At 41.0% G+C, this 57,671-nt stretch carries 47 protein-coding genes, 1 tRNA gene, 1 pseudogene and 1 riboswitch (1 of these 50 cut by a window edge); of the genes and pseudogenes, 22 read left to right on the top strand and 27 right to left on the bottom strand.

Annotated features, from left to right (window positions below):
- The 3 genes in view from JF50_RS16635 to JF50_RS16625 are tightly spaced (at most 55 nt apart) and all read right to left on the bottom strand, a layout consistent with a single transcriptional unit that may run on beyond the window.
- Positions 1-1,616, bottom strand: the start of a protein-coding gene (locus JF50_RS16635) for an AAA family ATPase (RefSeq protein WP_039610528.1). Its footprint begins 2,038 nt before the window's first position; the window shows 1,616 of its 3,654 coding nt (coding positions 1-1,616); the start codon lies at positions 1,614-1,616; the stop codon falls past the left edge of the window.
- Entirely contained in the window at positions 1,613-2,833 is a 1,221-nt protein-coding gene (locus JF50_RS16630) for an exonuclease SbcCD subunit D (RefSeq protein WP_039610527.1), read from the bottom strand. The genes JF50_RS16635 and JF50_RS16630 overlap by 4 nt, the downstream gene beginning before the upstream one ends.
- 55 nt (positions 2,834-2,888) lie before the next feature.
- Positions 2,889-3,125 carry a hypothetical protein gene (locus tag JF50_RS16625; protein ID WP_039610526.1) on the bottom strand — a complete coding sequence of 79 codons (237 nt, stop codon included), beginning with the start codon at positions 3,123-3,125 and terminating at the stop codon, positions 2,889-2,891.
- 502 nt (positions 3,126-3,627) lie between these two features.
- On the opposite strand from JF50_RS16625, the gene JF50_RS16620 reads away from it, so the two are divergent.
- Positions 3,628-4,146 carry a DUF6702 family protein gene (locus JF50_RS16620; RefSeq protein WP_039610525.1) on the top strand — a complete coding sequence of 173 codons (519 nt, stop codon included), beginning with the start codon at positions 3,628-3,630 and terminating at the stop codon, positions 4,144-4,146.
- Positions 4,147-4,391: 245 nt separating this feature from the next.
- Here JF50_RS16620 and JF50_RS16615 read toward each other — a convergent pair whose 3' ends face one another.
- Together JF50_RS16615 and rtcR are read right to left on the bottom strand one after the other, a co-directional pair.
- The gene (locus JF50_RS16615) at positions 4,392-5,831 is read right to left on the bottom strand and encodes a metallophosphoesterase (RefSeq protein WP_039610524.1); all 1,440 of its coding nucleotides are present in this window, start codon (positions 5,829-5,831) and stop codon (positions 4,392-4,394) included.
- 98 nt (positions 5,832-5,929) lie between these two features.
- On the bottom strand, positions 5,930-7,531 hold the full coding sequence (rtcR, locus tag JF50_RS16610; protein WP_039610523.1) for an RNA repair transcriptional activator RtcR: 1,602 nt from the start codon (positions 7,529-7,531) through the stop codon (positions 5,930-5,932).
- A 310-nt stretch (positions 7,532-7,841) separates the two neighbouring features.
- Between rtcR and JF50_RS16605 the strand changes: the two genes are divergently transcribed.
- The 5 genes from JF50_RS16605 (at position 7,842) to JF50_RS16585 (ending at position 12,811) form a co-directional block, all read left to right on the top strand.
- Positions 7,842-7,913, top strand: a tRNA-Leu gene (locus JF50_RS16605).
- Between the two features lie 201 nt (positions 7,914-8,114).
- On the top strand, positions 8,115-9,743 hold the full coding sequence (locus JF50_RS16600; protein WP_200890421.1) for a slipin family protein: 1,629 nt from the start codon (positions 8,115-8,117) through the stop codon (positions 9,741-9,743).
- Complete coding sequence (locus tag JF50_RS16595) at positions 9,736-10,962, top strand: RtcB family protein (RefSeq protein ID WP_039610522.1); 1,227 nt, start codon at positions 9,736-9,738, stop codon at positions 10,960-10,962. Before JF50_RS16600 ends, JF50_RS16595 begins: the two co-directional genes overlap by 8 nt.
- A 2-nt stretch (positions 10,963-10,964) precedes the next feature.
- A complete protein-coding gene (gene rtcA / locus JF50_RS16590) occupies positions 10,965-12,005 on the top strand; it encodes an RNA 3'-terminal phosphate cyclase (RefSeq protein ID WP_039610521.1) in 1,041 nt (346 codons plus the stop codon).
- Positions 12,006-12,007: 2 nt separating this feature from the next.
- Positions 12,008-12,811, top strand: a complete 804-nt coding sequence (locus tag JF50_RS16585; protein WP_052262376.1) for a nucleotidyltransferase domain-containing protein — start codon at positions 12,008-12,010, stop codon at positions 12,809-12,811.
- A gap of 31 nt (positions 12,812-12,842) precedes the next feature.
- On the opposite strand, the gene JF50_RS16580 is transcribed toward JF50_RS16585, so the two are convergent.
- Entirely contained in the window at positions 12,843-13,730 is an 888-nt protein-coding gene (locus tag JF50_RS16580) for a LysR family transcriptional regulator (protein ID WP_039610520.1), read from the bottom strand.
- A 92-nt stretch (positions 13,731-13,822) separates the two neighbouring features.
- Between JF50_RS16580 and JF50_RS16575 the strand changes: the two genes are divergently transcribed.
- From JF50_RS16575 to JF50_RS16555, 5 genes are all read left to right on the top strand, one after another.
- Positions 13,823-14,323, top strand: coding sequence for a lactoylglutathione lyase family protein (locus JF50_RS16575; RefSeq protein WP_039610519.1), 501 nt, complete (start codon positions 13,823-13,825; stop codon positions 14,321-14,323).
- A gap of 249 nt (positions 14,324-14,572) precedes the next feature.
- Positions 14,573-15,244, top strand: coding sequence for an alpha/beta hydrolase (locus tag JF50_RS26235; RefSeq protein ID WP_052262375.1), 672 nt, complete (start codon positions 14,573-14,575; stop codon positions 15,242-15,244).
- 202 nt (positions 15,245-15,446) lie between these two features.
- Positions 15,447-16,172, top strand: a complete 726-nt coding sequence (locus tag JF50_RS16565) for a sterol desaturase family protein (RefSeq protein WP_039610518.1) — start codon at positions 15,447-15,449, stop codon at positions 16,170-16,172.
- Between the two features lie 124 nt (positions 16,173-16,296).
- A complete protein-coding gene (locus JF50_RS16560; protein WP_039610517.1) occupies positions 16,297-16,656 on the top strand; it encodes a ribonuclease E inhibitor RraB in 360 nt (119 codons plus the stop codon).
- A gap of 176 nt (positions 16,657-16,832) precedes the next feature.
- A complete protein-coding gene (locus JF50_RS16555; protein WP_039610516.1) occupies positions 16,833-17,237 on the top strand; it encodes a GNAT family N-acetyltransferase in 405 nt (134 codons plus the stop codon).
- A 99-nt stretch (positions 17,238-17,336) separates the two neighbouring features.
- Here the strand turns inward: JF50_RS16555 and JF50_RS16550 are convergent, their stop codons facing one another.
- Entirely contained in the window at positions 17,337-18,401 is a 1,065-nt protein-coding gene (locus tag JF50_RS16550) for an NAD(P)/FAD-dependent oxidoreductase (RefSeq protein WP_039610515.1), read from the bottom strand.
- 108 nt (positions 18,402-18,509) lie between these two features.
- Between JF50_RS16550 and JF50_RS16545 the strand changes: the two genes are divergently transcribed.
- A complete protein-coding gene (locus JF50_RS16545; RefSeq protein ID WP_039610514.1) occupies positions 18,510-19,367 on the top strand; it encodes a LysR family transcriptional regulator in 858 nt (285 codons plus the stop codon).
- A gap of 10 nt (positions 19,368-19,377) precedes the next feature.
- On the opposite strand, the gene JF50_RS16540 is transcribed toward JF50_RS16545, so the two are convergent.
- Positions 19,378-19,740: a MerR family transcriptional regulator gene (locus JF50_RS16540; protein ID WP_039610513.1), complete on the bottom strand. Its 363-nt coding sequence runs from the start codon at positions 19,738-19,740 to the stop codon at positions 19,378-19,380.
- A gap of 78 nt (positions 19,741-19,818) precedes the next feature.
- Between JF50_RS16540 and JF50_RS16535 the strand changes: the two genes are divergently transcribed.
- Positions 19,819-20,634, top strand: coding sequence for an aminotransferase class IV family protein (locus JF50_RS16535; protein ID WP_039610512.1), 816 nt, complete (start codon positions 19,819-19,821; stop codon positions 20,632-20,634).
- Between the two features lie 94 nt (positions 20,635-20,728).
- On the opposite strand, the gene JF50_RS16530 is transcribed toward JF50_RS16535, so the two are convergent.
- On the bottom strand, positions 20,729-21,238 hold the full coding sequence (locus JF50_RS16530) for a GNAT family N-acetyltransferase (protein ID WP_039610511.1): 510 nt from the start codon (positions 21,236-21,238) through the stop codon (positions 20,729-20,731).
- A 486-nt stretch (positions 21,239-21,724) separates the two neighbouring features.
- Here JF50_RS16530 and JF50_RS16525 point away from each other — a divergent pair, with 486 nt between their 5' ends.
- Positions 21,725-24,508, top strand: coding sequence for a methyl-accepting chemotaxis protein (locus JF50_RS16525; protein WP_052262374.1), 2,784 nt, complete (start codon positions 21,725-21,727; stop codon positions 24,506-24,508).
- Positions 24,509-24,638: 130 nt separating this feature from the next.
- On the opposite strand, the gene JF50_RS26230 is transcribed toward JF50_RS16525, so the two are convergent.
- Positions 24,639-25,928: a S41 family peptidase gene (locus JF50_RS26230; RefSeq protein ID WP_052262373.1), complete on the bottom strand. Its 1,290-nt coding sequence runs from the start codon at positions 25,926-25,928 to the stop codon at positions 24,639-24,641.
- 4 nt (positions 25,929-25,932) lie between these two features.
- A complete protein-coding gene (locus JF50_RS16515; protein ID WP_039610510.1) occupies positions 25,933-26,535 on the bottom strand; it encodes a hypothetical protein in 603 nt (200 codons plus the stop codon).
- Between the two features lie 388 nt (positions 26,536-26,923).
- On the opposite strand from JF50_RS16515, the gene JF50_RS16510 reads away from it, so the two are divergent.
- Together JF50_RS16510 and JF50_RS16505 are read left to right on the top strand one after the other, a co-directional pair.
- A complete protein-coding gene (locus tag JF50_RS16510) occupies positions 26,924-27,529 on the top strand; it encodes an HAD family hydrolase (protein WP_039610509.1) in 606 nt (201 codons plus the stop codon).
- Between the two features lie 121 nt (positions 27,530-27,650).
- On the top strand, positions 27,651-28,376 hold the full coding sequence (locus JF50_RS16505) for a YebC/PmpR family DNA-binding transcriptional regulator (protein ID WP_039610508.1): 726 nt from the start codon (positions 27,651-27,653) through the stop codon (positions 28,374-28,376).
- A 56-nt stretch (positions 28,377-28,432) separates the two neighbouring features.
- On the opposite strand, the gene JF50_RS16500 is transcribed toward JF50_RS16505, so the two are convergent.
- The gene (locus JF50_RS16500; protein ID WP_039610507.1) at positions 28,433-29,140 is read right to left on the bottom strand and encodes a TorF family putative porin; all 708 of its coding nucleotides are present in this window, start codon (positions 29,138-29,140) and stop codon (positions 28,433-28,435) included.
- A gap of 467 nt (positions 29,141-29,607) precedes the next feature.
- Here JF50_RS16500 and JF50_RS16495 point away from each other — a divergent pair, with 467 nt between their 5' ends.
- Both JF50_RS16495 and JF50_RS16490 read left to right on the top strand, forming a co-directional pair.
- Positions 29,608-31,185 carry an alkaline phosphatase D family protein gene (locus JF50_RS16495; protein ID WP_039610506.1) on the top strand — a complete coding sequence of 526 codons (1,578 nt, stop codon included), beginning with the start codon at positions 29,608-29,610 and terminating at the stop codon, positions 31,183-31,185.
- Between the two features lie 198 nt (positions 31,186-31,383).
- A complete protein-coding gene (locus JF50_RS16490; protein WP_039610505.1) occupies positions 31,384-31,833 on the top strand; it encodes an Hsp20 family protein in 450 nt (149 codons plus the stop codon).
- A 90-nt stretch (positions 31,834-31,923) separates the two neighbouring features.
- Here JF50_RS16490 and JF50_RS16485 read toward each other — a convergent pair whose 3' ends face one another.
- From JF50_RS16485 to JF50_RS16455, 8 genes are all read right to left on the bottom strand, one after another.
- Positions 31,924-32,307, bottom strand: coding sequence for a hypothetical protein (locus JF50_RS16485; RefSeq protein WP_152614568.1), 384 nt, complete (start codon positions 32,305-32,307; stop codon positions 31,924-31,926).
- 256 nt (positions 32,308-32,563) lie between these two features.
- Entirely contained in the window at positions 32,564-32,734 is a 171-nt protein-coding gene (locus JF50_RS27225) for a hypothetical protein (protein ID WP_160290492.1), read from the bottom strand.
- Positions 32,735-32,839: 105 nt separating this feature from the next.
- Positions 32,840-35,071: a DUF4955 domain-containing protein gene (locus JF50_RS16480; RefSeq protein WP_039610503.1), complete on the bottom strand. Its 2,232-nt coding sequence runs from the start codon at positions 35,069-35,071 to the stop codon at positions 32,840-32,842.
- Between the two features lie 88 nt (positions 35,072-35,159).
- A riboswitch (cyclic di-GMP riboswitch) is annotated at positions 35,160-35,258 on the bottom strand.
- Positions 35,259-35,526: 268 nt separating this feature from the next.
- Complete coding sequence (locus JF50_RS16475; protein WP_039610502.1) at positions 35,527-36,786, bottom strand: ATP-binding protein; 1,260 nt, start codon at positions 36,784-36,786, stop codon at positions 35,527-35,529.
- Positions 36,787-36,815: 29 nt separating this feature from the next.
- Positions 36,816-37,508, bottom strand: a complete 693-nt coding sequence (locus JF50_RS16470) for a response regulator transcription factor (protein WP_039610501.1) — start codon at positions 37,506-37,508, stop codon at positions 36,816-36,818.
- Between the two features lie 10 nt (positions 37,509-37,518).
- Complete coding sequence (locus tag JF50_RS16465) at positions 37,519-37,887, bottom strand: DUF3019 domain-containing protein (RefSeq protein WP_052262372.1); 369 nt, start codon at positions 37,885-37,887, stop codon at positions 37,519-37,521.
- Between the two features lie 8 nt (positions 37,888-37,895).
- Positions 37,896-38,744 (bottom strand): MipA/OmpV family protein, encoded by an 849-nt coding sequence (locus tag JF50_RS16460; protein ID WP_080760266.1) that lies wholly within the window; start codon positions 38,742-38,744, stop codon positions 37,896-37,898.
- A gap of 190 nt (positions 38,745-38,934) precedes the next feature.
- The gene (locus JF50_RS16455; RefSeq protein ID WP_039610500.1) at positions 38,935-41,112 is read right to left on the bottom strand and encodes a malate synthase G; all 2,178 of its coding nucleotides are present in this window, start codon (positions 41,110-41,112) and stop codon (positions 38,935-38,937) included.
- Positions 41,113-41,343: 231 nt separating this feature from the next.
- On the opposite strand from JF50_RS16455, the gene JF50_RS16450 reads away from it, so the two are divergent.
- The 3 genes from JF50_RS16450 to JF50_RS16440 all read left to right on the top strand — a co-directional run bounded on the left by JF50_RS16450 (position 41,344) and on the right by JF50_RS16440 (position 46,128).
- Positions 41,344-42,948, top strand: coding sequence for an isocitrate lyase (locus tag JF50_RS16450; RefSeq protein ID WP_039610499.1), 1,605 nt, complete (start codon positions 41,344-41,346; stop codon positions 42,946-42,948).
- A 465-nt stretch (positions 42,949-43,413) separates the two neighbouring features.
- The gene (locus tag JF50_RS16445; protein WP_052262370.1) at positions 43,414-45,450 is read left to right on the top strand and encodes an ATP-binding protein; all 2,037 of its coding nucleotides are present in this window, start codon (positions 43,414-43,416) and stop codon (positions 45,448-45,450) included.
- A 201-nt stretch (positions 45,451-45,651) separates the two neighbouring features.
- Positions 45,652-46,128, top strand: a complete 477-nt coding sequence (locus JF50_RS16440; protein ID WP_039610498.1) for a hypothetical protein — start codon at positions 45,652-45,654, stop codon at positions 46,126-46,128.
- A gap of 47 nt (positions 46,129-46,175) precedes the next feature.
- Here the strand turns inward: JF50_RS16440 and rmuC are convergent, their stop codons facing one another.
- The 6 genes from rmuC to JF50_RS16410 form a co-directional block, all read right to left on the bottom strand.
- The gene (gene rmuC, locus JF50_RS16435) at positions 46,176-47,633 is read right to left on the bottom strand and encodes a DNA recombination protein RmuC (RefSeq protein ID WP_039610497.1); all 1,458 of its coding nucleotides are present in this window, start codon (positions 47,631-47,633) and stop codon (positions 46,176-46,178) included.
- A 126-nt stretch (positions 47,634-47,759) separates the two neighbouring features.
- The gene (locus tag JF50_RS16430; protein WP_039610496.1) at positions 47,760-48,449 is read right to left on the bottom strand and encodes a response regulator; all 690 of its coding nucleotides are present in this window, start codon (positions 48,447-48,449) and stop codon (positions 47,760-47,762) included.
- A complete protein-coding gene (locus JF50_RS16425; RefSeq protein ID WP_039610495.1) occupies positions 48,449-48,655 on the bottom strand; it encodes a hypothetical protein in 207 nt (68 codons plus the stop codon). The genes JF50_RS16430 and JF50_RS16425 overlap by 1 nt, the downstream gene beginning before the upstream one ends.
- A gap of 304 nt (positions 48,656-48,959) precedes the next feature.
- A complete protein-coding gene (locus tag JF50_RS16420; RefSeq protein WP_039610494.1) occupies positions 48,960-52,058 on the bottom strand; it encodes a DEAD/DEAH box helicase in 3,099 nt (1,032 codons plus the stop codon).
- 146 nt (positions 52,059-52,204) lie between these two features.
- Positions 52,205-53,170: a ParB N-terminal domain-containing protein gene (locus tag JF50_RS16415; protein WP_039610493.1), complete on the bottom strand. Its 966-nt coding sequence runs from the start codon at positions 53,168-53,170 to the stop codon at positions 52,205-52,207.
- An 18-nt stretch (positions 53,171-53,188) separates the two neighbouring features.
- On the bottom strand, positions 53,189-54,418 hold the full coding sequence (locus JF50_RS16410) for an AAA family ATPase (RefSeq protein ID WP_039610492.1): 1,230 nt from the start codon (positions 54,416-54,418) through the stop codon (positions 53,189-53,191).
- Positions 54,419-55,126: 708 nt separating this feature from the next.
- Between JF50_RS16410 and JF50_RS16405 the strand changes: the two are divergent.
- Positions 55,127-56,342: pseudogene (locus tag JF50_RS16405) on the top strand (replication protein A).
- 59 nt (positions 56,343-56,401) lie between these two features.
- On the opposite strand, the gene JF50_RS16400 reads toward JF50_RS16405, so the two are convergent.
- Positions 56,402-57,274, bottom strand: a complete 873-nt coding sequence (locus tag JF50_RS16400) for a DNA replication terminus site-binding protein (protein ID WP_039610491.1) — start codon at positions 57,272-57,274, stop codon at positions 56,402-56,404.
- Positions 57,275-57,671: the final 397 nt, after the last annotated feature.

Genomic DNA, 57,671 nt, shown 5'->3' with positions numbered 1-57,671 from the left:
TGTAACTGTACTAACTCATCATTTAATAGATGTTGCTGGTCAAGCGCTTGTTGCGCTTTATTTAGCTGTGAGCGCCGAAACTGCAATTTTTCATAATCTAATTCGCCCAAACTATGTTGCAGTTGACTCACCTCCGCTTGAACCGCATTCACCTGCTGCTCAAGATTCATACACTTTGGCTCAACTTGCATAACAGCTTGAAGTGCCGTTTGATGCTGCGCCTGAAGTGCAGATTGCTCGGTCAATAACGCTTGCCTATCACTGTGCTCACGTAAATACTGTTGAAGCACTTCAAAAGTTTGCGGCCACGATGCACACAAAGATATCAGTTGGGGTGATTGTCTTAGCTGCGCATCAAGCTGATTTTTTTCAGTTTCAAGCGCTGCCAATTGCGTTTGCAGGGTCTGTTGGCTCTGCACATATTGCTTTTCTAATGCCTGTTGCTGTGCAACTTGCTCTTTGAATTGAGCTGCAAGTTTAGTGTGTTCATTACCTACTTGGTCGAGCTCTCTGACCTTTGCAATATCTGGCTGGTGCTTTTCTAACAAGGCTTCTGCACTCGATAGCTGTGCAATATTGGCCTGTACCACTTGCTCTTGTGCTGCAATATCACTTTGCAAATCTTGGGCTGCCAGTGCTTTTAAATCTTCTTGTGCACGTGCAGTATTCACCTTTAGTTGCTTCGCTTGTATACGATTATCTGCTATCTGCTGAGTTAACAGCGCTAAATACGCCCGCTTAAATTCTTCGCTACGGCCGGTAAGTAGTGCTTCTTGATCTGAGAGATTGCCCGTCAAAACCGTGATTTGTCGTTCTAATTTCGATTTCGCCGTGTACCACCCTAGATGCAGGTCCAGTTCTTTTGCTTTTACCTGCAGCTGGTTTTGTTGCTGCTGTAACTCAGTCAATTGACCTTCCTTTAAAGCCAAATCATCGTCACTGAGCAGTTCAATGTCACCGAGTTTTTGTTTAAATAACGTCAGTGCTTCAGACTTTTGTTTATGAAACTCAAAAATCATTTTACCGACTCGGCTAAACTGTTCAGTCGCAGTCAAACATTCCAACAATTGTGCTCGTTCGTCAGCGTTGGCTTTTAAAAATGCGGCAAAATCATGTTGAGCCAGCAATACTGCGCGGGTAAATTGTTCAAAGTTTAAGCCAATTAACTGCAGTAACTTTTGCTTCGCATTAGACTTTTGCGCCAACACGTGTTCACCAGACGCATCTAATAAAACAAGCTCCGCTTCTTTAATACGGCCATCGATTTTATTGCGGGCGCGGGCTACTTGCCAACGGGCAGTGTATTGCTCACCATCTTGGGCGACAAAGCCAACTTGTGCATAACCTGAAACAGTTCCTCTTCGCAATAGATGCCGTGGGTCGCTGAGCTTAATTTCATCGCCATTAAATGCGACTTTATTCTTTGAATCAGACTTCAGCCGCGCAGTTTTGCCGTAAAACGCGAGGCAAATGGCATCCAATAAGGTGCTTTTACCCGCTCCGGTTTCACCCGTAATAGCAAACAATCCGGTGTTTTTTAAAGGGACGGCGTTAAAATCAATGTGCGCTTCTGGCAAAGAGGCTAAGTTTTTAACCTCAATTGTGAGGATCCTCATAATTCCCCCTGCTCATTCAATGCAACCAATACGGTCTCTAAGCAAGCTTGTAATTCTTGTGGCAACGCAGATTCCTTATCTATTTGTTCTTTATAGGCCAACTCCAGCAAAGTGAGAGGGGCAAGGTCATTGACTTTACTTAAGTCCTCAAACAACACAGCGCTTTCATTGTCTGCCACCTGTGATACACGCTCTATTCCGCAAAAATGAACGCGTTTATCTGCCAATGCCTGTTCAATTTTATGACGAAATTGGCTATCGGTTTCATTGGCGTTCAAGCGTAACCTTAAATAAGGTTTTGGCATGATACTATCCGCAGACAACTCTAATTCTTGAATCGCCTGGCAAAGGTCTTCTAATGTCGCTCCTCCTTGCGCTGGTAATAAAATCACTTCCTTATGTCTCGGCACATATCTCGGTGTGATTTCTATTACTTGCTTACCAGAAAACTCCACCAGCAGTACCTGATGTTTATAATTACGCTCGGAAAACGACATAGGAAAAGGCGTACCACTGTATCGAATCGCATTATTGCTCGCTACTTTTTGTGCTTTATGCAAGTGGCCGAGTGCCACATAATCTGGCGTATCCCCAAATACATCAGCGTGAATAGAATCAAACCCACCAATGGTTATATTACGCTCAGAATCTGAAGAAATATCCCCGCCTTTGGCATGTAAATGACCCATAGTGATCACTGGAAGTGACGTGTCGCTTATCTGCTCATACGCAGACTGATAAGCCTGCTGCACAGCTTGTGCGTAACCAAAGTCGTCGCTGTCAACTTGAGTCATATCAGCACTGCGTAAAAAAGGCATCGCCACCACATACACAGCACCTGCTCGCGTTTCTATCAACTTTACAACATCTTCAGGTGCATATTTGTCATACCTGCCAACAACATGCGTATCAAATTGCTGTAATAATGGCTTTGCGGTTTCAATACGATTGGCGGAGTCATGATTGCCGGCAATAATCACAATATGTATATGCGGTGAAACAGACTTTACATGCTTAATGAATGTATATAATTGTTGCTCAGCGGCCGCTGGCGGGGTAGCTGTATGGTAAACATCGCCGCTGATAACAAGCAGGTCAGCATCGACTTCTACCAACTCTTGGGTGAGCCAGTTTAAAAAAGCCTGATGTTCTTCAAATCGATTATGTTCGTAAAATTGTTGACCGAGGTGCCAGTCCGACGTGTGTACAACCTTCATACAGCGTTCCTTTCCTAATTAGGAACGCTAATATAACATTGCTTGGGCCTATTTATTAATAGCTCAATCGCCACCAAGCGAAAATTAATAGCGGTAACACCAAAAGGAGTAACATTGGTGCTCTATACAGCTTATTTTGCTTTGCTTCTAAGCGTTTAATTGCAGCACGCTCATTACATGCGGCTACTTTATCAACGTAACAATAGCCATCTTCTATGTACGCTTTACAATTTTGTTCGTCAGCAGGTATCGCTACAAGCTTCTCTTGTTTTTTTAGTATGTAAAAGTCCATACTGCTCACCACATTTTTTTCTATAAACGGGTATTAATCAATGAGCAAAACTAACGCCAGTTTTACCCAAAATAAGGAAGAGCGCGATTTTAATGATAAATAATGCCAAATATCAACAGTAAACTTGAGGTTTTTAAATTTTTTTTCAAAATAGAGACAATAAATACGAAAAATGCACACTTGGCATACAATTAAAATTGTCATTTTTTCATCGCTTTCGGCCCTCGTTATAGCCTATCGGATTGAACTGAACAATTTCTGAACCAAGCATTCATTCATACAATTTATTACAAATAGAATTAATGTATTGATATATATAAAGTTAAATAAACAAAACCAATAAAATTATGATATAACAACACATAAAAAGGGTCAAAAAAACATCATTTCACTTGCAACATATTGGAAAAAAACACAATAATCCTCTCATAAACACAAAAAATACAGTACACTATATGTAAGTGAGTATACACTATCACTTTCCGTATAAGGAGTTGGATTTATGAGAACTTGGCTTTTTGCCGGGCTCAGCTTAGTTTGGATAACACCAGCGCAGGCACACAAGTTAAAAGTATCTTTAGCAACAGCAAAAATATTGCCCGAGAGTGGGCACATCCAAATAGAATACCGTTTTCATATGCATGACCTAGAGCATGCCGTGGTACATCTATTTAGTGATTCAAAAAATATTTATCAAGACAAAAAAGTACAACAGCAATTTTCTGAGTACGTATACACTCACACCTCATTGAGGCGTTTAAACGGCCAAGCGTTGGCTTTATCAGAGCCCACCTTTGAAGTCGATCGCAAATATTTTAGAGTGTATCAAGATGCACAGTATGAAAAAGATGCGCCACTACTGGGCTTGCAAATGCGACATGGGACGTTAAGGGATGTTTGGCCTGAGCAAATTAATTTGGTCAACTTTAGAGGGATGGGACCTGTCAAAACACTGTATTTTGATCAAGATGACAACTGGCTAAAGGTTCAGTTTGATGAACAAAAACCCCATACTCAATAACCTTGGTTTTTGTCCTAGTCTATCGTTCGATAGCCTTTGCAAGGTGCAACGTTAAAGTTAACTTAAATAGTAACGCCACATGTCGAGGGTTTTGAAAAAGTCACCCATGTTTACACCTTGTTCGAGCTCAGTGACTAATGACCCTAACTATCATAAACGCACAAGCAATGACGCCTTAATCCGTGGTTAAGTCGGCGCGACGTTAACTCCATCCATCACGCCACACTTAATTATACGCCTCTCACTCATTGACAAACTTGTTCATTTCGAGCCGAAAACTGCGAGTCACAGCGTAAAAATGCTTCACCTTGCTCATCGAAAAAGCGTCCATACCATCCAGAATAACGATCTAATTCCAGTTCTAAAAAGCCAAACTTGGCTTGTTCGTTGCCATTGGCTTCTAACCCATCGACAACAGCCTCAAAGCTCGTATAGGGTAGCTCCTCGCTCAAGCTAACCCCACTATTTCCAATCACTATTTGTGGTGGACGTTTGTATTGCTTATCAAAACTCAATGACTGATAAATATGCATATGACCCGATAATGCCAAAGCGACTTGTTGCGGAAGATGTCCAAGTGGTGTGTCAGCTAGCGCCCGCTGCAACATAATATTTAACGTATTGTCAGTTGCTACATTGTTCACCCCCCACAGCGGCCTGTGTGTTACCGTCCAAATCGGCTTATCTGGATATTTACTTGCAAACTTCTGTAAAGACTCATACTGACTCTGAAATTGTGCAGTAAGTGCATTAGAAAACCGATCATCACATGCATTGGCCGAATCCTGTACCCAAATATTCATTTTTTCAAGCTTCAGCATGTATGGATCTATCATCGCAATGGCAGAAGCTGCTGAATTAAGAGGCTGAGAAAAGTTGCCTTGTGCTGGGCACGCACGTTGGGCTATGCCTTGCTCCAAACCGGACCCAGGACCAAAAAAGTAAAACCAACCAAGCCCTGCACGGCTACATAACTCATGATTTCCCCTTGCAAAGACCCAAGGTGCCTTAGTCAGAATAGCGTCCGCAGCGCTGAAAAAATCAGCTCGCCAAGCGCGCCACGTGTCTGGTTTTGGGCTACCTTGTGCGTTTTGACTATAGTAGGTTTCCTCTAACCCACAGGTTTTTCCACCATAGCCTCCATCTCCTGCATCGTAAGCATAAACACCTTTACTGATACTGCCGCTGGTACCTCTATAATTGTAATCCCCCATATGTAGGATCAGGTCAACATCGCGCTTAGACCCTTGAGAGATCAACGTTTTGAACGGCTCCGCGGGCCCATTGCCATCACATACATGTGATTTACAGCCAGAGTCACCATAGACTTGAATACGCTTAGGGTTGAGTGTCATTGCATCAAACTGCAGTTCGGTGCCACCGACCTGATATGCAATACCGGCCTGCACGGCAGATTCACACACTGTAATTGGAAAATTTTTACCGGGGTGGAAAGCACGGATTTTCATTTGACTGCGCTCTCCACTTTCGCTTTCAAGTAAAGGGCACACTTGATCTTTACTCTGCACACCCGGAATGATGGCACGCACATAAATCAGTGTTTCACCTGATTTACTGGGGGCCAGCATTGAATAAGCCGTGATCACTTCGGCTTTTTTTATTGGCTTTGGACTACTGCAACTGGCCAATACCAACAGCCCACACAATATACTCACAACTCGCATTGTCGTTTTCCTTCTAGTTTGCGTCACTAATTCCTTGTTTAGTGTAGTAAAAACTCTGTAAAGGGCTATTACAGACAATTACCTACACGGACAACGCATTATTTGCTGGCTGCAATATCTCGCCACTTAATACCAAACTTTGCTAAGTACTTTTGCAATCGACTGGAATCGTTAATGGTGGCTTTTTGCGTTCTACTGACATCAAATAACACGCGCCCCGCAGCTGCCATACTAGGGCTTTGCAAACAAACGGTGACGACATACTCTAATTGTTGGCGATCAAATGCATCTAAATGTGCGATTTGCTCGTCGCTCAGAATAGAAATTAAGCAAGAACTGTGCTTGTTAGGCTGATGTATTTGCCAATCACTTTTTAGTCTCGCAATTTCCTCAGTCACATCAGTCGTGCTGATCCTAGAAGTGTCAGCAAGTGTAGCAAGGCGGATCATTGACGATCCCAGATCTCTAAAGTTACCTTGCCAAGTTGCCAGCTCACTGTGGGCAAATTTAAGATATGCTAAACGCGCTTCCTTATTGAAGCGAACGCGACGGCCATACTCTTGGCTATATTTATCCAACTCAAAGTCTATATTGGCATCGATATCTTCACGCCGATCCTTCAGAGCAGGCAAGTGATAAGTCCATAAATTGATACGGGCCAATAAATCCTCTCTAAAAGAACCATCAGCAACACACGCGCTTAAATCTCGATTGGTGCCAGCAATTAATTGAAAATGGCTGTGGCTCTCTTGATCGCTACCAACAGGGTAGAACTTTTTATTTTCAATTGCATGAAGCAACATTGCTTGTTCCTCTAACCCCAGCTCTCCAACCTCATCAAGAAACAACAACCCTTTATTCGCCGCTTTTAAAAACCCTTCACGTGCTTGCAACGCGCCCGTAAACGCCCCCTTAGTATGACCGAATAACGCCGCCATGGCATTTTCACCCTTTAAAGTCGCACAGTTAACCACAACGAGGTCACCTTGAAGGGTATTACGCTGCTTCTTCAATTGATAAATCCGGTCAGCCAATTGGCTTTTTCCAGCACCAGTTGGGCCCATGAGTAAAATTGGCGCACTTGAGCGTATAGCCACTTTTTCTACTTGAGAAATTAAACGGTTAAATGCTAAGTTTTTTGTTTCTATGCCGCCTTTAAGAAAACTCTCACCCTGTTGGCGCTCGATATCAAACCGCTGCGCTAACTGATCATACTTAGACAGATCTAAGTCTATAGTATGCAATTGACCGACAGATTTATTGTCATTGCTTGGATCAGGAGATGTTTGTACTAATCTACCTGGAAATTGGCGACTCTCGGTGAGTAGATAGCTACAGATCTGCGCCACATGCGTCCCGGTTGTAATATGAAACAAGTACTCCTGATGGTCTAAATCAAACTCAATCGTTTGGCAAAAGTCATACAATTTGGCATACACCTCACCAAAATCCCATGGATCATCAAAGTTAACCTCAACCAATTGTACGGATGTTTCAGGCGATACCGTCTCCATGTCCACCGCGACATTATGAGCAAGCCGCAGACTGCGCGAACCATGCAATAAATACAGCTTATTAATAATGAGGTTTTCTTGGCTCACCAAGGATACATTTGGCCGCCAACGGTGCCAACGATCAACTCGCTTACCCACAAAATCTAACTGAGTGCCTAACAAACTTACTACTACAACTTCCTTCAAAACCTATATCCAAATAGATACAAAATTATAATTATGGAAACATTTTAGAGAAAAAAGAACAAGTAAAAATTAAAAAAGAAACAACCAAAATAAATTTTTAATCGTTATAAAACAACAAGTTAAAAACAAATCTTACATTTATTTTAAGCTTGGCACGTACCTTGGAATAGTAACCTCGTAGCATGATGTCGTGTTTCGAGATAACACAACGGTGCGACTTACTCTGTAAGCACGTATTCCGATATTGGCTACCTCAGTCAAGAGACTGATTTGGATAGCACGCAAGTGCGGGGTTCAACTCCCCTTATTTGATAGATAGCTCAACGGTAGAGCAGCGACTTAGGTTCGTGGGTTGCGGGTTCAAATCCCGCTCTAATCACCAAAAATTAAATTCATCTCATGATGATGTAAAAAATATTTGAGCTAAATAGCTCATCACTTTGCAAGTAACCGCCGCTAACACTAAGGCAGTTTTTGCTAAGTAAACCCCGAGGTTGGCAAGCCGGATGCTCCCCAGCCACGCACTTACTTAGCCAAATTGTAGATAGCTAGTTGGCCGTTACGATGCTGTATAAGGAAAAAAATGAAATTTAGAAAACAACATATCGTGTCACCTACACAGCGCGTATTCGTATATAAAAATAAGCAATTTGAGCGCGTACTCGGCCCTGGTAAGCACAACTTTTGGGACTTTAATAATCAACTTGAGTTTGTCACTTACAGCATAGACTCATTATATTTTGCTGCGCCTGATGCGGTTCGCATGTACCACATGCACCCAGATCTTCATACACATATCAGTCATTTTAAACTGACCGAGCAAGAAGTCGGATTGTTGTATTTTAATGACACCTTAAAAGGGGTTGTTGCGCCGGGTGAGAGCTTATACCTTTGGAAAGATGCAGGTGAGATCCGCTTAGAGCGAATAGACATCAGTGAGCAGTTTTACGTGGAAGAAAGCACTCTAAAGCTCATCGAAAAAGCGGGGCTTAATCTCGCCTCAAAACTGATCAAAAGCCCGAAAACCATGGCATGTAAGCCGATTTATGAAATCACCATCGAACGTGAACACATTGGCTTTTTATTTGCCGATAACGAACTTGTTCGTGAGCTGCCAGCAGGTCGCTATGGTCTTTGGCAATTCAATCGTGACTTTGAATTACAAACCTTTGACTGTCGCACAATTTCGGCACAAGCTGGCGCACATATCTATGATAAACATAAAGAAGTCACAAGTATTTCTCATCAAGTACTGGGGCCTGAAGAAGTGGGACTATTGTATGTCAATCAAGTCTTAAAAGGCATTGTGCCACCAGGAGAGCACCTATACCTTTGGAAAGAGGCTGGTGATATCCATATGGAAAGGCTCGATATCAGTCACAATCTATATGTAGACGACAGCCTTTTGACAAGTATTAATCAATCTGGCCTCAACAACGCCAGTCAACTGTTTAAAGCACCAACAACACAAGCGAGTGCGCCAATTATAGATATATCGGTTGAAAGTGATCATATCGGACTTTTATATGTCAATAACACGCTGGTACGTGAGTTGCCACCGGGACAGTATGGATTATGGCAATTTAACCACAATATTGAATTGAAAATATTTGATTGTAGAACACAAATGCTAGAGGTATCTGGTCAAGAGATCTTAAGTAAAGACAGAGTGAGTCTGCGTATTAATTTAAGTGCGAGTATCCAAATTATTGATACCAAACTCGCCGCGCAAAGCGTTGAAGACATCGAATCATTTGCTTATAACGCTTTACAATTAGCACTCAGAGAGGCCGTAGGCACTCAAGACTTAGATGACTTGCTGCTTGATAAACTCTATATCAATGAAACCGTTAAAGAACTCGTTGATGAACGTTTAAATGCAGTAGGTGTTGAATTAAATCACGTGGGAATGAAAGACATTATATTACCTGGAGAGATGAAAACGATTTTAAATCAGGTTGTTGAAGCGCAAAAAGCGGCTGAGGCAAACGTGATAAAGCGCAGAGAAGAAACCGCTGCAACACGTAGCTTGCATAACACCGCAAAAGTGATGGAAAACAATCCCACTTTAATGCGACTAAAAGAGCTAGAGGCACTAGAAAAGATTGCTGACAAAATAGAGAGCTTGACCGTCTACGGCGGGTTAGATGGGTTAATGAATAACGTGGTAAACCTTGGGGATCAGCAAAAGAGGAGAGAAGCGCATGTGTAAGTCTCACTACGAAGTATTACAAACAGGCAATAAACACCCCATTAAGGCATGGACAAAAGGGGTGCCATTTGAAAATGCGGCAAAACAACAACTAGAAAATATTGCGGCGATGGACATCGTGCATAGTCACATTGCTGTGATGCCAGATGTCCACCTAGGCAAGGGGGCAACCATAGGAAGTGTGATCCCCTCTGTTGACGCTGTTATTCCTGCTGCTGTGGGCGTCGATATTGGCTGTGGTATGGTCGCAACCCGCACCACGCTAAAAGCAGCCGATTTACCCGACAACCTAAAATCTATTCGCAGTGCTTTTGAAGCAGCGGTGCCGCATGGACGCACAGCTAATCGCAGAAAGCGCGACGTAGGTGCTTGGGGGAATATTCCCAAGTTGGTCGAACAGCAATGGCTTAATTTAGAAGCTAGGTTTAATCAAATCTGTGCCAAGCATCCAGCGATTGCAAAAAGTAATCACATAAACCACCTAGGTACCATGGGCACAGGTAATCACTTTTTGGAGCTATGTATTGATGAAACTGAGCATGTTTGGATAATGCTGCACTCAGGCAGTAGAGGGGTCGGTAATCGTATCGGTACTTATTTTATAGAGCTCGCTAAAAAAGAAATGCAGCGCCACCAACAGCACTTACCAGATATGGATCTCGCTTATTTAAAAGAGGGAAGTACTTATTTTGATGATTACGTTGAGGCGGTAGAATGGGCGCAAGATTTCGCTGCAAAAAATCGTGACATTATGATGTTTAATGCATTGAAAGCACTGCGCTCTGAGATCCCTATTCAATTTGATACCATGGATGTTGCGGTTAATTGCCACCATAACTATATCTCTCGAGAAGAACACTTTGGTAAGCAGTGTTATGTCACTCGTAAAGGGGCTTTACGTGCAGAGCGAGGAGAAATGGGGATTATTCCGGGTAACATGGGCGCACGCTCTTATATTGTCCGCGGTTTAGGAAACCCAGATAGCTTCAATAGCTGTAGCCATGGTGCAGGACGTGTTATGTCTCGTACCAAAGCAAAAAAAGTGTTTAACATTGCAGATCAAGTCGCAGCGACCAAAGGCGTTGAATGCCGCAAAGATGAAGCCGTGATTGATGAGATCCCACATGCTTATAAAGACATAGATAAGGTGATGGCGGCGCAACAAGACTTAGTCGAAGTTGTACACACATTAAAACAAGTTGTTTGTGTAAAAGGGTAAGAATGAACAAAAAAACAATAATAATTGATGGCTCTAAAGGCGAGGGCGGCGGACAAATTTTAAGAACCGCATTAAGCTTATCTATGCTGTTAAATCAGCCCATAGAAATTCAAAATATTCGTGCAGGTAGGAAAAAACCGGGACTGATGCGACAGCACTTAACGTGTGTGCTCGCGGCACAGCAAATCTGTGATGCGATTGTTGAAGGCGCAGAGTTAGGCTCACAGCACATTAAATTTACGCCTGCTACTACCAAGCCCGGGGAATATGAATTTAAAATAGGCACCGCCGGTAGCACAGTACTGGTTTGCCAAACTGTTTTATTGCCTCTTGCGCTCGCAGGGAAAGCATCTACAGTCATCCTACACGGTGGAACACACAACGGTATGTCGCCATCATTAACCTTTTTTGAGCAGTCATTTTTACCTGCGCTCAAATCTATGGGGCTAGACTGCAAAATTAACACTCACAAGTTAGGCTTTTTCCCTGCAGGAGGAGGGAGCTGGCAAATTGACATCACTCCAATCGAAGGCTTATCTGCGTGTATGTTCGAAAAGCCGGGCGCAGAACTTGAACAGCAACAAAGTCACTGCGGCGCTTTATCCATCGTTGCTGGGGTTAAGCATTCGGTGGCGAAACGAGAGATAGAAGAAGCAAAACAACTATTAGGGTGGCATGCGCCAAAAACAGAGGTACTCGAGGCAAAAGCGTATGGGCAAGGCAATAGCTTTCATCTGAGTGTCGGAAATAAAAAGCAAATAGCCATGTTCGAGCAAATGGGTGAGCTTGGCCTGCGCGCAGAGCAAGTCGCTAGACGCACAGTCAAGTCACTCAAACACTACCTAAAGTCGGGGGCTGCGGTAGAAGAACATTTGGCTGATCAGCTTTTGTTACCCATGGCATTGGCAGGCAGAGGTAGTTTTACCACCAATGAGCTCAGTAGCCATACTGCCACCAACATTGATGTAATAGAACAACTCAGCGGAGTTTGTATCAAGACGCAACAGCTCAGCGACACGCTTTGGAAAGTGTATTTGGATTAGTTATGACTGAAAAAAGAAATAAAATCGCACCAGAAATCCATGATGAAATCATGGAGCGCATCAAAAACGCAGAGCGCGAGTACAATGTAAAGGTCCTTTACGCCATTGAATCGGGCAGTCGTGCATGGGGGTTTGAGTCTCCAAATAGCGACTTTGATGTACGCTTTATCTATGTTCACAAGCAAGACTGGTACTTGTCGGTGATGCTAGAAGATAAACGAGATGTTATTGAATACCCCATAATTGATGACATCGACATCAATGGCTGGGAGCTTCGTAAAGCACTTAAACTGCTGCACGCATCAAACCCTGCTATCGGAGAGTGGCTGCAGTCCTCTATTGTGTATGTCAATTGCGATCACTTTAAGCATCAAGCCATGTCTCTATTTAAAACGCACTATAGAGTTGACCGTGGTATTTACCACTATTTTAACATGGCAAAAAACAATTATCGTGCGCATTTAAAGGCCGATTTGGTATCGCATAAGAAGTACCTCTACGTGTTGCGTGCACTATGCGCGGTAAAATGGATAGAGCGCTTTCATTGTCCACCCCCTATCGAGTTTGAAACCTTGGCAAGTGAGGTGATTGATGACTCCATATTACTCGATAAGATTTGCTCACTCGTCACTGAGAAAAAGCGCACAACAGAGAAAACACTGGGCCCAAAGATCCCCGAACTGAACGCATTTATTGAAGCGCAACTGAGTCAATTTAAAGGCAGTAAAAAAGCACCGCCACTAGAACAAAATAGAGTCGTTGAGCTAGACAGCTTCTTCCAAAAAATGCTGCGCAGTATAAATTAAACGTAAAGGAAGTTGGGGGTACTTCTATGCATCACCCATTTGCGCTGCTCCCCAAACACCCTTTAATCTCATTAATCAGAACACTGACACGTTGTGGCTGCGCTGTATTTCGATGTGTACCTAGATAGACAGTCTCATAAACAGGATGTATTAAAGGGTGAGCCGCAATAAGCTCAGGCTGCGCAAAGGCAGCGACAGCATGGGCAGGCAATACCGTAAACCCAAAACCTCGTGCGACAGGTTCTAGAATTAACCCTATTTGATTTGAAAAGCCTTGATTTTTTAGTAAGTCACTGTGCTGGAACTCAGGAAAATTTGCGCCAAGTAATAACTCTGCATGATGACTGCCATCGGGGTGGTTGATATAGCCCAACGTACTGAGCGACTGCCAATCAGGTGAGCCCAAGTTTCTTGGCGTCACAAGTAATAATTGCTCCTGAGCAATGGCTTCACAGTGCACGTTGGCATCACTGGACTTTTTACTCATCAAGCCAATATCGGCATGTTTACTAGCAATGGCCTCTTCGATTTCACGATTAGGAGCAAACCGATAATCAATCGTGAGGTCGCGATAGCGCTGCTGTAAATTGAGTAAACTCGGATACAACTTTAATCCCACACTACCAGGTGACATCACTCGCACTTTGCCTTTGTAAGCTGGATCTTCCCCGATGAGCTTTTCCAACGAAGATACCCCATGAAGTATATCTTGCCCATGCACATATAACTTTTCACCGGCTTCTGAAAGTGAAAATTGCTTTCCTTCGCGCAACAGCAGAGTTTTATCCAACTGTTGCTCTAGCTTGTTAATATGTTGGCTCACGCCTGATTGTGTCATGTGAAGTTGCTGTGCGGTGCGCGTGAAGTGACCAATTTCAACCAAGGTGCAAAAAGTACGTAGCCAGATTAGATTAATCATTACATTTTGTACTCAAATTAATAATTATTGATAATTTTACTTAATGAACTTTGATTTGTAACCTGCTCACATCACAGTGAGGAGCACATTTTATGAACAAGGTTTATCCAAGAAATTTTTCCCATATTGGTATCTCAGTACCAGATCTTGAAAAGGCCGTTGAGTTTTATACCCAAGTACTGGGTTGGTATTTAATCATGAAACCCACAGAGATCACTGAAGACAACAGTGCCATTGGCCAAATGTGCACCGATGTATTTGGTGCAAATTGGGACAGCTTTAAAATTGCGCATTTATCAACGGGTGACAGAATTGGCGTAGAGTTATTTCAATTCAAAAACCAAACTAACCCAGATGACAACTTTGAGTATTGGAAAACCGGTATCTTTCATTTTTGTGTACAAGACCCTAATGTAGAAGAGCTTGCCGAGCGCATTGTCGCAGCGGGTGGCAAAAAGCGCATGGCAGCACCTAGGTACTACTATCCCGGTGAAAAGCCATATCGCATGATTTATATGGAAGACCCATTTGGCAATATCCTAGAAATTTATAGCCACAGTTATGAGTTGATATACAGTGACGGAGCTTATTAATCTCACGTTTCAAATCACTTAGTCACACTCATCAAATTGCATGACTTGAGTATAATAGGGGTGTAAAGCCCCTTTACTACTGAATAACGATAACAATATCAACAATCTCACCCTTTCAAACCATTTAAATACCTGCTTTTCACTCGTAATCTTGATTAACATTTGCTTTATTGATAATTTTTGTTGAACACATAGCAAAGCCTATTTAATCGAAGGAGAGACTACATTAGACTCATACTACTGCCAGGTATGGATGGTACAGGGGTACTTTTCACGCCTTTATTAGAACATATCCAGAAAAGCCTTCCTTTTGAAATTGTGCCGCTATCAACCTTTAGCGCTGATTGCCCTAAGCAACAAGCAAAAGAACTGGCACAGCGATTAAACTCCCAAGAAGTTATCATCTTCGCGGAATCATATTCAGGGCTCATTGCCTATGAACTATGTCAGTTAAAAGGCCTGAATATCAAGCATATTATTTTTGCGGCAAGCTTTTTAGAGCGGCCATCAGTGCTGAGTAAATTTGCTCACTTACTGCCAATCTCATTGATACAAAAGCGCCTTATTCCCGATGCAATGTTAAGCTATGTCCTGTTCGGTGGTCATAAGAGTAAAGAGCTGGTGGACTTGTTTTATCAGTCATTGCAACATACCTCTATCAAAACACGTAAGCGGCGCTTAAAACGCATTCAACACGCTCAGAAACCGACGCAACCTATTATGCTGCCAGTCACTTATATCAAGGCTAATAGAGATTACTTGGTAAGCCCAAAAGTACTTGGCTGTTTTAAACACCTTTGTATGGATTTCAATATCATCCATATTAATGGAGGCCACTTTATCGCACAAAGTAATCCAACAGCATGTTGGGCGGTATTGCATACCATCATGAGCCAAATACTAGACTCAACGCAGATTTAAAGCGCTCAATTAAACTGCCATTGAATAGATAAGAGAAGAAAATCTGCAATCAAAACTACGGTGCGATAATAATGTCGATATTTGATTAGCATAATAAGCCTCAATATCGCTTAGAATTTAGTTATCAATGTGAGGGAATCCTGCTATTCGCAGTCTAACAGTTTTCACTTAAAAAAATATTAAAATAAAAGGCGAAGTGACAATGGAGCTTATAACACTACTCATCATCACTGTGACATTTATAGGTGTTTTTACCCTAGAAGTCATTGCACCCGCATCTAAAAATAACTGCGATCGTCGCTGGCTGATCCTGGCATCTGGTCTTAGTTTCTTTCAATCCATGTGTGCAATCGGTGCAGGGCTGATATTCACCGACCTCTTTAACCACATTTCCATATTGAACTTAGAGTCAAACAGTATACTCATCCAAGGTATGATCGGGTTTATATTAACCAGCTTCGTTGCATATTGGTGGCATAGGGCGATGCATAAATTCGATTTTTTATGGCGTACTTTTCATCAACTACATCATAGCCCTCGCCGTATAGAATCACTCTCTGCCTTTTACTTACATCCCTTTGACAGTGTTGCCGCGACCTTACTCAACGCCATGTGTTGTTACCTTATCTTAGGATTGAGTGCATACGGCACCAGCGTCAGCTTAATCATCGCCGCTGTTTATAATATTTATATCCATGCAGATTTAAAAACGCCTTACTGGGTAGGCTTTATTATTCAACGACCCGAAATGCACAGGGTCCATCACAAAAACATGCATCACAAACAAAATTACGGACTTGCCCTGTGGGATTTGCTATTTGGCACATTTTCAAACCCCAAAGGTTATGTGCGTGAGGTCGGCTTTGATGAAGTCAGAGAGAAACGCGTATATGACATGCTGAAAACCAAAGATGTATATAAATCTTAATTATTTTAAAGTCTTACTCATTATTTCGGCCTTAATATTTACGATAAATCGCCAAAAACACTAAATTTATCGATTTGTCATACGACCTATATAAATAGAGCGATAAGTAGGAAAGTACATATTTATGACAGATACACACACGTGGCCAGCAGATGCCGATGGAGCAGTACTCAAAGTACTAGACGAAAGAGGCTTTGATTTTGGCTCCACACACACGATTGAGTTTTATCTGGAATTTAAGACTTGGCCACTGAGCGAGCACCAGCAAAATGAAATATCTGAGAAATTACACGGTGCAGATTTTATAGAGTCAGATCCAGAAGACATTGAGCTTGGTGATGCACCGGGTTATGTCTTATTTACAACACAAAATAAAGTCACCCATGAGTTTGTCGGCCAAGAGCAAGTCAGACTAAGTGAATTAGTTGCGCATTTAGATGGCACTTGTAACTCATGGGCCGTATGTAGCCCATGTGGCGGATAACTCCTTATACAGACAGCTCACTAACATAACCCAATATATCAATGTTAGTGAGTGACATGATAATTTGCCGCTCTGAACGCTTTTTCAAAAGTCTTATTACCTATCCTGTACTTGGTTTACATCAAAAAATCGTGCACTCTACTGATTAAAATAAAAACAAATGTGTATCAGAGATCATGCAATATAAAAAAGACAATTATCTCATTAGTGATTCAAGAGAAGACATTCAACTCGATCAGGTTAAGTCATTACTGAGAAACTCCTATTGGGCCAGCAAACGCGACTTAGCAACCATCAAAACCTCAATAAAAAACAGTGAATGCTTTTCGCTCTTTTATCACGAGCACCAAGTAGGCTTTGCAAGAGTAGTCACTGATTTTGCAACAGTTGCCTACATCGCCGATCTGATCATTCACCCGGATCATAGATCTCAAGGGCTCGGAGTTTGGCTTACAGAGACGATCGTCAATGATCCGCGTTGGTGCACTAAATTTAAATTCCTCGTCACTGATGATGCGCATAGCCTATACGAAAAGTTTGGATTTTCTGGCAGCCCGAAGCTGCTAAGCACTCAGGTGTAAATTTTACTAACTCAACCATCAGGGCGATACACTTATCAGTTTAAGCCCCAACCTTAAATTGATAGATGAATATTTATAACGAGCCCGCAATCCCACAAATTACAGTGTGAACGTTTTATAGGTTTTAGTAATAAATAAGTCTTTTTGTTTGATATTAACGAGGTGTTTGCAGGTTGAAGTAAATAACGGCGTTTGCACTATGCCCGTTTTTTGCCCCGTGGGAACTAACGCCATAAACGAATTACGTTTATATGCTTTCACTGACTTACCTTGACGCTTTCGCACTATCCTTTTAGCCAAATATTTCCCCTGCTCTACAGCCAAATATCCCAGTTTGGCCTCGCCTACATCGGCAATATCACCCAGTGCATAAAAGTTATTTTGGCCCACAACTTGAAGTGTGTCATTCACCACAATCAAACCCTTATTATTCAGTATATGAGAGTAGTTTTGTTGCAAAAATGCGTTGTTCGGTTTGGTACCTGTGGCACATAACACCATATCAGGCTTTAACATATCCGTTGAACGCTTGTCTTGGTAACCCTGAGTTTTGGTACATGGCTGATAATCACTATTTAACTTGACTTGAACGCCTAGCTCTTCCAACTGTTGATGTGCTTTGCGCTGCGCTTTTTGATTAAAGCCAGAAAGTAGTGCTTTGTCTTTGTGAGCTAAGGTAACTACTTTATCTTTGAAGGTATAAGCAATTTCACCGGCCAGCTCTACGCCAACGACACCGCCGCCAATGATTAATATCTCTGAGGCTTTTTTGAGCTGCGCATAATGCAGTCTAAGCTCAAATTCTCTGTCATTTAAGCTATGTGCATCCATGCTCTTAGCCAATGGCAAAGTCGGATATCTAGACCCACTTGCAATCACAACCTGTTCAAATTCAATACGCTCACCGTTTTCCAACAGTACAGTATGCTCTTGAAGGGTTTTCACAGCACTTTTAACAAACTGACCAGCTAAAATATCTCGATAATATCGACGTGATTGCCCCTGAAATTGGCCCTGTGTTGTGGATTCTCTGAGCACGGCATAAGTCACCTCAAAATAATCTTTTTTGTCTACAAGTGTGGTCTGTACGCCACTTTTCTGTAATTTCTGTGCAGTCGCTACGCCACCAAAACCACCACCAATGATCAGTACTTGCGTTTTCATCTCTCTTACCTCAATTCACTGAATAAGACATAGCATATACCGTTGCAAATTTGTTTTTAATGCGCATTTAAAATACCCTAACGTGCAATTATGCAACAGAGGCTTGTCATGGATAAATGGACAGAGTTTAAAACCGCCTACCGATTAGCGAAGCTAGGGACGCTTAGTGCCGCAGCAACCGATCTGGGTATACACCGCTCAACAGTCATGCGGCAAATAGATAGCTTAGAAGCGCACTTAGGTATCAAGCTCTTTCAACGCAATGACAAAGGATATATTCCAACAGAAGCAGGGCTGGAAGTGATGCGATTGGGGGAGATCACAGACGTACAATTTAATCAGTTTGTCGATAAGACAACAAACCCCGACGCCATGATGAGCGGTGTACTTAAAATCACTTGTGTCAATGAGCTATCCGAGTTGTTATTCCCAGTAATAAACCTATTCCAAACACAATACCCAAACGTAAGATTCGAGATCTTAGGTGATATACGAAAATATGCGTTAGAGTATGGCGAAGCAGATTTAGCCATTCGCATGGGTGAGAAACCACAGACACTTGATAACATCGTGATCCCATTCCAGTGCATCGAGGTGGTTATGTGTGTGCATCAAAAATATGTCGAGCAACATGGTCTGCCAACTAAAGACAATTGGTCACAACATAAATTTATCGCCAATTCCGAACGCGTTGCACATTTGCCTTGGAATGAGTGGATCCACACGCAGGTGGAAACAAGTCATATTGTCACCACCAGCAATACTCATCAAGTACTCGACTATGCACTGCATGCTGGGTGTGGGATCTCTGTTAGTACAAAAGAAGCAGCACAAAACAACCCTATGCTACATATATTACCCATAGGGGATTCATGGCACGTAAACACTTGGATATTGGTACATCGTGACATCATACATATTCCAAAGATACGTAAATTTATCGACCTGCTAAAGCTAGCACGATAAAAAACCCAACTTATACTTTATCAGCTGCTTCAATTTCTTGTATAAACCCACTTAACACGGCTCGATTTTTTGCCAAACGAGCCGCTTTTTCATCAACCTCTCTTAGCTGGCTGTGTAATCGCACTCTTAACTCGTCACATGGCTCAAAAATGGGCCGCTCGCCTCTAATACAAGGTAAAAATTGTAATATGGTACTCAGTGTCATACCTGCTGAACTGAGCAACTTAATGCGCTTTAATGCCAGCACCTCACGCTGGTCATAGTCACGATAACCCGCTGCGGTACGACGTGGTGTTAAAAGCCCTTGCTCTTCGTAATACCGAAGCATGCGCACGCTCACACCGGTTTGTTCAGATAGTTCACCTATTCTCACCTTTACTCCTTGACCTTCACAGCACTGTCAGGGTTTATCGTATTGGCTTCTAAATATGGACTCAATGGAAGTAACACAATGACTAATAATGAATTTTCAGCAAATACCTTTATCAATGGTGAGTATCAACCCAACTCAGCACTAAACCCTTTAGCATTTTCTGGCTTTGCGCACTTCAGTGCGATGCAAGTCAGGGAAGGAAAAGTGAGAGGAATAGACTTACACTTAACGCGTCTACGTAAAGCGTCGCAAAAGTTATTTAATAACGCGCTCTCAGATCAGCAGATACGCACATACATCAGAGACGCAATTAGAGAAAGTCCATTAGATTGCTCACTGACTATCACGCTGTACTCTTCTCACGGTGAATTTACCGCCCAAAGTATGGACACGCTTCCACAAGTACTCGTGCGCACCAGTGCGCCTTCAAACGGCCCCGTAGGACCGTTACACCTCACCGCAATTAAACACCAGCGACCTATGCCTGACATAAAGCATGTAGGAGAAATTGGTAAAACCTTTTATTTACATAGGGCCATTGAAAAAGGGTTTGATGACGCGGTATTTGTTGATGAGCAAACAAGAATAAGTGAGGGGACGATTTGGAATCTCGCCTTTTGGGACGGACATGCCATTATTTGGCCAAAAGCCCCAATGCTTCAAGGGACCATGATGAGCATGTTGCAACGACAACTCACCAAACTTCAGATACCACAGCGCACAGTAGAACTTAAGCTGACCGACCTTGCAATACTCAGCGGCGCGGCGGTGATGAATTCATGGACGCCCGGGGTAAGTGTAAAGGGCATTGACAGTACTGTCTTTACTGACTCAGATACACTGAACGCGCTGTTGCATAACGCATATCAATACGAGCCATTAGAGGAAGTTTAACGTCTGGACGATAGAGAGCACCAAAGAGCACTTGCCTTTTAAGCCAATGCTGTTGATTGTTCTATGGAGTCCTGCAAAAACGACACCAGCTATATTAAAGTTGAAGGGCGTAAACGCACATTTTTCTGGTTGTATCCGAAATATCTAACGTGGTTGGCGCAGTGCTTTGCAATATCGCGCCCACTTTTTCAGCGTTTCGAATGCTGGCTATGTTGTCTTCTAAGCAATGAAACTCAAGTGTTTTAGCACCTTGAGATTTTATCCAAGGGATCAGTTCATTTAAAACGCGCGGAATGACCTTTTGTCCTCGCGCCTTCTCACATAGCCAGTACCCGAGCTCACACTGGCTTGTTACCGGATCTACGTACTTCACACCAAAGACACCACTGAAGCAACCGCTCACATAAATGGCTACCCATTTTGAGCTTGGCTCGCCACTATTCACGCGCTCATCAATATATTGCTGTGCACTGTCATCACAGGTTACTTGCTTCACCCAAGGCAAATTGCGTTCTAAGCTTATCCGGTTGTGCTCTACTGCATTATATAGTTCGGTGCTATGGTGCAGCCCCAGTGACATTAATTGGATACTAGGTAAAGTCATTACTCTACATGCCTCCTTGTAAGCAAATCCGTTCGATGTTTCTTAAATAAGAACATGACTGTACGAATAAAAAACTATGAAGTCAAAGCCGCTATATTCAGTGTAGAGCTAGTTTTGTATTCACAAAGGCAGTATTTGAAAAGAAAGTTACAAAGCGTAACAAGCGCTCACAAGGATTTGCACACTGCGTCGGGATTGCAACACAGGTTTTAGATAGACTTTACTTCGTTGAGTAAACACATATACACCTGCAGTTTGTAGAGACGTTAATTGTAGTTATTTAACATGTTGATTTCCCTGTCTTAAAAGACTTTTAGCGCACCATTGGTGCGCTTTTTTTCTTTGTCTACGTTTCACAGACCCATGCACATGACGCATATAAGCTCCAAAAGAACCGCAAAGCTTATCAATCAGCTTACAAGTGGCACGCAGATAAATTTCTACTATATTTCTGACTAATAACAACATTCATTAATTAGGTGCCCTATGATATTTTCATCAAGGACAGATCGTCAGAAACTACACACCCTCGAAGCCAAACTTAACGTCTTTTTTGAAAACCAATCTATCTTAGAACTGAATGATGAAGGGATAATCACACAAGTAAGCCCACACTTTTTAAGGGAAATAGGCTGCCCGAATGCTGACTTGAAAATGCAACATTACAGCCGCGTCATTAAAACTCAACTCAAGCTCGACAACCATAATCCGGTTGAGTTACAGGTACAATATGAACACGGCACTATCAGCTGGTTCAGAGCCAATATACACACCAGTTTTGATCAGCCTTCACGCACCCATCATTACACGCTAATGCTGACAAATATCACCGAATATAAACATGCTTTGTTTGATCACCTCGGGCAAATCAACGCCATAAATAAATCGCAAGCAGTGATAGAGTTTAATATGGATGGCACCATCCTTCATGCCAACGAGAACTTCCTACAAGCAATGGGATATTCACTTGACGACATCATTGGTCAGCATCACAGCATGTTTGCTGAACCTGCCTATGCACAAAGCGAAGAATATAAAGTGTTCTGGCAACAACTCAATCAGGGACAGTTTAGTACAGGCGAGTATAAAAGACTGGCAAAAGGCGGGAAAGAAATATGGATCCACGCATCATACAACCCTATTTTTAATGCCGACGGTGTACCGTATAAAGTCGTTAAATATGCCAGCGAAATCACCCAAGCTAAACTGCAAGCGGCAGACTATCAGGGTCAGCTTGAAGCAATCAGTAAATCTCAAGCAGTGATAGAGTTTAATATGGATGGCACCATCATAAATGCCAACGACAACTTTTTGTCCGCCATGGGTTATACCCTAGATGAAATTAAAGGCCAGCACCACAGCATGTTTGCAGATGCTGAGTATGCAGCCAGCGCCGAATATGCGGCATTTTGGGCTGATTTAAACGCGGGTCACTACTCTGCTGGAGAATATGCACGCAAAGGGAAAAACGGTAAAGAAATTTGGATCCAAGCTTCTTACAACCCTATATTAGATCTCAATGGTAAACCGTTTAAAGTCGTCAAGTATGCAGCCGACATCACAGAACAAAAACGCCAAGCAGCGAATTACGAAGGGCAATTGCAGGCCATCGGAAAATCACAAGCGGTAATCGAATTTAATATGGACGGCACCATTATTACTGCCAATGACAACTTTCTAAAAGCAATGGGATATACGCTGGATGAAATAAAAGGACGCCATCACAGTATGTTTGCAGAGCAAGACTATGCCAAAAGCCAGTCCTACCATCAATTTTGGCAGCAATTGAATCAGGGGCAGTTTGATTCTGGAGAGTATCAAAGACTTGGTAAAAACGGCAAAAAGATTTGGATCCAAGCCACCTATAACCCGATATTTGATGCCAATGGTAGGCCTTTCAAGGTGGTTAAATTTGCCACAGATATTACCGTTCAAAAAATACAGAGTGCTGACTTTGCCGGCCAGCTCGCCGCTATCCATAAGTCCCAAGCAGTCATAGAGTTCAATCTTGATGGCACTATCATCGACGCCAACGAGAACTTTTTAACGACAACCGGTTATACGTTGTCGGAAATAAAAGGCAAGCACCACAAAATGTTCGCTGAAGCTGATTACGCTAATAGTCATGCTTATCAACAGTTTTGGCAGCAGCTAAGGCAGGGTCAGTTCGACAGCGGAGAATACAAACGCATAGCCAAAAATGGCAAGGAAATTTGGATCCAAGCTTCCTACAACCCCATTTTTGACGCCGAAGGCAATCCATTTAAAGTCGTCAAGTATGCCTCCGATATCACCGCAAGAAAGCATGCTATTTCAAGCATCAAACGCGCTATTATGGCGCTCTCAGACGGAGAACTCACTCATACGATTGATGAAGACTTAGGCGCAGAATTTAATATCTTAAAAGATGCCATGAATAGCCTCATGGATAACCTAAGTCGTATGGTCAAAGAGATCACTGACGCTTCTAGCCATGTCTACCAAGGAGCGCAAAGCATCGCCAATGGTAACGAGGAGCTCAATAAACGCACCGAAAATCAAGGGGCGAGCATTGAGGAAACAGCAGCGACCATGGAAGAGTTAACGGTCACGGTGCAACAAAATGCAAAAAGTGCTAAAGATGTCTCCGATCATGCAGATGAGGTTATGAAAAAAGCACAACAAGGGGGCGAGACGGTCGCGAATGCGGTTGCAGCTATGAATGAAATAGAGACATGCAGCAATCGAATTTCAGACATCATTGGTGTGATTGATGAAATTGCTTTTCAGACCAACTTATTGGCACTCAATGCCTCTGTAGAAGCGGCAAGAGCTGGAGAAGCTGGCAGAGGGTTTGCAGTTGTAGCCAGTGAAGTTAGAAACCTAGCGCAGCGCAGTGCCTCTGCGGCAAAAGAAATAAAAGGGTTGATTCAAGACAGCTCTCAGGCCGTTTCTAAAGGAAGCGAGCTTGTCTCTGCATCGGGTGATACCTTTAATCAGCTCATTCACGTGGTAAAAGAGGTGAATGTGATGATCACAGAAATCACTTCCGCCAGCCAAGAACAATCCGAAGGTGTCGCAGCAGTGTCTTCAACCATTGCTCAAATGGACAATGAAACGCAAAATAACATGCACTTAGTTGAACAATCGAGCCATGCCAGTCAAGTAATGAAGCAGCAAGCACAGCATCTGCTGCAACAAGTCGCCAGCTTTAAAACTCAGTCCCAATCTAACCAAGAGCTATTACCAGCCCCACAATCGCGAAGCATGTTAAGGCTCAATGCAGGATAGCCACACCACCTAATGCACTAAATAAGTCGCAGCTTGGCATTTAACCAAGCTGTGATAATACATAATTGATCTTAAGGCACCTTGCCAGTGCTCTGGTTGTTTTGGTCAATAGAGAGATCAAATCACTCTGTTAATTTACTTTGCGCGCCAATTTTGACAGATGACGTAGCCCAGCTTTCAAAGCAAGATCTTCATTGTCCACATTATTAGTGTGATCAATCTCAATATCAGGTAAAAATGCCTCTCTTGGCGTGCCATTGACATGAAATAACTTTTCAACAGGGATCACTGCACTCAACTGGGAGTGTCTCAGTGTATGTCCAGAAATCGCACCTAATAACTGAGCCATGGGTGTACCGATGACAGTTGCGCGCTTCATACCATGCAAACCGATCGTTATGCCTTCACCCATGCTTCCTGTCCAGCGGTTGCTGAGCACCACCAACGGTTTGGTAAAGGTATTTTCCCCTCTTGGATACACAAACTCTTGCCAGCGCCTTTTCACTCCAAACTCACGCTCTACCGCCACCAGCTCATGTTCTTGGTATGGAAAACGCTCAGAGATAAAGCGGCTCATAATGCCACGCGCCACATCGCTGTTACCACCACTTGGGGTGTTGCGTAAATCCAAAATTAAAGCAGACGCGTCCTTGTATTCAAACAGCGCTTGGTCAAACGCGGAGATCAACGCATTATTACCTAGGCTGTTCTCAGGCCGAATATACGCAATGTCACCTAACCATTGGCTGGTCAAGATTGGTTTATCTTTTAAGATGTCGGCAACGACTTGTCGGGTATCGATCGTGAGCGTCTGTGATTGTCCTTGCCAGCTTACAGTCAGTGCAATTTGCTCATGACGAGTACCGGTCAATAATCGATTAAGCACCCAAGTCTGTGCACTTTTTTGTCCTGAAATATTGGCCGCCTTTATTGCTTCAAAAACAGGTTTATGGTTTATCTGTTCAATCTTCATACCCGCTCTAAAACCAATTTTTTGTGCATACCCATTATGCGGGATAGAAATAATGGTCGCGGTATCATTGCCAACTTCAGCCCACATGGTTAAAGCGGTCGGCATAGGCAAATAATAGTCTCTAGGACGTGGCCGAATTTCGCTGTGTTGGTCATAAAAAAACTCAAAGCAGCGGTTCAAATGCCCTGATAAGGCATTGACTGTTTTGATTTGATCTACTTCTTTTTGCAAACACGCTTCAAATGACGTTTGATCCACGTTTTTTTCGTCAAGGTAGGCGTACCTTTGGTTTAAAAGTGCAACAAACTCTGTAATGTCTTCATTCACTTGCTGGGTGGATAAACTCTGTGTGCTGTCCTTTGCAAAGCTAAAACTAGAAACCGCCATTGCACTAAAAATAATCGTCTTTGCTATATATGCTTTGGCATCACGTGGCTTGTTAAACATCAATTTAATTTCCTTCTTTTTCAAGTTGAGCCTCTCGTATCCTTAAAGTCCTTTCCAATTCATGTAATGAAATCTCACCCTTTTGATAACGGTGCTCTTGCTCTAAGACATACAACACAAAACTTAAATTCGACAAAAAAAGGTCAGGCCTAAGCGTATTTGCGCGTTTCATTAAAATAAGTGATTCACTTAATTCTGTCAGTGACTCTTGAGATAAGTTTTTGATGAACAATTGCTGAGACATGAGTGCATCGAGATACTCGGGGTAGGGCAGGGGGTTATCTTTAAAAAATTGTTGCTTCGAGCGCTTAGTTGGTTCACTCGCTTCATTACTCTCATAAAATGCCATGACAGCTTGACTATATTCCAAGCTTTCTGTCGCCACCGCTTTGGCCGCATAAAGTAATTTTATTAAGTCTCGGCGCTCTTTTTCATCTTCATCGTAATTACTGATGGCTATTGCCAATAGAACACCAATAAGCGTTGCAACCATCGTCAACGCAAAGTTACTTGCCAATTCATTATCTTTAGTAAACCGCCTTAAAGACGGTATGAAAAATACAGTGCAGCATGCAATTAAAATGACAGTAGTAATTAAATAAGCCATTGGGAGACACCTTTATTTGTCGTTATTCTGTGGTGTTTATTTATTACTTTAACAGCCAATGATATGAATTTTAAGATAAATTAGAAAACATCTGTCAGTAGTAAATACGTAGACTGATGACTCACCACATATCTCAAAACTTTATTGATACACACTTGCGATGAAAGCACGCCAATGATGATATAAACGCGTTCGTGATAAACACGCAACGCAAGCATCTTTGCTTCAATATTTCAGGCGCGTAATTTTTGCGCTTTTTATGACGCTCAGGTAAGTCCTGTTACCTCATTTGATTATTTTTTACTGTGATCTTTGCAACCTTAATTGACGTACTCTATGGTTAAAGGCAAGCAGAGTGTCTTGCTATGGAATACGAGGTAAGAAACGCATGATTAAAGGAATTATTTTCGACTTGGATGGCACATTAGTGACCTCCAATCTTGATTTCGCAATGATGAAAGCGCAGCTTGGCTGTCCACGAGAGGAAGATCTGCTTGAATTCATCAATGCGCTACCATCTCCATACATGCGTGAAGAAGCCATGTCGCTTATTCACCAACATGAAATGCAAGACGCACACCAAGCTGAGTTTTTACCTGGCGTAAAGCAAGCCATATATGAGCTGTCTAACAAAGGCTTTCCAATGGCCATTGTGACCCGTAATTTTGCAAAAGCGGCGCAAATCAAGCTTGAGCGCTGCAATCTACCCATAGAGCTGATCCTCACGCGTGATGATGCCCCCGCTAAACCCAATCCTGCAGCACTTAACCTCGTCGCAAAACAATGGGGCTTGCCCAATAGTGCTTGCGTATATGTTGGGGACTATCTGTATGATATCGAAGCGGCGAATAATGCAAACATGATATCGTGTTTATATTCACCAGAAATAACCCCTGAGTATGCTCAAAAAGCAGACATCATATTTCGCCACTGGGAAGCGTTTTTACCGCTGATAGAACAAAACAACCTAAAATTTCAGCACCAACTGGCCTGACGAATTCATTTTATAGTAATAAACCCGCTTATCGCAGGGCTCATGCCCAATAGGGTATAGCCCAACGCGTCGAGTCTTGTTAGAATCTTGTGCAATTGAATTTCAAATAACGAGAACTAAGATGGGTAGAGCATTTGAAGTCCGCAAAAACGCCATGGCAAAAACGGCAGCGGCAAAAACTAAGGTAAACTCCAAATACGGTAAAGAGATCTATGTAGTTGCAAAGAATGGCGGCGCAGATCCTGAAACAAACCTATCTCTTCGTCGTTTGATCGAAAAAGCTAAAAAAGATCAGGTTCCAGCACATGTAATCGACAAAGCAATCGAAAAAGCGGCTGGTGGTGCTGGTGAAGATTACTCTCCAGCACGTTATGAAGGTTATGGTCCCGGTAACTGCATGGTTATCGTTGACTGCTTAACAGATAACCCAAATCGTACAATCAAAGATGTGCGTCTTCCGTTTACTAAAACCGATTCAAAAATCGGTAGCCCAGGCTGTGTTGCTCACATGTTTGATCACTTTGCAATTTTAGGTTTTGCTGGTGATGATGACGAAGCCGTACTAGAAGCATTAATGATGGCTGACGTTGACGTGACTGATGTTGAAGTAGAAGACGGTAAAGTATCTGTATTTGCGCCTAACACTGAGTACTTCAAAGCAAAAACGGCATTAACTGAAGCATTTGAAGGCATTACATTCGAAGTAGACGAAATCACGTGGATCCCACAAACTCACGTAGAAATCGAAAACGAAGATGACATTGCAAACTTCGAAAAGTTCATGGGTATGCTTGAAGACTGTGATGACGTACAAAACGTTTACCACAACGCTATCGTGAAGAAATAATCGACAAGCTTACTCTAAAAAAGCCGGACACAGTCCGGCTTTTTAGTGTCTAGATATTAGAAGTCAAAAGTACGTGATACTGAAAACGCAATTCGTTCGTCCGATGTATCCGAATCGATGGAAGTATCTTCAGCGGCAATCGATAAGTCAAAGCCTGACAAGCTGGTGGAGTAAGCTATTTCATAGTGGTGATAAGAACTGTCAGTACCATCCCAAGTCTGATCTCCACCCACATAATTAGACACGGTATAACTGACAGCAATATCATGATTTTCGGCCACTTCAAAAGTATGAGAGAGGGTCGTGATTACATGCTCCTCATCTTGACCCGCATAATCCCAGCTATACCAGAAGTTAAACTCTGTCGTCCCTAATGCATTATCAAAGCCAAACTTGGTGTACGCTTCTGGATAGTTAATATCACTCGAATCATCTCCACCATAATAGCTGTAATATGCCATACCAACATCTAAACTAATCGCATCGGTTAATGACCACGTTTTGCCAAAGTAAATATCCACTTCCACATCTGTGCCATCATCAAAATCAACATTTGAGGCCCAAGAGCCTGCATACCAGTTTGTTTCAGAGTTGCTGTAATCAAGGCTAGCTTGCAGAGCAAAGTCATTCTCAGTTTGGCTAATACCATTAAATGTATAATCCGAAGCACCGGTAATAGTTGAAGACCAATCACTCGCAATAACCGTATTTGTTACCATCAAAACAGACAATGTGGATAAAGTGAGTCGCAGATTTTTTTTCATAATATTTATCTCAAACGTACGGTATTCCCGAACCTATTTAGTTTTAAAAGTCACAATAGCGCTATCTACATACTGCATGTGCAACAAGTTTAGTGTAACTCACTGGTTAAACAATATGTTTCCTCAAGAGAAATACAATAAATTAATATTTAACCCAGTAAAATTACAAAATACACAATAAGCGGTAGATAACATTATCGCTTAAAGACGATACCATTTAGCGAAAGTTAACCCGTATAAAAGTATCAATTTTTATATAACACCTTATTTTTAATGACATAATATTATCATTTTTGCGATTTAAATCATACTCATCGTCCTACTGGTTAATACAAGGTCGACATTCACACTATTTAAATAATCACACTTATAAATTTAACTTTCCTACAAATTTACAGTTCAGAAATAAAAGTTTAACGATTACGGAGTTAAATAGACAAAAAACACCAAAATTAGAGTAAATACTTATGAACATTTCCCGTCGCCAATTTGTTAAAAGCAGCATGATCATCTCAAGCTTACCCCTGAGTCTCTCACTATCAGGCTGCACCTTCTCTGAAAACCCTTTCAGCCATGGTGTAGCCAGTGGTGATCCCTTATCAGATAGCGTGATATTGTGGACTAGGGTAACCATTCCAAAAGAAGTAAAAGAGCGCGTTGATATCGACACATTGACAGTCAAAGTAATTTGGCAAGTTGCGGCAGATAGCAGTTTTTCTAACATCATTTCTAGTGGTCACGTAATAACGAGCCAAACACAAGACTTCACTGTAAAAGTAGATGCCAAAGGCCTGCAAGAAAATACCCGATATGTATATCGTTTTATTATCGATGAGCTCGATGAGCCAATTATCTCACCAACCGGAAAAACCAAAACCCTGCCAGAATATGATGTCAGAAATGTTAAATTGGCCATGGCATCCTGCTCTCACTTCAGTTACGGCTACTTTAATGTGTATGCACGCATCGCTGAAATAACAGATTTAGATGCGGTACTGCATCTCGGTGATTATTTATATGAATATGGCAACAAAGACATCTACAGAAATCCATTTTTATGGAATCGCACAGTAACCCCAAACCATGAAATGGTCACATTATCCGACTACCGCCAAAGGCATGCTTGTTATAAAACGGATACTGATCTGCAAAAATTGCATCAAACCCACCCGATGATCTGTATTTGGGATGACCATGAGTTTACTAATGACGCATGGCGAGAAGGTGCAAAAAACCATAATGATGGAGAGGGCACATGGCAAGCACGCAGTAATGCCGCCATTCAAGCTTACTATGAGTGGATGCCAATACGAGAACCTCAACACGCAACCAGAGAAAAAGCATACCGTCGTTTTCGATTTGGTAATCTCGCTGAACTTAATATGTTAGACACCCGCTTTATTGGTCGAGATCAACAAGTCGATGTCAAAGACCCTGCACGCCTCGATGAACAGCGTACGCTACTCGGCTATGAGCAAGAACAGTGGCTACAGGACAATTTACTGGATGCCAAACACAATGGCGTGACATGGCAGTTGATTGGCCAGCAAGTGCAAATGATGCAGATTCAGATGCTTGGTAAACCTATTAATACAGACTCTTGGGATGGATATCCGGCAGCCAGAAATCGACTATTAGACTTTATTGAGCACAATCACATCAATAACGCCGTTATATTGACCGGAGATGTGCATTCATCATGGGCAGCCAATATCTGTAAAGATCCTTACGACTGGCGCAAATATAACCGCTTTACCCACGATGGTGCTGTTGCTGTGGAAATCGTGACTTCATCGGTGACCTCCCCCTCGATTCCTGTGCCAGGTTTACAGCAACTAGTTGGAGACGTTGGCAAAATCTTAATGCCCGAAAACCCACATATTCGATATGTAGATCTCGCAAACCGCGGGTTCGTGACATTGGAAATCAACGAAGAACAATTACAAGCCAATTGGCATCACGTGCCTTTTGTCGGTTTTAAAAATGACCAAGTACATATTGGAAAGCGCTTTACTGTGTATTCAGGTAAATCCAAACTCTGCTAGAACTCTTCTGAAAAGCCCGATAAATGGGCTTTTTAAAATTTATTTTAATTTTTTACTTGAAAACTATTTGCCCCGTCCATAGATAGTATTGTGAGGACGCCGACAGGGTCCCAACCAAAACAAATGTTATTTTTTAGTTTGTTTATCAGTTCAAAAGAAGGGTAAACAAACATTATCGCTTATTAAGAGGATATTATTATGCGCAACGTAGATCTAACTCCACTTTACCGTTCTTTCATTGGTTTCGATCATTTAGCATCACTTATGGACCGTGCTGCCCATAACGGCAAGCAGGCAAGTTATCCACCATACAACATCGAAGCGCTTGACCAAGACAAGTACCAAATCACCATGGCTGTGGCCGGATTCAGCGAAGATGAACTTCACATAGAGTCTGAGAACAATACACTCAGAATAACAGGTCAAAAAGCCAATAAAGAAGAGAGTGCAGAGCGTAAATTTATCCACCAAGGCATCGCTGAACGTAATTTTGAACAAAGCTTCCAACTTGGTGATCATGTCAGAGTAATTGGCGCAGAACTAGAAAACGGATTGCTGGTAGTCAAATTAGAAAGAGAAGTGCCCGAAGCATTGAAACCGAGAAAAATTGAAATCGGCAAAGGTAAGCTACTAGAAAACGAAAGTTAATCTTAGCAAGCAACCTATTTGATTACCCCTGGATAAAGTCGCTATATGCGGCTTTTTCTGCTCTCGTAAACCCCCTTTACAAAAAATCACTTATCGCTTTCTTTCTATTCCGCACAGTTCATTACTTGCACATGGCTTTGCTAATTCCACCGTACTTTTGCCGCCCTGCTCTGAGTGTGCTCTGTTACCACACTGCTCTTTATACTCTATTGAGTCCTGTATATTGTTATATACATAAGTGACCGTTGAAAAGGCAGCAGACGTTGCGGCCACCAATGCAGGAATATAGATATCACTTGGATAAGATGGCGTCACATTAGATGCTTCATCAGCAAAAACGATAACATCAATATCCGTTTTTTCTCGCACAATATCGCAATGTTCATCTAAATAAGTCGTTTTTTTTGGTGCAAAGACACAACCACTCAACCCCAGCGCAGTCACTAACATTAGGCTCTGTTTATAGTTTTTCAAAACACTCTCACACATATTAATTGAACAATTAATATAGCAGACTCTATAAACGAAATTTGTAACAGTGTGTAGACTATTTAAGCAATAAAATAGGGGAGTGAAACTGGCTACCTCTTTTAAAAAGGATGTAAATGAAGCAGAGTAGGGATGAATAAAATTGAGAAATTTAAAGCAGTAAGCCTAAGCATTTATATACAGGCACAATGTGGTTATAACGCTCGGCACACTATGTATGTACCGAGCTTCAAAACATACTTTACAATATCTCTTTACTGCATAGATCCATGTTTGCTTTATCTTTAAGCTTTAAACAATACATAGACGTTTCATTCACTTCGATACCATTGATCATAAAACTAGAAAACCAGCCAAAAACCAATGCCAAAGCTACGATTGCATACTTTTTATATGGAGGTAATGTTGTCATGTTAAATACCTTACTACTGTTTTATCGGCCTTCTATTATGGCCAAATAAGTCTTGAAATAAGGTGCCAACTACTTGTATCCAGCTTGGTAGGCACCTTGTAAAAATTAGCGATATACGCGAACATTTCTTACTTCACCTTTGAACGGGTATGTGTTCTTTGGTGTGGAGCCTATGCTGAGTGGCACGTCATTTTGTGTTGGTAACACAATGCTCTTGCTACCCATTGACTGACCATCAATGCTCAGTGATAAAACTCTACCCTCTAACTGCATTTCAAGCTTGTGCCATTGACCGTCAGCGAAATTACCTGCATTAACGCCTTTGCCATTAATACGCGCACTGATCACGCCTTCTTTATTTACTTGGATGTAATACGCGTTTTGTGTACCGTAATTGCCTTTCGATAACATGAAACCCGTTTTAGTTGTGCTGAAATTTTCGTATTTAAACTCAAGTTCGATCTTGCTGAATTGGTCGATATCGCCGAGCTCAATACGCTGATCAACCCCGTTAAACGTACCTTGGTATTCACCATACACTTTGCCGTCTAGCCCTTGACCAGACAGGTCACACACACTGCCTTTCAGTGACCAAGCACCAATTAAATTGTCGCCAGTCACTTTTTTTGCACAGCGGCGTTGCTGTAACTGTTGTGCGTATAAACTTTCGATATCAGTGTGACTTTGCACATGTGCCTGTGGCTTATCAGCCAAACTTGTGTCGTATCTTTGCTGACTCTCGAAGCCATTAAATCCAGCGCCTTTTAAGCCAACAACATACGGCATGATCACACGGCCATACTTGCTGTCATGGCGCATAAACGCCCACTTATCAATTGACTCGTTTTGTGCTGTGTTTGTGATGTTCCAAAATACCAAATGCTTAAGGTGATTAGGCTGTGCACCGACAGAGCCGCCCATAAAGCCATAATTCCAACCGCCAGTACTATTTTCAATTAAATTGCTGTAAGGCATATTGGCATGCAAGTTATGGAAGCGATCAGGCGAGTGCGTTGAGCCAGAAATTACGTTACCCGCAGCTTTATGAGAAAAGCCCGCCGCATGCCAGTGCTCAGCTTGATCATCAATGTTTTGTGCCAAAACATGGGTCGATGCATTAATGTCTAAGCTGATATGACCAGGATTACCCGTAAACGCTAAGTCTTTTAGGGTCATCGCAGCACTGTTTACCACAGAAACACCTTGGTTTAAGTCGATAAACTCCACGTTTTTAAGCCATGCATGCGCAACGCGAGAGAAACGAATAGCGCTCCACCCACCATCATGCACACCGCTTTTATGGTGTTTAAATGCTTCCTGCCAATTACCTTGAATCGTCAGGTTTTCAACACCGATATTTTGTACCAGACGTGCTTGTTTCAAGCCCCAGTAGCCATCGTTTTCAACATCATGATGAATAACCGCGGCGAATGTCACTTCATTACCTTCAATGGCAGTAATTTGATGAAATTCTTGTGAACGAACCCCTTTTTTGATCATGCCCCACTTACCATCTAACTTATAAGGTGATAATGCTTTGGCAATCGTCTCTGGGCGAGGGTCAAAACGAGACAGTTGCACCCACTGACCGACTTTAAGTAGAGATGTATCACGAACTTGCACTGAGCGTGTAGATTGCCTTGGGTGGCTAGAAGTAATATCAGTAATAAAACGCTCTTTGCTAGGAGAGGTTACCGACTCGCGCACACTTTTCACTTTAGGGTCGCGGTTAGCATAGTTATAACCAATTTCAAATAGATAAGGACTTGTCCACATTTTATTTGGATAAATCAAATCTAAGTGTTGATCCATTTTTAAAATACTGAGTTGGCTCTCACCACGCAATATCATGTTGCCACGTGATATCTTAATAGTTGCGCTTTCACGGCTTTTACGACCTTCAACAGTATCGGACTTATCTATGTCTGCAACATCAGACAAAGTGTTCAAGTCATACGTACCGTTCGGGAAGTAAATAACTGCGCCTTTACCCCCCTCATCGATGTGCTTTTCAGCTGCCGCAATGGCATCACGTACCGCCTGCTTGTCAGAACGGCCAGGAGCGATATCTGCGCCGTAGCCAGTTACATCAAAAATACGGTAGCCCAGTTCATTAACACTCGGGATCGCTTGGTTTGAGAACTGGTAACCCGCGTATGAAAAGTTAGAGATGATCTGATCATCTGCTATTTGCGTGTTTGGATCTCTTAGATCTGATTGTGATGATCTAGACTCTAGGTAGCTATGCCAGAAATCGTTTGCATAGCCTTGCATTGGAAGCCAACCTGTAGCAGCGCATAGTGCTACTAGCATTGGTTTATTAGAAAATGTTTTCATATCTATCCTCAAATAACTACGTTTAGTAGTGGTATTGAGTAGATCTGGCAGTCACATCCCTCGTGAATATTCACAGTATCCCTAACTATGAAGCAACCCCGCTATCGTGTGCATTGCATGAATATACAGCGCATTTAGACCGGAAGCTTTGCGTCCTAGGCTTTCACCTAGTTTGCCAGTAACTACAGTGTGTGTAAATTTCAGGAGAAATGTATAGGAAGGTTCCAAATTGGTCAATTATTAATTAGAGCAAAAATCCTAATTCGTTGTACAAGCAGGAATTATAAATTATTAAACTTATGTTACAGATAAAATATTCCCTTTTAAAGGTACCTACATCAGCCTATTAGGTACTGTTTTGTGTACAAAACAACGAAGTTATAGATCTACCAAAGCTCCAATGCGGACAAGTGCAATGAAATCGGCAGCATAATTATTCACCAATATAAGCACATTTACAAAGCGGGGAATTTTACGGTTATGCAGGCTCCTCCTAATTCAGCGCAAACACCCGCAAAGATTTCCCCTCGATAGCGCGCAATAATTTTCGCACTGAACGCTAACCCAATACCAAATCCAGTACAGTGCTGGCGATTAAGCCTGACAAACGGCTTAAATACTTCAGCGGCTTTGCTCGCATCAATGCCGTTTCCATCATCACGGATTGCAACCACATACTCATTTTTCTCTTGCGTTACCGTCACCACACAACGGCTATGTCCATACTTCAGCGCATTATCAATGATATTAGAGATAGCCATAGTAAAATAACGTTGATCAGCATGAATTAACGCTTGTTGCGGTGTGATATTGAGCTCAACGGCACCATCAAAAGAGAGAGCGACCAAATTAGGGAGGGCCGTGACCAGATCTAGCGGCTGAGGCGTAGCCTCATCTAAACTATGCTGCAATCTAGCAAAATCCAACATATGGATCAGTAAGCCTTCCATATCATCTAATTGCTGGTTTACGCGCGCTTCGTATTTAGCTCTAAGCACTTCATCTTGTGTTTCAACAATGGTATCTAGGCCCATGCGTATTCGGGCCAATGGCGTCCTTAGCTCATGGGATAACCCGCCCGCAAGTAATTTAATATCATCCATCAGCAGGTTAATCTTGTTTGCCATCTGATTAAATGACAGCTCAATATCTCGAATATACCAAAGCGTGCCCACCTTTAACCTGACATCTAATTGGCCATCACCAAATTTGGCGGCTGTATCGCTTAACTGCATTAGCCGACGAACAAAAGGGGTTAAGAAAAGCACTAAAATGATGACGAGAAGAAAATAAAAAATAAGCGTTAAAGAAAGGCGGTAATCATCTTGTTCGGCCAGCTTATTGTACTGATAAACCAAAATATTCTGATCTCTGGTCAACAGGTGAACTTTCACGTTATCCTGCGTCTCAAGGTATACAGGCTCTTGTTTTTGAAGCTGCTGCTGCAATTGAATCGGTAAAGGGTACTCGTCCATAGAGTGAAGGCGCACAGATACATTGCGATCACCTAGCGTTCTCTGCTGAAGTGGTTTATCAAAAACGAGATGACTTTCTTGAGATGCCATCATCTTTAATAATGGCAATGCCAAAGCAAGTTGCTCTGATACATCGGATTGTGCAGACTCCTCCGAGGAATAGAGGACATCAAATATCTGACCCAGGGCTATGCTTGCGATGATCAGCACACTCACAAGCGCAATGACAAACCGCCACATTTAAATAGACTGCCTTCTAGATAGATCCATTACCAAGTATCCTTAGACAGCTGATAGCCCTTGCCCCACACAGTGGCTATTTTGTAAGGCGCTTCTTTATCGCCGAGTTTTTTCCGTAGCCGGGATACGCGTAAATCTATGGTACGATCAAAGCCATCATACTCAAAACCTCGCAGCTCTTGCACTAAATCCTGACGTGTTACTACGCTCCCAGCATGCTTGGCGAGCACCCATAATACATCAAACTCATTGCTTGATACTTGAATATTTTGACCTCCGAGTAGCACTTGTCGATTACCCACATCGACTTCAAGGGTACCGAACACTAATTTTTCATCATTCACTACTTTAGTCACTGTGGCACGCCTCAGTAAGGTCCGCATTCGGGCTTCTAATAATCGGCCTCTTACCGGCTTTGTTAAATAGTCGTCAGCACCCATTTCTAAGCCTAAGATTTCGTCAATTTCTTCATCTCTGGCCGTCAACATTAAAATCGGCGTTTGCGTTAATTGCCTCAGCGCTTTGCACACATCTAAGCCGTCCATACTGGGTAGCATACCATCTAAAATAATGAGATCGGGCTTGGTCTTTTGAATCGCTTCAAAGCCAACTAACCCATCGTGATAAACATCAACATGGTACTGTTTTGCTCTGAGATAATCCGCTATCCACTGGGCCAACTCGATATCATCTTCTACTAAAGCAACCTTGCACTGGCTCATCTACACATCCTTAAAACATTCTCCATCGTACCGCTTTGCTTTTTCTTTTTTTATAAATCCAAGCGTATTCTATTGTTTTATTAAAGATAATTTTTTCACTACCGCTTTTTAGGCTAACGGCTAAATTATCCGTCATCATAATTTCGCTTTGCCATTTTCCATGTGCAACGTTTTGCCAACAATGCAACTGCTGCTCGTTGGCAAATAAGCAATAGTTACCGACACTGTTCGTTTGCCAGCTCACAGAAACATCAACATAGCATTCTTGTCCCTGCTCCAATGCAACGCATTGCTCAGGCTTAATGGTAAATTTTGGCTCGTTGGAGGCTGCAAATGCTAGGGCTGGCGTAAAGAAAAAAAGTGCAATATATTTTTTCATTTCGCCCCCTAAAACACGTAGCTCATGGTGACACTGATATGGCGACCAAGCCTGCTACGATTGGAGAAGGTATTAAGTGCATCTAACGAATAAGGACTATCGTCAATACTGGTAGCGTAATCAGTCAGTCCAATAGCGCCATCAACCACCCAGTGCTTGCCAACTGGCGTCGTAAAGCCTAACTTTAATTTAGTGTTCACCCCACCAGTGGCTTGATAAGGATCTACTCTTGCTGATTTGTAAGGCACACCATAGTAATAATTAAGCATAGCGCTGTTACGATATTGAAAGCCGACCGAACTATAAAAGTGCCAATTTTTGTGTTGCCATGATTTCGCAACCCAAAAAGAGGCGTAAGCCCCTCCGTCATATTCACTGTTGTCCGCTTTTGGCGCAAGGATGGTTTGAATTTGATAGCTGCCTATGGCACCAGTGACACGAAGCCCCACATACCCAGTCAAATCCCGCTCATCATATGCATTTGATACATATCCATAGTAAGAAATGTGTGCATGCGCAGCCGAGAAAATGACATCAAACTCCCACTCGCTAGAATTATAAAGGTTGTAGCCCATCGCCCATTGCGGCTCAAATTTACTGTCACTCCCAGGCACTTCAACAAAAAGTCCATTTTCAAAGTAATAATTACCGTTGATATTTAAAATTGGCCGAGTAGCAATATTTGTCAGTAATCCTCCGCCATATGAAGCACCAAAACCTAACGACAAAAACCCGCCTGCTTCGCGTTTATTTGAAAACCCTTCCCAAAAGCTGGCCTCTTCTTCTGCGTAAACGGTTGGAAAATGAAAAATTAAAGCAGCCAAACATATAGGCATCCACTTTCTTTTAGAGTACATAGCTGTTTCTTATCTTTATTATTAGCTAACTAATGTATTGAATTAATGAAAAAAATAGCGTGTGAGATTATAACAAACTGTATCAATTTGTATCTAAAAACGAATCATAAAAATAAGATAGGTAATTGGAAAGGGGCTTTACAAAAAGCGCCTTGAACATTAAATCTCAGAGCGCTTTTTGTGTTACAGATTAATTGTCCTGCTTTTTCAGCCTGCGATAATAATGTAGTAGGGGCTCTGTATAGCCATTAGGCTGCTGTTTGCCTTCAAAAACAAGCGCCATAGCCGCTTGGTATGCAAGACTATCAGGGTTGGGATGACCATCTTTACACAATGTCGTATAATTTGGGTCATCACTATTTTGACTATCAACCACACTCGCCATTTTGGCAAACGTTGCCTTGACTTGTGCTGGAGTGCAAATTTGATGTTCAAGCCAATTCGCAATATGCTGACTTGAAATTCGTAATGTTGCTCTATCCTCCATCAGCCCAACATGCGAAATATCAGGCACTTTCGAGCAACCAATACCTTGATCAACCCAGCGTACGACATAACCTAATATCCCCTGAATATTATTATCCAATTCAGACTGTATATCAGAAGCTGACAGAATCGTATGGTCTAGCAATAACGGAGGTGTCAATAAATCATCTAAACAATGACTTTGATGATGTAGTAAAGAACTTTGTCGAGCATGAACATCTATCTCATGGTAATGAATTGCATGAAGTGTAGCCGCAGTAGGAGAGGGAACCCAAGCGGTATTTGCGCCGGCTTCTAGTTGCGCGCCTTTTGTGAGCATCATCTGTGCCATTTCATCTGGTTTAGGCCACATGCCTTTACCTATCTGAGCACGACCTTTGAACCCACATGCCAGACCCACTTCAACGTTCTGACGTTCATAGGCAGAGATCCAAGGCTGCACCTTGATCTCTTCTTTTGGTTTAACTGCGCCAGCTAACATGGACGTGTGAATTTCATCGCCTGTTCTATCTAAAAATCCTGTATTAATAAATACAGCACGAGACTTAGCAGCCTCAATACACGCTTTTAAATTAACTGAAGTGCGCCGCTCTTCGTCCATAATCCCCAATTTAATACTGTTTTGAGGTAACTCAAGCATACGTTCAACTAGGTCAAATAATTCGGCAGTAAACCCGACCTCTTCAGGACCATGCATTTTAGGCTTCACTATATTGATGCTGGCCGTTTTGCTATTTTTAAATGGACTCTTTGCATATAAATCATGAAGCGCAGCTGTCGATGTGACAACAGCATCTAAAATACCTTCAAACACTTCACGACCTTGAGTATCTAGAACAGTAGGCGTCGTCATCAAGTGACCTACATTTCGGACAAACATCATCGCCCGTCCACTCAAAATGATGGGTTCACCGGACAGTGAAATATACTCTCTATCGCTATTTAAACATCGCGTTACTTGCTGACCACCTTTATGAAATTGCTCTTCAAGAGAGCCTTTATTCAAACCAAGCCAGTTTCGATAAACCCAAACTTTATCTTCAGCATCTACCGCTGCCACAGAGTCTTCGCAGTCCATGATTGTGGTCAGCGCCGATTCTAAAGTGATATCTTTGATCCCAGCTTTATCCACTTTTCCGATCGGATCCTCATGGTCAATACAGATCTCAAAATGTAGACCGTGGTGCTTAAATAAGATCACCGTAGGATTATGCTGTGGTCCCTGATAGCCCACTAACTGAGACGAGCTTGCAAGCTGCACTTGGCGACTATCATTCAAGGTGACTGTCAACCCGCCATTAACGATACCGTAGTGCGTACTTTCAATGTGAGATCCGGTAGTTAAAGGCAATATTTTATCGAGCAATTGTCTGCCATAAGCCATCACCTTAAAACCACGCACAGGATTGTATTTGCTACCTTTTTCAGCGCCATCCTCTTCGCTAATTAAATCAGTACCATAGAGCGCATCATACAAAGACCCCCACCGAGCGTTTGCAGCATTAAGCGCAAAACGCGCATTATTCACAGGCACAACCAGCTGCGGCGCTGCAACATGAGCAATTTCTGGTTCCGACGCTTCAGTCGTTATTTCAAAATCTTGGGGCTGAGGTAACAGGTAACCGATAGACTCTAAAAATGTCCGATATTTTTTTGCATCCCAATTGGGGTTTTGTACATGATAGCTGTCAATTTGGGCTTGCAACTCATCGCGCTTATCGAGCAAAGCACGGTTTTTTGGTGAGAGTATGGCAATAATGTTTGCTAAACCTTGCCAAAAAGCATCGGAGCTCAATGGCAAACCAGTCAACAACTCCTGGTTCACAAAGTCATAAAAGTCAGCATCAATGCTCAGCCCAGCATGTGTCACAGTGGCATTCATAGCAGTGTTCCTAGTGCGATTTATTTTGAACGGGTTATTCAAAAATAAAGCAATTTGTACAAAAACAAACCCCTTTACCCATTCACAGTAAATATACCCACAATAACAACTATAAATTTAAAAAATTTTAAAAGCCGTTCTAGTGTTTAATTAAGCCGCAGCGACTCTCACAAAAACGCTTTGGCGCACCAACTTTAAATTTGCGTACAACTCGTTCGAAGGATATTTACCATGAGCAACTATCAGTCTCAAATTGACCGCTTTACTACCCTGTGTACAACCAAAGATCATAATTGGCAGTCTATTAACCCTGAATATGCCAGCAGAATGCACTTACAAAATCGCTTTAAGACGGGGTTAGATATTGCCAAGTACACCGCCAAAATTATGCGTGAAGATATGGCACGTTATGACGCTGATCCTGAGCAATATACGCAATCTTTAGGGTGCTGGCACGGTTTTACAGCACAGCAAATGATGATGGCAATCAAAAGGCATCAAAAAACCACAAAGGGAGCTTATGTTTATCTAAGCGGATGGATGGTAGCTGCGCTTCGCTCTGAATTTGGCCCACTACCGGACCAAAGCATGCATGAAAAAACAGCCGTACCTAAACTAATCGAAGAAATTTATACCTTTTTAAAACAAGCTGATGCACGAGAATTAGACCACTTGTATAAGGCACTTGATAGTGCTCAGTCAAACGGACAAGACACCGCACTAATACAATCTCAGATAGATAATTTTGAAACACATATTGTGCCAATTATTGCTGATATCGACGCTGGATTCGGCAATGAAGAAGCAACGTATTTACTGGCAAAACAAATGATAGAAGCGGGTGCTTGCGCGATTCAAATCGAAAACCAAGTATCGGATGCCAAACAATGCGGCCACCAAGCAGGCAAAGTCACAGTGCCCCATGAAGATTTTTTAGCAAAAATTAATGCCGTCAGATATGCCTTTTTAGAACTGGGTATCGAAGATGGTATCATTGTCGCGAGAACGGATTCACTGGGTGCAAGTCTGACGCAAAAGATTCCTGTATCTAGGCAGCCGGGTGATATTGCAAGCCAATATACGGCATTTTTGGACACGCAACTTATTGATGATTTGGGTCAGTTACAAGATGGGGATATGGCCATCAAGTTAAATGGTCAGCTGCAAAAGCCGATCAGATTAGACAATGGGTTATACCAATTTAAAGCTGGCACTGAAAAAGACAGAGTAGTATTGGACTGTGTAACAAGCTTGCAAGCTGGTGCAGATCTACTTTGGATTGAAACCGAAAAGCCCAACGTTGAGCAAATTGCTGAGCTCGTGAACCGCATTAGAGAGCAAGTGCCCAATGCGAAGCTGGTTTATAATAACTCGCCTTCATTCAACTGGACTTTGAAGTTCCGTGAGCAAGCTTACGAAACACTCAAGGCACAGGGTAAAGATCTCTCCGCCTACCCAGACCCAAAAGCCGATCCAAAAGCGCTAATGGCACCGGAACTCGATTCAACTGAATTAGCAACAATGGCTGATGAAAAAGTAAAAAGTTTCCAACTAGATGGTGCAAAACAAGCAGGTATATTCCACCACCTAATCACGCTGCCAACATATCACACTGTTGCCCTTAGTACCGATATCTTGGCTGAAGGGTACTTTGGTGAACTAGGCATGCTCGCATACGTAAGAGATGTTCAAAGGCAAGAAATTCGTCGTGAGCAAGCATCAGTCAAACACCAAGACTTAGCTGGCTCCAACATAGGTGATACGCACAAAGAATACTTTAGTGGTGACAATGCCCTAAAAGCAGGGGGTGCAGCTAACACCATGAACCAATTTTAACAAACACAATCCCAACTTGGGCCCATAGGGCCCTTTTTGATTTTACCACTAGTAAAACCTCTCAGTATAAGATATCAAGATCAAGTTTTTACCCACTTTACTCACTACGGATCAGAAAAATACTAGCCCCATGCATTTTTCATCATCAATGTCGTTAAATGTGAATAATTCCACTTTTTCACTCTGCTTAATCTACAAAAATGAGGGATTTGCTGCAATGTTAGCAATAGTAGCAAGCACCACGCCCCTTTTTTTCAATTCAAATCAATTTTTTACTAACATCCATACTCAAACAGATCTACTTTTTACTAAGTGTTTTTCTCTATAAATCATATTTTTACTAACAGAGCATATTTCAGGGCTCGATTTTACTTACTCCTATGCTGTAAACCCCCTTTACATGATCCATATTTGTCACACATTTGTTGCATAGGATGCGAGCGTCTTGATTTAAAATGAAAAAATATGAAAAAAATATTTGTGCCTTTGCTTTTGACTTGCATAGTATCTTCTAAAACAGCTAGTGCGAGTATAGATATTGAGGAATTAAAGCAACTTGAGAAGCAAGGAAAGTATCAAATAGCGCTCGACTTAATAGAGCCGTGGCGATTAGAAAACCTACCTCAAAAGAAGGCATTAGAAGTACTCTTAATTCAAGCAGAAATTTACCGCAAACAAGGTTTATTTGAAAAAGCGCTATCCACACTCAATCATATTGAGCAAAATCATTATTTAGATACTCAGCTAATACGCACAATTAATAATGAAAAAGGGATCAATTACCGCCGCATGTCTCGACTCATTGAGGCGGAAGAACATTATTATAAGGCATTAAAAGCAGCTCAAGAGTTAGAGGATAAAACGCTCATTGGACTGGCTTATAGTAATTTGGGCACATTGTATGACCACAAGAATCAACTTGCCCAAGCCATGCAATTTCAACTCAAAGCACAAAGTTATTTGAAAGACAGCAGTGATCACGGTATTAAAGCCAGTAACTTCTATAACTTAGGCGATATCTCTGTCAGGCTCGATGATTATGAGCAAGCCGAAATATTTTTCCGTTGGGCACTCGGGGAAGATAAAAAAGACGGCAATATCGTGGCAATTGCAGACAGTGCTCTGCGCCTTTCTCAAGTTTCCTACAAGAAAGATAATCACCAAGTTGCTATCGACAACATATATGAAGCGCTTAAATACTTAAAACAAACCACCGCCAATGAAAGCCTTTCTCGTGCATACCATATGCTAGCAAGTAGTTATATGAAGCTTGATCAAGGCGATGCAGCACTGATAAATGCACACTTAAGTTTAGACTTTGCCAAAAAAGCACAAAGCCAAATTCAGCTTATTTACGCACATATCAGCGTATCTCAAGTATATCTGCACTTAAAGCAGCCACAAGTCGCCCAAAGCTATGTCCTTGAATTGGAGAGGTTGGTTAATGCTGAAAGTCATAGTCCTTTGGCCATTCATTATCATGAGGTTGCTGCCGAGCTCGCTGAACAAACCGGTGATATGGAAATGGCATATACTCACATATATCAAGCACTGAGTTCCCACAAAGCAACAAGCGAGAAGTTCAATAATCAAAAAGCTGAGACCTATCGCAATAGTATTGGTAGCCTAGTTCAGCGTCAGCAACTTGAGGTCTCAGAAAAAGAAAAAGCACTGGCGCAAAGCGAGCTAAAACATACAAAGCTTATGCAAAAGTCTTGGCTAATCGCCGGGATGTCTGCTTTATTTATTTTCTCATTACTCACCTACATATACTTTATAAAACATCGCACAGCGAATTTATCAGCAAAGTTATATCAGCAAAACTTAAAACAAAAAGAGAAAATGCTGGCCGATATTTCCCATGAGCTTCGCACCCCTTTGAGTGTATTGAAACTGCATATTGAAGCGCTAGAGCATGGGCTTTTTGAAGATAACAACAAAGCGTATAGTAAAATCAATGAGAAAATATCTCAGCTTAACTCTCTCATCACAGATGTTTATCAGTTATCCCAGGCAGAAAATAATGCCATAGCGCTCAATGAGCAAATTCAATGTGTGCAAACCTTGTCGCAAAATTACAGCTACGATATTAAGCGAATGACGGAAAATCACGCGCTATCATTTAGCAGTGAGATCAGCATCCCAGAAGGCGCGACCATTAATATTGATAAACCCAAACTAGATAGGGTCGTCAATAATTTATGTAAAAACACGTGTTTGTATACAGACAGCCCAGGACGCGTCGTTTTTAAGATGTATCAAGATAAAAGCCATTTAAATATACGGATTGAAGATTCATCACCGACTGTATCTGACGAAGAATTGCCTAAACTTTTCGAACGCCTGTATCGAGTAGAAAGTTCTCGTAGTCGAGCAACAGGAGGGTCTGGCCTTGGCCTATCCATTTGTAAAAGTTTAATAGAATTGATGTCTGGCACAATTGACATCAAACGCAGTCATTTAGGCGGATTAGATATTTCTATTGCTTTACCGCTGAAATAAGACACGACTTACAAAAAGTCACTTACAACAATGTAGGTGGCTTTTTCCAACTAAAGGGTCAAAAAGTAAAGCTAATACAAAAGAATTAATAAAGGAAATTTTTTACCCAACTGATCCGAGCTCTTTACTCCTCCACATTGATCCATTTTTTATCCACATTGCATTGTTTTAATAAGCAACATCAACGGGAGGAATTTACTTATGACACAGCGTACAATGAAACACAATGAATGGGTCAAAATTGCCGAAAGAAAAAGGCATAAGAACAAAGTTCGATCCAAGAAGAATGTATTACCTTTTTGGTCTTTGCTATTAGCTGGCTTTTTAATACTGGCTTCTGCATGGAACTACTGGGTAGACAATCATTCAAATCAAGTTGTGCATGCTGAAATAAGTAAAGATGCCCAAACGCGCATTGACCGTTACTTTTCTAAGCAATATATGATGGGTAGTTGGAAACTTAGCCGAATTAGCTTTAATGACGGTGAGTTGAATGTGTTTGTTCAAATCCCTACACCCTTAGCAATGACCAGTAGCGAGATTAAAAGCTATATAAAGCAGTCTCTTTGTCCACACCCTAAGAGTACGGTGTGGAATGATGTTAAAAACAACTCACTATTCATTTATCTGTACTCAGATAAACCAAGAAATGGTGATTATGCGTTGTGTACTAGATAAAGTGTGTAATAAGTCAAAAAGGGCGTTAAGCCCTTTTTTTATGCCTTTTATTTGAGCTCTAGCTTCGCTTTTTCTAACATCTCTTCAGGCAATTCCTTGGTTACTGAAACCCCTAGCTCTTTAAACTCAGAAGCTTGTTTTATCAAATTTCCTTTACCTGAATACAATTGTCCCAGTGCTTTGTCATACGTTTCTTGCGCTTTGTCTAGCTGTTTACCAACGCCCTCTAAACTGTGTAAAAAGCTGTTGAGCTTGTTGTAAAACTTCTCAGCGCGTAGTGCTAACTCTTTACTATGCTTGCTCTGCTCCTCAAAGCGCCACAGCTGTTTCACAATGTTCAAACTGGTTAATAAGGTTGTCGGGGTCGCCACTAACACCTTATTCTCAAGTGCATATTGATAAATTTCTGGGTCATACTTAATCGCTTCAACAAATGCTGATTCAACTGGAATAAACATGATAACCACTTCTGGAGAATTTAGGCCTGGTAATCGCTCATAGGATTTGTCTCCAAGCTCTTTAACTCTCGCTTTAACAGCAATAACATGCTCTTTCAGAGCCTGCTGTGCGGCTATGTCATCCTGAGCGTTAACATATCGAGTATATGCATTAAGAGATGTTTTTGCGTCAATGACTAAATGACGACTCTGGGGTAGATACACAATTACATCTGGGCGATATTTCCCTTCATTCGTCGTGAAACTGACTTCACGTTTATAATCATAACCCGGCCTAAGGCCTGCACTGTCTAAGACATTTTCCAACATCAACTCACCCCAATTACCCTGAGTTTTAGTCTGACCTTGCAGCGCTGTCGTCAATTTACTCGCTTGATCTGTCATTGCTTGGTTATTTGCCTGCAAGTGAAGTAGCTCTGTTCTTAACGCGGCACGTTGCTTTAACTCCTCACTATGAATGGCCTCCATTTTATCTCTGAAACCTTTAATCTCTCCCTGTACTGGGTTTAATATCGTTTGCAGCTTTTCTTGACTATGTCGTGCAAATTGTTGGCTTTTTTCATCAAAGAGTTTACTCGCTACATTTTCAAACTCTTGCTTTAAGGTATTTTTTGCTTGTTCCAATTGCGCTATTTGCGCGTCAAATGCCAATTGCTTTTCAGCCAGTTTGGTTTCCATATCTGTTAACTGCAAAGCCAGCTGATGGGCTTCGTTTTGGGCTAATTCCGCCTTAGATTGTGCTTGTTGCCATAACCCAGAATATTCTTTTATTTGGGCATGTTTTTCTGCAAGCCTAGCTTGATATTGTTGTGCTTCACCATGAGTTTTTAGCTGCAACTGTTGTGCAGAGGCGAGTTGCGCTTTCAACTCATCATGTGCCGCTTCTAATGCCTCAATTTTACTTTGAGACAATGCATGTAAAGCGCGCGCCTGTTGCTTTGATAAATAGGAGAGAATAAAAAAAACTAAACCGGATAACACTGCACCAGAGCCGAAAAGTCCAAATGCAATTTGCCAAGGCAGCGAGGAAAAACTAGTCCAAAGCATAATATGACTCTAACAATTAAATCTAGTTAAATCATACATCAGAGTCAGCTTTCAATCACTTAGAAGAGCAATATAACTGAAATAAAATAATGTGCTAACCGACGCCAGCACATATAAAAAGGGAGTCTAGCTATTAATATGTTGTTCGTTAAATCGATATCCTGCACCATACACGGACTCAACGATTTTGGGGGATATTTCGATATTTTTAATCTTCTTGCGGATATTTTTAATATGGCTATCAATAACCCGATCAGAGATATCAAAGTTATCTGGCTGTATATGATCTAAAATTTGCTGACGAGAAAACACGCGATTCGGTGCATTGTATAGCATGGCAAAGACGTCAAATTCTACTTTGGTTAAACTCAGTGATTGGCCTTTTAGCGATACTAACAGTTGCGACTCGTTTACTTCAATATCAGGTGCATCAGCTAGCACAGGGGCACTACAGCGGCGCAAAATTGCTTTGATGCGCATCACAAGTTCAGCCGCACTGAACGGCTTACACACGTAATCGTCAGCGCCAAATTCAAGCCCTTTAAGTCTATCCGACTCAGAAACCTTCGCTGTTAGCATCACGATGGGCACCATGGAAAACTCTCGGATTTGCTTCATACACTCAACACCATCTTGATTTGGCAACATTATGTCCATTAAGATGGCATCTGGGCTGTTATCTCTTACCCAGCTCACCACTTCTGCACCGTCGGCAATATGCGTTATTTCAAAACCTGAAGCCTTAAAAAACAGCATAACTTGTTCTGCTATATCAAAATCATCTTCGACGATCAAAATGTGGTTTTTTTCTTCCATTAGTTTCTCTTACTGGCTTTTAACACTCGTAGTTGCCGCTTCACTTGGTTTTTAAGATCTGATGACAATGTATCGTCAAATAACAATGTCGTTAAAATGCTTGTCAAATCTTCAGAGCCTGCAACTTCATTAATAAGATCATAGTCGCACAGCGATTGTGGTTCAATAAAGTTTAACTGCGAAATCGTATTTTCATAGCACAACATAATAACCCACCCTTAAGTCCAATTCATTTGGTTTTCGTTTTCCTATGAGTGTATTAAAGTGAAAGAATGTGGATCAAATGTGGAACAAAGCAAGAAATGACAGCCAATACCATTACACAACATTACACCGCTTTATTAAAAGAAGTTGAAGGGCAGAAAAAAGAAAACCAGCTCAATTGAGCTGGTTATTACAAATTTTGCTATGTAATTAATAAAGGGGGAAATCAACATGTGCTCACTGCTATGTACTCTCACAATGCGCATAATAATAGACTGCCCACTTAGTCATTAGTTCAAAATAATTTTAACTTTTTATCAATTCGAGCATTTGTGCTTCATTAAATTGATTAAGATTAACACCGGTATCAGCAAATAGCGCATCAACCAACGCCTGTTTATCCTTTTGCATCTGATAAACTTTCTGCTCAATAGAGTTGGCAACAATCAACTTATACACAAATACAGGCTTATCTTGCCCAATGCGGTACGCTCTATCAGTCGCTTGGTTTTCAACTGCAGGGTTCCACCAGGGGTCGAAATGAATCACCGTATCAGCCTGAGTTAGATTCAATCCCGTGCCGCCAGCCTTCAGAGAGATCAGAAAAACGTCAACCTCGCCTTCAGTAAAGCGAGCTATCGCTTTGTCTCTGTGCCGAGTTTGCCCTGTGAGCTTAGTAAACGGAATTTGTATCTCTTCACACAACTCGGAAATCATATCCAAAACCGTGGTGAATTGACTAAAAATAATAATTTTTCGACCTTCTTTTAATAAGATAGGTAAATGTTCTTTTAACCACTTAAATTTAGTACTTTGTTGATGTGCACCAGTTTTATCCACTAACTCAGGGTGGCAACAAATTTGCCTCAATTTAAGCAGTGCATCTAAGAAAGCCAATTTACTACTTTCAACACCTTGCTCTTTAAATAGGTCAATTAAACTGGTTTCAATTTGTCCCTGTACATGTTGATAGAGTGATGCTTGCTCTGGCATAAACTCAAGCTTTTTAATCAGCTCGGTTTTAGCGGGTAGCTCTCGTACCACTTCGGACTTTGTTCTTCGTAAAATAAACGGCGCGATGAGAGATTGAAGCTCTTTAGCTCGCTTACTATCTCGCTCTTTTTCAATAGGGAGTTGGAAGTTTTGTTTAAACTGCTGCTTAGTGCCAAGTACATCTGGCATCACAAAATCTAAGAGGGATTTAAGCTCCATTAAATTGTTTTCAACAGGTGTTCCACTCATACAAAGTTTGAACTCCGCAGAAAGCTGCTTTACACATTTCGAAATTTGCGCAGTTTCATTTTTAATATATTGGGCTTCATCAAGCACGATGGAATCAAAATGTAATTCTGAGTAATGAGCTAAATCACGTTTTAGGAGCGGATAGGTTGTAATAATAAAACGTGCTTGTGCAACTTGATTTAATTGTTTGTCTCGATTGCTGCCATGGACAGTTAGTACAGGTAAATGAGGCGCAAATTTCTTAAATTCATTTTGCCAATTACCCACCAAAGAGGTAGGACATACAATTAACGATGGTTTAGTTACTAACGTATTGTGCTGGGAAATAAAGTACGCGATTACCTGAAGGGTCTTACCAAGGCCCATATCATCCGCCAAAATCCCCCCCAGCTGATGCCGGTTTAAGAATTTAAGCCAATTTACACCTTGTAGCTGGTAATCTCTTAGAGTGAATCGACCTTGTCCATCAGCCAAGGCAGCGGCATTCGTGTTTATTGGTTTATCAAGTTCAGCTAAGTAATCTAAGAGTCGAGCATCATCTGAGACACTTTCTACACAATCTAACTCGAATAGTTTCTTAGCATAAGATAAAGGGAATTTAAATTGAGAACTAGATAAATAGTAACTAAATCTAGATTTAAGTAGTAGTAACTCCTCATACACGCCTTTCGAAATAGCATAATATTGCTGAGCTATTTGAACGTACTGGAATGTATTGGCGATAGAGTTCACTTCATGACAAGGCGCTTTATCCCAATCAAGTAGAATTTGTCTATCATCAAACATAACTCTACCGATAACATGATGCTTTTTATCACGTTTAAGCTGCAATGTGACTTTAGGCAATAACACCTTTTTGGCACTTTGTATTTCTTCAACCTGCCACATCTTACCTTGTAAATAAGGTCTTACTTCACAGTTATACCAATGATAAGCCACCTCATCCTCTACAGGCAGCTTAAACCCACCTCCCTGAGCTTCGAAGCCTAAGCCGAGCAGCATTTTTTCACATCGATTTAGCTGCTTTTCGGTTGAATATTTCTTGGCAGAGTCAAACAATGACAACGTAAGGTGTGTGTATTCCCGTTCATTGACTGATAACTTCGCAACCAATTTATTTTTATCGATTAAATTTTCATAACCTTGTGGAGGTGGAATGACATTGTCAGCAAAGATATCCTGAAAACGTTTTATTACTGCTTCAATTTTATCCTTTTGGATAGTCGGCATAGTGTGTAAATGCGCAATTTCTTTAGCACTCAGTTCCGACTCGATTCGTCCAAGCAACATATTTTCAGTGTCAAGATACACGGGCGGATCAGACTTAATTAACAGCCATTGCTCAACTTCAGATAAGTGGCTGACCAACTTGAAGTCATTATTCTCTATTTGCCAAGAAAAGTGCAAATGCTGCATATGGCCAAACTGAAGTGGTTTACGACTATTACCAAAGAAACAACGCTTGGTTGAGGCTAGTTGTTGGAGTGCTGCGAACCCCCACTTACCTGATAATTCAAAATGTCCGGGTGTATTTTGAGAACGTACCCAACTGAACAATCGGTAATCACTTTCAAGAATGTCTTTGGGTGGAACATGCGCATTAAGTTGTTTTTCAGTGAGCACACGCCCTAACGGGTAGTGGCCATCCGGCTTATGCGGTGACATTTTTGGGTTTAATAATACTTCATTGCCACGTTGCTCTAAGACAAACAGAAGTACGTTAGATGCATCTAAATCTGTTGATTGTTGAAGCGCTGAAAGCTCATTAAACCAATCATTGACTAAGAAAGACTCTCCAAAACCACCAGAGTGATCAACCTTCAGTTTTAATAACACAGCCGCAATGTGACGGCATTTGGGGTTATTAGAACATGAGCACTGTGCTTCTACAGAAGGTGTACCTTTAACTTGCTCAATTTTAATGTGCTGCGTAAAGGTATTGCCATAATTACCTAGGACTTGTGCATCTATTCTAGAAAAGTCTTCACTGTGTTCTAAAAAAGATATCTGGTCATCATTTAGGTACTCTTTAGCCTTCGTTAACATAGCAGAATTAAAATACTGCTTTAAAAAACGATCTGACAAAGGAAACTGTGACGACTGTTCCTGTTTAATTTCTTCAAATAAAGCTAATAGTTGCTCTTTAGATAACTGCGAGGACATTTCTTAACAAGTAATAAAACGTAAAGGGCCAGTATATGAAATTACCGTTTTGAGCTAAAGAGCCAAATGGGACTAAATTATGAAAAATTGACTGGTTGGATGTCAAAAAATATAAAAAAGGCCTAGAAGATCTAGGCCGCAACATACTAATTAAAACTACTTAACAGTTTTTGCAACTGCTCTAAACGTTTATCTGTCAGTACTTTATCATCAATTTTTACAGTTATAGCGCCTGAATTAAGACTGCGTTGCACTTTGACGTACTTATTTTCAAGTAATGCCTCAGAACGGCTAATAGACTCATCATTAAATGTCGTTAAGTACTTTGTAATAGCAATAGCTCGCTTTTCATCACTCATTTCTTCACTAAGAAGTGACTGCTCCGAGAACTGAGCTAACTTTGTATTAAACTGTTCGGGTTGCTCTTTACTGGCGTTTATAAGCTTTTTAGCAACCTCCCGGCCTAAATGGTTTGGCGTAGGATAAAGCAAAACGACATCACGTTTTATGTGTTGGTATGCTTTAATAGCATCAGCAACTGCGGTATGTGAAACGCCCTCTATGGCAGCAATTTCACGATATGAGCCCTTACTACCTACCTCTTGCAACTTTGCACGGGTTTGTTCATAAGCTTTACCTAATTCCCATAAGCTCGGAGCGATATACTGATCTGAAGAAACAGCTAATACCTTAGCATCTTCATTGGTAAAGTCTTCTGAAGTTAAAACTACATAGTCTGCTTTGGCTATCAGGCAAGCTTTTCGCCTTCTAGAACCAGATAAGACTTGAAGCTGCCCATCTTTTTCCCAACAGAGTGCCGGATGCATATTTCTACCGTCACTTTTAATTGCAGGCAGAATGTCAGCAACTGATTTTTCGTTTAATAAAGATTGCTCTCGTCGGTTTTGACCAAATACAGCTGTGTTATGCTCAATTTTTGAAAATGGGATCACTTCACACTTTAATTTGATCATTCTATTAGGATCGCTAGGTGATGGCATTTCTACAACTTCACCTACGTTTGTTTGACCAAGAAGTTCATCCAAGCTGCTATTTTCTACAGGTGTTGCAAAGGGATCTAATCGAGTGTCATTTTTACGTTTTCTAGCCATTGTTTAACCTTGGTTTTTTTAATCTAAGCTTGACTGAGTTGAGGCCCAATTTGAACGAATTAGCATTTCTAATTCATCAACGACATCTTTAATATTTTCTTGAGCACGGAGCAAAGATTCTCTGCTTGCTAGTGAATCAGAAGTTTTTTGATCGAAGATGGTATTGAAAGAAGATGAACTTGCTGTAATTGCAGAACTATGATTAATGGGATAACTCATAACTTGGCGGCCAAATGCGGTTCTAACATCTTTCACAATATCACGTTGGGAGTGATTACCTTTAACGTAGTTTGTCACCAAAAATTGCATGAAGTCCCAACCTTCATGACCAAGGGCTGCGACGGTATGATAGATCTCCCCAAGCCTTTTTAGATATTTGTTGTTCGCATCAAAATCAACAGCTTCAGGGTGAACAGGAATTAACATCGCTGTAGACGCCATGAGTGCGTTATAGAACATAAAATTAAGAGAAGGCGCTGTATCTATTAAGATAATATCGAACTCGTCTTGTACTGGCTCTATGACGCGTTCCTTAAGTTTATGGTAATGTCTTGTTTGTTCATAACCACTCGATTCTTTTAATTCAGTCGCAGTTTCGTGCTCGAAGTAAAAGTCATCCATACCAGATGGTAAAATTCGAATATTAGGTATATGTGTTTTTTGGAAAGAGTCACCAACGAGCTGTGACCACGTTTCACCTTCATCTAACTCGATACAGTCACGCATTAGATCGCCAACAGTGATCGGCTCATGATCATTTGAAGGGAAGAAACTAGAAGATGATCCCTGAGGATCTAGATCAATTATGCCGATCCTGTAACGTTTAATATTCGTTGTTGCCAGGGCGGCAGCGAGATTAACTAAAGAAGTAGTTTTACCACAGCCACCTTTTAAACTGTTAATCACAATAACTTGGAGTTTGTCACTGGTGTCTCTGTGATCAGCTTTGATCCCAAGGATATCAGCCATAGCAAAAATGTTACTTAAAGTGTAAGCATAGTGACCATTGGCACCTTTTTGAATTTGTAACAGATCAAAGTCACCTTGATCGTGTCTTCTTTTCAATGTGCGATTATTTACACCTAATAAATCAGCTGCAGCTTTTTGTGTATAAGTTCGGAGCTCTTTATCATCAGATTTCAGATGTGCTCGATAATGTTGTATTCGACCTTCAAGAGATTGTTCTGCAACTTCAGCGGTTGCTTTCAACAATTTATAAGTAGAAAGTGCGTTGCTATTTATAGACATACGTATAATCCTTAAGTTTATACATAATATTATAATGTCCACTTATTAAAAGGTAAACTTATAAAATAGAAGACATCCGAAAAATTTGTGATTTCTAAAGTTTGATAAGTTTAATAAAGAAGTTTAAGTATGTTTAAATATATAGGTATATAAGGTTAAAGGAGCATAATTGTTTCATAACGCATTGTTTTTTATATATTTTAATATTTTATCTAGATCAACAAAATACGTAGTAAAGATCAGATCTATTACTACTGACAGATCAAAATAATACTAACAGCACCCAACGTTATTTATATAATAACAGCTTATCCACAATCTTATGAACAAAATTGACCTGTTAGATCAAAATTATACTAAGCAAAATGATGTAGTTATCAACAAACCTTTAAAAAATAACAAATATTAGTATATATAGATCTGATCTTTACTACGAATAGATCAGATCTTTACTAAATTAGCTTGTTGTTATGCACAAGCCTGCGTCAAACAAGGGGAAAATAGGCCTTTTTTGAAAATGTTTGGTCCGAAAAAACATAAAATTAGTCTTCTCTTAGTAAAAAATTGATCTTTGAAAGCGTACTAGTAAGTAAAATACTGATCTATGAAAAAACTTGAGAACAGATCAGTTTTTTACTAACTTTAATTATTAACTTTTTGCTTTGAATGTGTTGTTATTAGCTGTCGGAAGAATCAGGAAGTAAAAACATGAGCCGCAAGGTAAACATCTCTGTTGACAATTTGCCAGACTCACTGCGTGGTCAAATTCATGGCGTTGAGAGTGCAATTGATAACGAAAGTTTAGCCCTCTTTACAGATAACAAAGATGTACGAATTTCAATCGAAAATACCAATCATGGCCTGAGAGCATATTCAAATACTTTTAATCATTATGATTTGTGGGGTAGGTTTGTTCGTTCTGGGTATAAAAAGTTGCCATTAGAAGAAGCGCCTAAGAAAACCATAATTACAAGACGAATATCCGAAAAGGTAGATGGAATTTTATACGATGGTGAAATAAAAATTACACCTGCGGTAGTAAGTAGTAAGAAAGATGGTGAAGAAACAGAGTTTTTGGTTTGGCCATCTGATAGGGAAGAAAAGGTTGAGCGAGCGCTAATTCGTCTTGCTTCTAAAGGAAAGATAGTAAAAATAAATTTTAAGTCCGGTATTCAATATGCCGTTATTTTTTCTATGAATGAACTAGCCCAAGAGCTAAAAGCTGTTGGGCAATCGATGCCTTATCCACAAATTAAAGAGTCATTAGAAGCACTTCAGGGTTCTAAACTGTCTTTTAAGTATCGTGCGACTGATACAAAAAATACAGATGTAGATGATTCTTTTTATGAATCTAATATGAATTTCTTATCTTCCTTGCATTTTAGTGGTAAAAAAGGTCAGGGTGGTAATATTAAGTGCGTTGCTTGTCTTAACGCATTTGTTCACAATATGATCGATAACTTAGAGTATAAAGGTTACTACTTTAATAGTGCACAAGAATTGAAACGCGGATTATCAAGATGGATGATGCTAAGACTTTATCATTTGTGGCGATATGCCGCTCCCGGTAAAACCTATCATTTTAGACTGCTTTCTATAATGGAAAAATATGGTTCTATATACTCTACAGACGAAATAACTGATAACAAGCTAAAAAGCATTGCGTCGAGATATGACCACTACGATGAAAGACTTAATCGAAAAAGGTGCTATATCTGAATATAATATCTCAAATGTCAAAGATGATGACACTGGTCGTATCGTAGATTATGTTTATGAAATGCATCCTTCTACTCAATTTTGTGAAGAAATTTTAGCCTTAAATAAACACAATAAGCGAATTGAAATTCAGGGTGGAAAAAGACTTGTTGAAACTGCTGAAATTATCGACGAAGACATTCTAGAAGAAATAGTTAAGAAATAAAGTAAAAAAGGCTAGTTATGTTAAATTAGCCTTTTTTAAAAAATATACTGCTTAGAGACTTAATCTTGTAAGTTTTCAAGATATATCCTCTCTATAAGATAAGAATAATCTTTTTTCCTCACGTCTATGTTCTTTGCACTGTAGCTAGTAAGAGTTCCTACCTTTGTTTCTTTTTGTGGATTTAATAAGATGAAAGGCAGTGCGCCACTGACATGGTAACGATTTTTGGCAGTAAACCGAATGTTTACCTCTGGAGTTACTCTTGTTGGCCTTTTTATACGCAATTTACTTTTTTCGCTTAAACTTGATACTCGAATTTTTTCTGACTCTACAATTTGTTGCCAACTCTGCTGGTCAATAACTCTCGGATTAGAGTATCCAGAAGATTTATGGAGCATTTCGAGTGCCTGTTTTTTAGACAGTGTTGTTGTTGAATGTTTTTTCATCCATGTGAATCGGACAGAGTAGGGGATTGCATCTTCAAAGTGTATTTTTCGATAAGCTGCTAGTGTAATTAAGTTTGGAATTGCATTATGTACTGCTTCGAATCTTGCGTCGTTGCTCGATATTTTTAGAATGAGTTCTTTTAAGTTATCTTTTGCTTTATTGACTTCTAATAGTCGAGCTTTTAACTTCCCTTCAAAATCATTTACCGAAATAAGTCCTGGATGGCGCGTTAATATTTTACTGCTTTTTTTTTCACCTACAAATAGATCTTTATAGCCTGTGAGACATTTTTCAAAAGCATCACTCCCGGATAGGGAATTAACTTGAATATAATCTGGTGCTTTTTTTTCATCTTCTTGTGTTACGTCGGGTAATTGAAAGTAGTTACAATTAACAACCTCAGCTATTCTAAGATCCTCACATAATAAGTTTATTTGTTCACTTAAGTAATCAAAGTTACTTCTTAATTCAAATTTGGAAGCCATTATAAATGTATAAGTATGATGTGTTCCTTTTATTATATAAAAATATAGACAACTTTTCTAATGTAATTTATAAAATTGAAATTGGTTTCAGTTTAAGAACACATCATCCGAAAAATATTCAGATGACAACCTCGAGAACTTATTGGCGACTTTTTTAATATTTTATAAATAGTTGATAAATTACATTAAGACAAAAAGTATGATGTGTTCTTTTTAAAATACCAGATTTTGTATTATTTTCAAATTATTTATTGATAAGAAATAATATGTGTAGTGAGTTAGGTAACTTCATAGTCGCTAGGCCTACAAATATAAAAAAGGATTTGGATTAGAGTAAAGAGTTTGGATTAGAGTAAAGAGTTTGGATTAGAGTAAAGAGTTTGGGTTTAATAAATGG

The sequence above is a fragment of the Pseudoalteromonas luteoviolacea genome, from assembly GCF_000814765.1.
In the GTDB taxonomy this organism is placed as follows: Bacteria; Pseudomonadota; Gammaproteobacteria; order Enterobacterales; family Alteromonadaceae; genus Pseudoalteromonas; species Pseudoalteromonas luteoviolacea_H.
This window is presented reverse-complemented; position numbering and strand designations above follow the sequence as displayed.

Bases quoted from the DNA above. Each gene is read 5' to 3' on its own strand.
- JF50_RS16600 (WP_200890421.1), top strand. From the start codon at position 8,115: ATGAAATTTAGAAAACAACATATCGTGTCACCTACACAGCGCGTATTC.
- JF50_RS16530 (WP_039610511.1), bottom strand. From the start codon at position 21,238: ATGACTTTACCTAGTATCCAATTAATGTCACTGGGGCTGCACCATAGC.
- JF50_RS16580 (WP_039610520.1), bottom strand. From the start codon at position 13,730: ATGATTAATCTAATCTGGCTACGTACTTTTTGCACCTTGGTTGAAATT.
- JF50_RS16575 (WP_039610519.1), top strand. From the start codon at position 13,823: ATGAACAAGGTTTATCCAAGAAATTTTTCCCATATTGGTATCTCAGTA.
- JF50_RS16445 (WP_052262370.1), top strand. From the start codon at position 43,414: ATGAAAAAAATATTTGTGCCTTTGCTTTTGACTTGCATAGTATCTTCT.
- JF50_RS16460 (WP_080760266.1), bottom strand. From the start codon at position 38,744: ATGTACTCTAAAAGAAAGTGGATGCCTATATGTTTGGCTGCTTTAATT.
- JF50_RS26230 (WP_052262373.1), bottom strand. From the start codon at position 25,928: ATGTTTAACAAGCCACGTGATGCCAAAGCATATATAGCAAAGACGATT.
- JF50_RS16625 (WP_039610526.1), bottom strand. From the start codon at position 3,125: ATGGACTTTTACATACTAAAAAAACAAGAGAAGCTTGTAGCGATACCT.
- JF50_RS16525 (WP_052262374.1), top strand. From the start codon at position 21,725: ATGATATTTTCATCAAGGACAGATCGTCAGAAACTACACACCCTCGAA.
- JF50_RS16470 (WP_039610501.1), bottom strand. From the start codon at position 37,508: ATGAGCCAGTGCAAGGTTGCTTTAGTAGAAGATGATATCGAGTTGGCC.
- JF50_RS16425 (WP_039610495.1), bottom strand. From the start codon at position 48,655: ATGTTGTGCTATGAAAATACGATTTCGCAGTTAAACTTTATTGAACCA.
- JF50_RS16500 (WP_039610507.1), bottom strand. From the start codon at position 29,140: ATGAAAAAAAATCTGCGACTCACTTTATCCACATTGTCTGTTTTGATG.
- JF50_RS16420 (WP_039610494.1), bottom strand. From the start codon at position 52,058: ATGTCCTCGCAGTTATCTAAAGAGCAACTATTAGCTTTATTTGAAGAA.
- JF50_RS16620 (WP_039610525.1), top strand. From the start codon at position 3,628: ATGAGAACTTGGCTTTTTGCCGGGCTCAGCTTAGTTTGGATAACACCA.
- JF50_RS16595 (WP_039610522.1), top strand. From the start codon at position 9,736: ATGTGTAAGTCTCACTACGAAGTATTACAAACAGGCAATAAACACCCC.
- JF50_RS26235 (WP_052262375.1), top strand. From the start codon at position 14,573: ATGGATGGTACAGGGGTACTTTTCACGCCTTTATTAGAACATATCCAG.
- JF50_RS16455 (WP_039610500.1), bottom strand. From the start codon at position 41,112: ATGAATGCCACTGTGACACATGCTGGGCTGAGCATTGATGCTGACTTT.
- JF50_RS16400 (WP_039610491.1), bottom strand. From the start codon at position 57,274: ATGGCTTCCAAATTTGAATTAAGAAGTAACTTTGATTACTTAAGTGAA.
- JF50_RS16550 (WP_039610515.1), bottom strand. From the start codon at position 18,401: ATGAAAACGCAAGTACTGATCATTGGTGGTGGTTTTGGTGGCGTAGCG.
- JF50_RS16630 (WP_039610527.1), bottom strand. From the start codon at position 2,833: ATGAAGGTTGTACACACGTCGGACTGGCACCTCGGTCAACAATTTTAC.
- rmuC (WP_039610497.1), bottom strand. From the start codon at position 47,633: ATGCTTTGGACTAGTTTTTCCTCGCTGCCTTGGCAAATTGCATTTGGA.
- JF50_RS16465 (WP_052262372.1), bottom strand. From the start codon at position 37,887: ATGAAAAAATATATTGCACTTTTTTTCTTTACGCCAGCCCTAGCATTT.
- JF50_RS16490 (WP_039610505.1), top strand. From the start codon at position 31,384: ATGCGCAACGTAGATCTAACTCCACTTTACCGTTCTTTCATTGGTTTC.
- JF50_RS16495 (WP_039610506.1), top strand. From the start codon at position 29,608: ATGAACATTTCCCGTCGCCAATTTGTTAAAAGCAGCATGATCATCTCA.
- JF50_RS16615 (WP_039610524.1), bottom strand. From the start codon at position 5,831: ATGCGAGTTGTGAGTATATTGTGTGGGCTGTTGGTATTGGCCAGTTGC.
- JF50_RS16585 (WP_052262376.1), top strand. From the start codon at position 12,008: ATGACTGAAAAAAGAAATAAAATCGCACCAGAAATCCATGATGAAATC.
- JF50_RS16480 (WP_039610503.1), bottom strand. From the start codon at position 35,071: ATGAAAACATTTTCTAATAAACCAATGCTAGTAGCACTATGCGCTGCT.
- JF50_RS27225 (WP_160290492.1), bottom strand. From the start codon at position 32,734: ATGACAACATTACCTCCATATAAAAAGTATGCAATCGTAGCTTTGGCA.
- JF50_RS16545 (WP_039610514.1), top strand. From the start codon at position 18,510: ATGGATAAATGGACAGAGTTTAAAACCGCCTACCGATTAGCGAAGCTA.
- JF50_RS16440 (WP_039610498.1), top strand. From the start codon at position 45,652: ATGACACAGCGTACAATGAAACACAATGAATGGGTCAAAATTGCCGAA.
- JF50_RS16450 (WP_039610499.1), top strand. From the start codon at position 41,344: ATGAGCAACTATCAGTCTCAAATTGACCGCTTTACTACCCTGTGTACA.
- rtcA (WP_039610521.1), top strand. From the start codon at position 10,965: ATGAACAAAAAAACAATAATAATTGATGGCTCTAAAGGCGAGGGCGGC.
- JF50_RS16565 (WP_039610518.1), top strand. From the start codon at position 15,447: ATGGAGCTTATAACACTACTCATCATCACTGTGACATTTATAGGTGTT.
- JF50_RS16515 (WP_039610510.1), bottom strand. From the start codon at position 26,535: ATGGCTTATTTAATTACTACTGTCATTTTAATTGCATGCTGCACTGTA.
- JF50_RS16510 (WP_039610509.1), top strand. From the start codon at position 26,924: ATGATTAAAGGAATTATTTTCGACTTGGATGGCACATTAGTGACCTCC.
- JF50_RS16560 (WP_039610517.1), top strand. From the start codon at position 16,297: ATGACAGATACACACACGTGGCCAGCAGATGCCGATGGAGCAGTACTC.
- JF50_RS16415 (WP_039610493.1), bottom strand. From the start codon at position 53,170: ATGGCTAGAAAACGTAAAAATGACACTCGATTAGATCCCTTTGCAACA.
- JF50_RS16430 (WP_039610496.1), bottom strand. From the start codon at position 48,449: ATGGAAGAAAAAAACCACATTTTGATCGTCGAAGATGATTTTGATATA.
- JF50_RS16475 (WP_039610502.1), bottom strand. From the start codon at position 36,786: ATGTGGCGGTTTGTCATTGCGCTTGTGAGTGTGCTGATCATCGCAAGC.
- JF50_RS16535 (WP_039610512.1), top strand. From the start codon at position 19,819: ATGACTAATAATGAATTTTCAGCAAATACCTTTATCAATGGTGAGTAT.
- JF50_RS16505 (WP_039610508.1), top strand. From the start codon at position 27,651: ATGGGTAGAGCATTTGAAGTCCGCAAAAACGCCATGGCAAAAACGGCA.
- JF50_RS16555 (WP_039610516.1), top strand. From the start codon at position 16,833: ATGCAATATAAAAAAGACAATTATCTCATTAGTGATTCAAGAGAAGAC.
- JF50_RS16410 (WP_039610492.1), bottom strand. From the start codon at position 54,418: ATGTCTATAAATAGCAACGCACTTTCTACTTATAAATTGTTGAAAGCA.